The sequence below is a fragment of the Staphylococcus sp. HMSC056G08 genome, from assembly GCF_001812305.1.
Taxonomy (GTDB): Bacteria; Bacillota; Bacilli; order Staphylococcales; family Staphylococcaceae; genus Staphylococcus; species Staphylococcus simulans.
This window is the reverse complement of the sequence record NZ_KV808534.1, coordinates 85,143-136,211: the sequence shown is the minus strand read 5'-3', so window position 1 is coordinate 136,211 and position 51,069 is coordinate 85,143. Positions and strand designations below refer to the sequence as shown.

Here is a 51,069-nt window from a genome sequence, read left to right as displayed (position 1 = left end):
CTAAACAAAAAATTGAAACAGCTCAAAAAGCTCATGCTCAAAGAATTGCTAATGCTCAAGCTGAAGTTAATAGATTGAAAAACGTTTCTAAAAATACTAAAGCTGAATACAACGAAAAAATTTCACGAGCAGCTACTGATGAGATTCCAGCATTAGTTAAAGAAGTTAAAGCTCTAGATGCTGCTAAACAACCTGCTATTGCTAAAAAAGAAATTGCCGCTGCTCAAAAAGCACATGCTGAACAAATTAAAGAATCTCAAGCTTTAGTTAACAAATTAGAAAACCTTTCTAAAGAAGCTAAAGATGAATACAACAGCAGAATTGTTAAAGCAGCTACTAATGAAGTAGAAGCAATCGTTAATGAAGCTCAAGCTGAAGATACTCATACTGCTACTGCTAAAAGAGAAATTACAGCAGCTAAAAATGCTCACGAAGCAGAAATCGCTCAAGCACAAGCTGTTGCTAAACAAAAAATTGAAACAGCTCAAAAAGCTCACGCTCAACTACTTGCTGATGCTCAAGCTTTAGTTAACAATTTAGAAAACCTTTCTAAAGAAGCTAAAGATGAATACAACAGCAGAATTGTTAAAGCAGCTACTAATGAAGTAGAAGCAATCGTTAATGAAGCTCAAGCTGAAGATGCTCATGCTGCTGCTGCTAAAAAAGAAATTACTACAGCTCAAAAAGCTCATGCTAAACAAATTGCTGATGCTCAAGCTTTAGTTAATAAACTTGATAAACTTTCAAAAGATGCAAAAGCTAGCTACAATCAACAAATTGCACAAGCAGCTACTGATGAAGTTGCAGCAATAGTTCAAAAAGCTCAAGCTGAAAATGCTAAACAAGCACCAGTTAATAAAGAGGTTAAACCTGCTCAAAAAGCTACAACTACTCCAGGTCAAGCTAACAAAGCTGGTCAAACTACAACTGGTCAAAACAATGGTAAAGTTGTAACTGGTCAAAAAGCTGCTCAAAAAGCTGGTCAAACTACAGCTACTACTAACAAAGCAGCTGCTCAACAAAAAGCTAAAGACGCTAAAAAACAATTACCTGCAACTGGTGAACAAGATCAAGTATTATTCGGATTATTATCTGGTTCATTATTCGCAAGTGCTGGTACATTATTCTTATTAAATGCACGTCGTCGTAAAGAAAACGAATAATTTAAACGTTATTCTTTCTAAAAATTAACACCTATACTGAAACCCGGTAGGGAAATGGTCAATAGCCGTTATCCTTACCGGGTTTCTTTTGGTTATTAGATTTTGTGATTTGTATAATTGATTACAACGCTGTATAGCCGCCATCAATTGTAAAGACACTGCCTTGTGCGAATGATGAAGCATCTGAAGCTAAGTATACAACGATACCACCTAATTCTTCTGGCAATCCAGGACGGCCCATAGGTGTGAAGCCCATCCAATCATCAATCATTGCGCCACCCTTTTCAAAGAATGGTTTAGTTAATTCAGTCTTCATGTAACCTGGGGCAATCGTGTTAACTTTAATGTTATATTTTGACCATTCCATTGCTAAACTTTTCGTTAACATAATAACACCTGCTTTAGAGGCATTATATGAACATTGTTCTTGCGGTTTGTTTGCGATAAGACCTGACATACTAGATGTATTGATGATATTACCGTGACCTTGTTTGATCATTTGACGTCCAACTGCTTGCGCAACTAGGAAGACGCCGTTTAGATTCAAGTTGATTACTTTATTCCATTGTTCATATGTCATTTCTTCTGCTTTTGCATTGATTGTCATACCAGCATTATTAATTAAGATATCGATTTTACCGAACTCATCTACAACATCATCTACCATTTTTTGTACATCGTCAGGATTAGTCACATCTACTTTTAAAGATGTTGCTTGAACCCCTTCTGTTTCACGAATAGTAGTCGCTGTTGCTTGCGCCACATCTTCCTGAATGTCTGCGATAACAATATCTGCGCCTGCTTGCGCTAAAGCAGTAGCCATTGCTTGTCCTAAGCCCATGGCACCTCCTGTTACGATAGCTACTTTACCATCTAATCTGAACTGTTCTAAAATATTCATCCTAATCACCTTTTCTTTACTTTTGTAGTGAAGGCTGTTTAACTTTCATAAAGAATGTTAAAACAAAGCCGATACAGTAAATTGCTGCATAAACCCAAATCGTTACTAACGCATCTCCAAACATTAATACAATTGTCGCAATCGCAGGCCCTAAGAAGTTACTTAAACCTGCTGACAAGTTATGAATAGACACTGCTGCACCTTTATGACGAGGTTCAAGGGTCGGGAAGATGGCTGACATCGGTACGAAAGCAGCTACTGCAAACCCAAAGGCTGTTGCTACAACTGCTGTAATCCAGAAATTAGGTCCGAACCAAAGTGGCACATAATAGAATCCTAATGTTGAAAGCGCCATGCCGATACAACCAAACCAACGAATCTGTTTGACCCATCCTATCTTATCACCAACAATTCCCCAGAAGAGATTGGTAAAGATAGTCACGATATACATGAAGCCCCAGATTTGAAGCCATTGTGACGTGCTGAAACCAAAGTCATCTGTAAAGACAGCCGGCATAAATGCGACTAAACCAAATAAAGAAAGTTGGTTGATAATACGAACCACACATGCAATCGCAATTTGTGGATTACGTAAAATCGTTACACCTCGTAAGATTTCTCCGAACATTTCTTTAGTTGTCAGTTTATCGCTTTCCTTCTTCATACCTTCTCTATCTTTGACTAAAAAGAATGCCATTAAACCACCGATAGCGATAAAGATAATAGAGCTCCATAACGTGCCCATAAAGCCGATAAATGGGATAGTAAAACTTGGTAAGTATGAACCTAGTACACCAATACCGATTGAATACATGGCCCAGAACCAACCCATAGCAGACGCTAATCTTTGTGGCGGTGCTGAGTATGTAATCCATACTACGAAACTGTAAATAAACATCGGGTATGCGATACCACGAATACTATACATAATAATCATCATCGCATAGTTATGTGTTTCTAAACCGAAGACTAAGAATCCGACATGGAAGATAATCCAAGTAATAAACGCAAATGTCATCAGACGTCTTGGACTAAAGACTTCCGCTAGTACTCCAGATAGCCAAGAAGCGATCGCAACCACTAAACCGTAAGTTGTTAATACAGTTGAAGCTTGACTCGCACTAAAACCAATATGTTGAATATATTTTGATAGGTAGGCTTGTTCAATACCATCACCTGTCATAAATACCGCTACTGCGATATAACCCCATATTAAGGTCATGGGTAAACCTAAAAATTGTTTTGACTTATTTCTCTCTAATGTCTGCACAATATTCTCCTTTGTTTATCTTTATGAATTAAAGTGTGTATCTGCTTGACGTTCTAAAGGTAATCCCGCTTCAAACCGCTCAATATACTGTTTGAAACTCTCTACATCCTCTGCTTTTGGTTCAAGCACTAATGCTTCGACATCACCAAATGCATGATGATCTAAGTAATCTGATAGTTTTTGACCTTGGTGGTCCACATGATAACGGGCAAGCACCGCAATACCCCATGCGCCGCCTTCACTGGCTGTCTGCATCACACTGACTGGACTTTCAAGTGCTGCAGCTAAGAAGCTTTGTGCTACGCCTTCTGTTTTAAAAATACCGCCGTGACCAATCATACTGTCGATTTCCAACGCTTCATTACGTTTCAATAAATCGATACCGATTTTCAACGTACTAAAAGCACTGAAAATATGTGTTTTCATCACATTCGCCAAATTAAACTGGCTTTCTACACTGCGAATGAACATTGGATAACCTTTTGGCACATCTGTAATAAATTCACCCGAAACATAGCCATAAGATAATAAATGACCGAGTTCTTTATCCCCTTCAAGCGCCTTTTCGAACATCCGTGTAAATAAGTCTTCCTTCGTATATGCAACTCCCATCGTATCCAGCACTTCTGCGAATAAATCCATCCAATCATTGATATCAGACGTGCAGTTATTCGCATGAATCATCGCGACTTCATCACCTGCAGGTGTCGTCACTAAATCAACTTCTGGATACAATTTCTCTAATGGATGATCTAAGACAATCATAGAGAAGATACTTGTCCCTGCAGAAATATTTCCTGTTCTTGGTGCGACACTTTTCGTTGCGACCATACCTGTTGCCGCATCACCTTCAGGTGCACACATCGGGCATCCAGCTTGTAACTCTTGATTTGGATCAATCAACTTCGCACCTGTTTCTGTTAAGTAGCCTGCATCTTCTCCAGCTACCAACACTTTCGGTAAAACATCATGCACATCTTGCGTATAACCTTCTTTGTGATAAAGGTCATTAAATTGATTTAATAAATCTTCTCTGAAGCGATGCGTCTTCGGGTCTATTGGAAACATACCTGAAGCATCTCCAACGCCTAAAACGCGTTCACCTGTTAAATACCAATGTACATAACCAGATAATGTCGTCATATATCGGACGTGTTGCGTATGCGGTGCATCATGAATCGCCGCATCATATAACTGCGCAATACTCCACCTTTCAGGAATATTCACTCCAAAATGTTCTATTAGCTTACGTGCTGCATCATGTGCGTTATTATTACGCCAAGTACGAAATGGTACTAATAAATCGTCTTTATCATCAAACGCTAAATAGCCGTGCATCATACCACTGATACCTAAAGACTTTAACTGTTTAATAGCTACACCATACTTGTCTTTTACTTCATCTGTCATCGATTGATAACTGATTTGAAGTCCGTTCCAGACATCATTAAGTGAATACGTCCAAAATCCATCTTTAAATGTGTTCTCCCATTCAAATGACCCTGTTGCGATTGTTTCACATTGTGCATTAACTGCGACTGTTTTGATTCGTGTAGACCCAAGTTCTATACCTACACTGATATCTCCAGCTTCAATCTGTTCCTTAATCCTTTCCACAGTTTCCACCTTCTCCTAATATTCATTCACTTTCTCTATTTATGTAACAGTTGTATATACAACTGTGTAACCGTTATCATAAATCGTAATCCACAATGAAAGCGTTGTCGATAAATATCTTAAACGTTTAAGGTTTATTCTTACACTTTAACAAGTGATTTACTAAATATTGGTAGTGTTTGGTGGTTCATGTAATTTCCAGCGCAGTAAATAGCATCATGTTTATGAATATTGAGATAAGTATACAAAAACTAAAAAAGAGACCTGTCCTTTTTGAACAGATCTCAATGTATGAATCACTCACACTTTTCTATAACGTTTTAAGCCTACAATATTCAGTATCGTAAATATTACAATAAAGAGAACTAAAATACCGATATCAAACCAGAATGTATTAATACTTTGTGCTTTAATCATAACTTTAGTCAACGCATCCCCTGCATACCGTAATGGGAACAAATAACCGATACTTGCGATAAAGCGATTCACATTATCCAACGGAATAATACCAGAGAATAATACTTGCGGTACGACTACAATCGGAATAAACTGCAGCATTTGAAACTCTGAATTCGCAAACGTGGAAACGAATAATCCCATAGTAAGTGCCGCAAAGGCAATCAGTATATTGATTAATAGTACCCACAAGATATTGCCTGCGACATCAACTTTCAATAAGTAAATTGAAAACAGTACAATAATCAACGTTTGTATCACCGCAAAGATACCGTATCCGACTAAGTAACCGAACACAATTTCACTACGTTTGATTGAAGTTGCAAGTATACGTTCTAAAGTACCTGTCGTTCTTTCTCTTAGTAACGCAATACCTGAAATTAAGAATACAAATAAAAAGACAAAAAAGCCCATTAAAATCGGAAACATTTTATCAAAATAACTGCTGTTAGCATCTCCATATAAATAATGCGCATCAAGTGAGGTTAATTCTGATGTTTGATTTGTTTTCATAGCTGCTTTACCTGCTTGAGGCATCTCAGCCAGTTTTGTTTTCATAGTTTTCATTTCACCCGCAAGTGCTTGCATTTTATCTTTTTGAAGGGTACCAGCTAGAATTTGTTTTACCGCTGTCGTTTTACTTGGATTCTCATTCGTATAAGTGACCACTAATTGTTTATCATCTTTTTGAACATAAGCATCTAAATCATGCTGTTCAATTAAAGTTTTGACAGATTCAGAATTAGAATAAGTTTCTGTCTGCACTTTATCTTTTGGCAGTGCTTTAACAAAAGATTTAGGGACATCTTCAGAGAAGCCGATATTTAAGTGTTCTTCATTATCGCTATTAAACAAGAAGAACATAATTGTCAAAATGATTAAAGGGACGATAAACATTAAAGCGAGCGTACGTTTATCACGAACTAAATCAATCATGACACGTTTTAAGACTGCCTTAAATCTCATGACCCTTCGCCTCCTCTGCTTTTAAGAATACCTCTTCAATACTTGAAGCATTAAACTGTTGTTTTAATTCATTTGGTGAGCCTAACGCAAAGATATGACCGTCTACTAATAAGCCAACTTGATCACAACGTTCTGCTTCATCCATGACATGTGTTGTCATCAAAATGGTTTGGCCTTGTTCAGCTAGTTGACGCAGTTCATGCCAGATTTTTTGACGTAGACTCGGATCAATACCCACAGTCGGTTCATCTAAAATAAACAAGTCTGGTCTCCCTAATAAAGTAATTGCTAGGGATAAACGCCGTTTCATACCGCCTGAAAATGTATGTACAATTTGCGATTGTTTATCTTCTAAATCGACCAGTTTCATATAGCGTTTAATATCCTCGTTTAATTGCTTGCCGGATAATCCTTTTAAATTTCCAAAGAATACTAAGTTCTCTTTCGCACTTAAATTCTCATACAAAGCGAGTGTTTGTCCCATATAACCGACATGGCTCAATACTTTACGATTTGGCATTGAATGATTATAAATAGAAGCTTCTCCTCCATCTAACTGTTCCATACCTAGCCAACATTTAATAGCTGTTGTTTTGCCTGAACCACTCGGTCCGATTAATCCCATAATTTGACCTTGTTGAAGCGTCAACGAAATATCTTCCAGCACCGTTTGCTTATTAAACGCTTTAGATGCATGTGTTAACTGTGCGACAGCTTGCATAACTTCTCCCCCATTTCCTATCTCTGCATTGCATATCCATATTACTTTCATTATAAGCCATTCTGGTCTACGAACAACGTATCACCTTTTTAAAACACCTTAATTACACATTTTAAATATGACAATTTTATCAACTTTGAACAATAGCCTGATATGTAAGTCTAGCAATTAACCTTATGGGTAAATATGATAATGAGACTATTTATATATAAATACAACTTATATTAGAGGAGGCTATTTCTTTATGAAATATGTAATTGTCGGAACTTCTCACGCAGGTTATGCGGCAATCGAAACGCTATTAATTTCAGATCCAGAAGCAGAAATTGAAGTGTTTGAAAGTGCAGATAAACCTTCATTCTTATCCTGCGGTATTCAAAGTTATCTAGAAGATGTTGCGCCTAGCTTAGATTCACTACACTATGCAAGCGTGGAATCACTAGAAAATCGTGGTGTTAAAGTTCATGTGAATACTACAGTAACTGACTTAGATACTGAAAATAAAACTGTAACAGTTCAAGATAAAGACAATAATGAATCTAAAGTTGATTAATGATAAATTATTCTTAAGTCCAGGCGGCGTACCAAATGCACCGCCAATTGATGGCATCAATGAATATAATAATGTGTTATTCATGCGTGGTGCTGACTGGGCAGGCAAAATCAAAGAACGTATGAAATCTGCGAAAAAAGCAATCGTTGTCGGCGGCGGTTATATCGGTATTGAAGCTGCAGAAGCTTTCGTTAAAGCTGGTATTGATACAACAGTGATGGATGACGGAGATCGTTTAATTAAGACGTACCTAGACAAAGAATTTACTGATATTCTCGAAGAGAATGCGAAAGAACACGGTTTAAAATTCAGAGGTAACGAAAATGTGAAAGCATTAAAAGCAGATGATAACAATAACGTAACTGGCGTTGTGACAGACAACGGAGAATTTGAAGCCGATACAGTTATCTTTACCGTAGGTGTTAAACCTGCGACAGAATGGTTAGATGGTAAAGTGAAATTAGGTACTAAAGGTATTATTGAAATTAACGACCACCTTGAAACATCTGAAAAAGATGTCTACGCAAGTGGTGACGCAACAATGATTCCTTATGCACCTATTGAAGAAGAATGCTATATTGCCCTTGCGACAAACTCTCGTCGTCAAGGTTATGTCGCAGCACGCAACATGGCTGGTCATGATATGAAAATGCCTAGAGTTTCTGGTACATCTGGCTTATCATTATTCGATTATAAATTTGGTCAAACAGGTGTACACGAATCAGAAAAAGATAATTATGACGGTAATTTAGGTGCAACGTATATCGAAGTGCCTGTACGTCCTAAATTCAGACAAGATGATACAACTGTGCATCTGAAAATTATCTATGATGAAGATTCTCACCGTATCTTAGGTGGTCAAATTATGAGTAAAGAAGACTTAGTAGAATCTATCAATACAATTTCAGTCGCAATCAATGCGGGTTGGAAATTGGAAGATTTAGCGTTAGTTGACTTCTTCTTCCAACCTAACTTTGATCGTCCATGGAACTATCTAAACGTCTTGGCACAACGTGCATTAGGCGATGATGTCTTCCCTAAAGACAATCAATTATTCTAACAACTCATTAAATTAATAATCATGTAGAGTGCGGGGCAGTGTCAAAACGGCACTGTCCCGCTTCTCATGTATTTGCTTAACATACCAACTGCCTTTAGAATGAAAGTAAGCTCAAAAACATAGATAAGTGAGGAGGTTCGTCTAATATGTCTCCAGTTTTAATGTGGGTATTATCATTAATTTTCTTCGTGACGGTTATTTTAATTCAAGGTTCTTTAATGAAACGTATTAAAAGCGACTGGAATTTAATCGTGCCTGTAATTTCTGTACTCGTGATGACAGGTTTATTCATCGCAAACTATATCGTCGTTCCAGTCTACATTCTTTATGTACTTGTGACTGCGTTTCACGTTTATAGATACACACACGGTACTGTCAAAAACTTTAAAGGTTTCAAAGACTGACTTACACACATACCTAATTGATTTTAGGTATGTTTTTTATTGTCTTAACAAGCTCAACCAATATGATAAACTATAACCATAATCAATAATATATTATAAAGAAGGTGCAACGTTGGCTACTTTTCTAAGTACTATCAGTATCGTCATTCTTTATGTTGCCGCATTATTTACGCAGCACTACATACTGCGTCATACCAATAAGAAATATAAGTTTGTAGTACCGATTGTATATTCAGTCATTTTGTTGGTGTTGTTCTTAACACATATCATTAACTTACCAACTTTTATTATTTTCTTTATATTAGGCGCAGTTCAACTCTTCGGCCTTGAACAACAACTTAAACGACATGAGGAAAATAAACAGAAACATTCTGAAGCAGACAAAAAGAAAGAGGTGTCATAAAACATGTCTCCATTTTTAATGCATTGGATTGTACCGCTTGTTACGCTGATTATTGCGATTCTTCTTCAAAAAGTAATTGCGTCAAAAGCAAGTGGCAAAGCTAAGTTTATCATTCCTGTTTTATTCTTCATTATAATTATCGGGTATAATTTGCAAGGTATTATCTTATTAGCTCATACAGTTATTTTTATTGTAGTCGGTGAATTCTTCATCGTACTTCAAGGTTTCAAATCTGATAAAGCACATGATGAAACTGACTAATATTATAAAAGTGGCACGTTTAACGAAAGATTTTGCTTTCTTAAACGTGCCGCTTTATTTTATACATTCATTTGTTTGATACGTTGTGCTTGTTTTTCTTTTTCTTTTAATTCACTTTCTTCTCGTTCTTGTAAATTCGTTTTGTATGATACAGGTTCTTGAGGTTTTGGCATCGCATGATGTAAGGGTTCTATATTAGGATATTTCTCTCGTTGATCAGATGTTGATTCGAATTCCTCTGTTTTCTTCTTTTCTGCTGACTGTTCTTTTAAATTTGAATCTTGTTGAAGATATTTCGGACGATTCTTCACTTCATAATAAATACGTCCAATATATTCACCAATAACTCCTAATGAAATCAACTGAATACTACCTAAGAATAAAATCGCAAAAATTGTAGTGAAATAACCTGGTGCGTCAATACCGTTAAAGATAATCATTAAGAAATTGATTAACAAGTATAATAAACTAATACCAAAGATTCCCATACCAAAGTACATAATTGTACGTAACGGCTTGTTGTTAAACGAAATAACACCGTCTACACCGTAATCTAATAATTTAAAGAATGACCACTTAGAGTCTCCGGCTATGCGTTCTTGATTTTCGTATTCAATCGTTTCTGTCTTATAACCTACCCAAGAAAATAATCCTTTAGAGAATCTTTGTGTCTCTCCTAAATCAGCAAGTGTACGTACGACACGTTGACTTAATAAACGGAAATCACCTACACCATCTTCAATTGGTACATCAACAAAGCGATTGACCAACTTATAATAACAATGCGTCATAAATTTACGTGTAGCTTTTTCTCCTTCACGATTACGTTTAGCAATAACTTGGTCTGTACCATTTTCTAAATACTTCTCAATCATTTGTGGAATTAATTCAGGTGGATGTTGTAAATCACCATCTAAAATAATCACTGCATCTACATCTCTACTTTGATCCAGTCCAGCATACATTGCAGCTTCTTTACCAAAGTTTCTACTGAATTCAATGTATTTTACGTGTGAATCATATTGACTGTAATCTTTAACCTTTTCAATTGTGCTATCCTTACTCCCGTCGTCAATAAAAAGTAAATCAAAATCATAGTTTTGTTTTTTCGAATCTTCTTCTAGAACTTTCTTTAGTTCTTTGTATGTGTAGTTGATAACATCTTCTTCATTAAAGCATGGGATTAACATTCTTACTTTAACCATTCTATTTCTCCGTTCTATTGTAAAATGTTTCCACTTCTTCTATTTATATTAAGGGTTATTTATCTATATACCCAAATTTGTATTTTAAATTTAGAAACAGTATGTTTTTAATATACTACTTAGAATTTGTTTCACATTATAATAGATGACTTTGACTTTTTCTAATAAAACCTAGCATCTTTACAAAATCTATATATTCTTAATGAAGGTTATACAATGACTTCAAAGTATACGAAGACTCTATCTTTCTAACAAAATAAAAAGCACCAACCATCTTCAATAAATAAGATGGTCGGTGCTTAAATTCAAATTAATACATTTTTTGACCAAATGAAACTTAGTATAAGCCTTTAGTTTGGTTGCTTGTATCAATATAGATGTTTTTTACTTGTTGATAGTTTTGGATAGCTGCTTTGTAAGTTTCACGGCCAATACCAGATTTTTTGTAGCCGCCGAATGGAGCGCCTTCTGGTACTTGGTTATAAGTGTTAACCCAGATACGGCCTGTTCTAACTTCACGTGCAACTTTCAATGCACGGTTGATGTTTTCAGAGAAAACGCCGCCTGCTAAACCGTATTCAGAATCATTTGCGATTTGAATTGCTTCGTCTTCATCTTTAACTTTAATAACTGTTAAGACAGGACCAAAGATTTCTTCTTGTGCAAGTTTGTTTTTATTATTTTCTACGGCAATAATTGTTGGTTCGAAGAAATAACCTTTAGATAATTCTCCATCTGTTAAGCGGTTACCGCCAACTAAGATTTCTGCACCTGATTCTTTAGCATAATTTACATAATTTTGGATTTTTTCTAATTGTGCTTCACCTGTTTGTGAACCCATTTGAATATTTTCATCTAGAGGGTCACCTACTTTAATACGGCTGAATGCATCTTTTAAGCGATCCATTAATTTATCATAGATATCTTCTTGTACAAGTAAGCGTGAACCAGCACTGCAGACTTCACCTTGGTTGAATAAGATACCAAGTTGAATACCTTCTACCGCAACATCTAAGTTTGCATCATCTAAGATGATGTTAGCTGATTTACCACCAAGTTCTAGTGTTGCAGGAACTAAGCGTTTCGCTGCAGCATCAGCAACTTGATAACCTACTTCTGTTGAACCAGTGAATGATAATTTATCTACACCTTCGTGATTGAAGATTGCATTACCTGATTCAGAACCTTTACCTGTTAAGATGTTTACTACACCATTAGGTAATACTTCTTGGAAGATTTTAGCTAATTCAATTAAGCTGACTGGTGTAGATGATGATGGTTGGATGACTACTGTGTTACCAGCCGCAAGTGCTGGTGCTAATTTCCAAGCTGATAATAACATTGGGAAGTTCCATGCTACTACGGCACCTACAACACCAATTGGTTCATGACGTACAATACTCATAACATCTTCACTCATGTCATTAACTGTACCTTCATCTGTGTCAATTACACTTGCGAAGTATTCGTAATGACGTGCTGATAATGGAATATCGATTGTGGATGTTTCACGAATCGGTTTACCATTATTTAATGTTTCGATAACTGCGAAACGATCTTTTTGTTCTAATAATTTGTCACCAATTTCGCGTAATAATTTCACGCGCTCTGCTTTAGGTGTTTTACTCCAGCTGTCGAATGCTGCTTGTGCTGCTTGAACAGCTTTATCAACATCTTTTTCGCTTGCTTTAGCTACTTTAGTGATAACCTCACCTGTTGCTGGGTTTGAAACGTCAATTGTTTCTCCTGATTCGCTCGGTACAAACTCACCATTAATAAATAAATCATAACTGTCTTGGATATAGTCTCTTACATTTACACTCATGATTAAAAGCCTCCTTTAAAGCTAATTTATTTATTGCTCAAGGTTTATGAAAAGCTTAGAAACCTTGTTAAAACCTATTGTGAAGCGTTTTCAGTTGTATATTAATTATCACATAATTAAATAAGTTAGTCATACAATGTGCTTATGAATGCATTCAAATGAAAAAAGCCCTGCATCATGCAGAGCTTTTAAAGATCTTAATTATGCTTTTACATGTGTCATTTCTAATTGGTGTACTAAATGTTTCAACATTGTATTGTTTGGTGTTGGAATACCAAATTCTTGACCATATTCTTCAACTTGACCGTTTAGATAGTCTACCTCTGTTAAACGACCGCTATATAAGTCTTGGTGCATTGAAGGATGATGTAAACCTTGTGTTTCAACAGGATAAGATCCTTCGATTTTATGCACGATTGTGTCAAAATCTACTTCAACGCCTTTAGCAGCTGCTACTTCTACGATTTCACGTATGATTGGTGTAATCATTTCGCGTGAATTTTCGTATGCTGCAAAATCAACGATACGTTTATCTAAAATTGTACAAAGTGGATTAACTACACTATTAAGTGCTGCTTTTAACCAAACTGTTTGCATAATTTGATTACTGATTGTTGGATTTAAACCTGCATCTTCAAAGACTTGATTAATTTCTCTTGTTCTTTCACTTTCTTTACCATCAACACGTTGGAAGTCTACAGTACCTACACCTTCAAGTAATAGTTTGCCCGGTCCTCTTAAACCAGCTGTCCACATTGTAACAGCAAGATATATTTGTTCCTCAGGTACGACTTGTTTAAAACGTTCGTCATGACCCAAACCGTTCATCATTGTCAATACTGCTGTGCCTTTAGTAATAGCCCCTTTATCTTTCAGCTTTTGCAACATTTCTACAGATTGCATTGCTTTTGTAAGAATGATGACTAAATCATATTGATCATTCACTTCTTCAGGTGTAATCATTGTCGCATCTACTTGATAAGTCTCAGTTTCTGTTTGAATTTCAAAACCATGTTTTTGTACAGCCTCAACGTGAGGTAACCAACTATCAATAAATGTAACGTCGTAACCTGCTTTTTGAATTTGTGTGCCTACACGGCCGCCCATAGCGCCGGCACCAGCAACTGCAATTTTCATATTCATCGTACTCCTTATGTTTGTATTGCGGTAAGTTATTACCGTATCTAAAGTTGTATCTGTTTATATTATAACGCTTAATTCTGTTATTTTTGAATATTGAGATAACTTATATTGAAAAATTAGCCGGCAAAATTGCCGGCTAATCGTAATGATTGAGATTATTTAGCTTCTTTTCTCTTTGTATAATAATAGATTGGAATACCTAATAAAGTAATGATAATACCAATTGATGCGAGTAATGTTTGAGTGAACAATGTATTAATTAATACGAACACACCTGACACAATCGCAATTAATGGTACGATTGGATAAAGCGGTACTTTATAAGGACGTTCCATTTCTGGTTCTCTACGTCTAAGAATCATTACTGCTACGAAAGCCATTGTGTAGAATGTCCAGATAACAAAGATCAACATATTTGTAATTGTATCGAATGCACCTAAAGACATCATAACGAAAGCAATAACGATTTGAACTAAACCACTTGCCCATGGTGCTTGTCCTGGTGTCAATTTCAAGAAGAAGTTCTTGAATGGTAAACCGCCACGTTCAGCCATCGCATATGGTACACGCATACCTGTCATCATATAACCATTTAAAGCACCATATACAGATACCATGATACCAATTGTGACAATTTTACCTCCGCCATTACCGAAGATTTTAACAGAAGCTTCACTTGCTGCGTTCAAGTTACCACTGATTTCTGAAATTGGTAATGTCATTAAGAATACTGCGTTGATTAAAAGGTAAACAACCATTACAGCACCTAAACCGATAGTGATTGCACCTGGTAAGTCACGTTTTGGATTCTTCAACTCACCAGCAATTGTACCAACGTGCATCCAACCATCATAAGCGAACATAGTCGCAAGTAAACCTGCACCTAAGGCTGTAAAGAAGCCTTGCTGCTCACCTGATTGAATTGGGAATAGTGAGAATTCTACATTACTAGGTGCAAAGAAGCCGACGGCTACAATTAAGATAATTGGAATCAGTTTAATTACTAATGTAATAGACTGAAGCATACCTCCTGCTTTAGATCCTAAGCAGTTGATAAAGTATACAGTTAGCGCAGTTATTAATGCAATCAACAAAATCCAATGTGCTTTAATATGGAATAAGTTAGTAAATTGCGTCGCAAAGACAATTGCTAAAGCAGCAACGTTTGCTGGGAAATAAATAAATGCTTGCGCCCATCCTGATAAGTAACCCCAGAAGTTACCGTAAGTATATTCAATATATTTAACAAGTCCGCCTGTCTCTGGAATTGCGGCGGCAAGTTCGGCTGCAGTCAATCCTGCACAGATTGTTACTAAACCACCTAACAGCCATACCAACATTGCCATACTTGTAGAGCTCGTTACTTCTGCGACACTGGAAACTTTAAAGAATACGCCAGCGCCGATTACCGTTCCCATAACTATGGAAATGGCTGAGAAGAAACCTAAATTACGTTTAAGCTCATTTTGATTACTCATATCTATCTATCCTCCATTTACTCATACGTGATAAGCAAGTAGAGAGACGCTATACATTATTAAAACAGTATCATTCAATATTATTACAAAAATAAAAGACCATACCGCACAACACATACATGGATTTTAAAAATCTTTGTATTTGTCGTACTGTTCAGCCGCTTCTTTAACCCTTCCTTATTGAATGCGCTTACATACTGAAAAAAATAACTTTTTATTTGTCTCTGTTACTTTTATCCCTTTTGATAATGTTAATCATAGCTTCCTGTTACAGTTTAACGCACGCTCGCATAATGGGCAATAACATTTTCTTTTAATATATACACAATTTATGAACAAACTTTGAAAAAGTGTTTTGAATGTATTAAAGAAAACTGTTATTTATTTGAGGTAGTTAAACCAAACTTAAAATATCTGAATAACCCCAATCAATCATACTTATTTCTATTACCTGCTTCTCCCTCTTTTAAATCATTTTTTTACTTTTATTTCTCAAAAAAAGCATTTGCAACTTAGTGCAAATGCTTAAAATGATATTATTTAGTTTCCACAACAGACTTAGGTTCTTCTGGTTTAATACTATAATTGTTCAACACCATCGGATAAAGTGTGTTTCTGCCAACGACTATTCTTACGTATGGGAAGAAAGATAGTATGATAGCTAAGCCTACACAAAAACCTAGTGTGAATATAGTAGTTAATGTAAAGAATGCGAAAGGATACTTCACAAATGAAGCTAGTCCTCTAGAAATATGTTGGATAATAATTTGATGTGATAAATAAATAAAGAACGAGATTTCACTAATCATATATAAAGCTGTTAAGTGATATCGGCTTAATTGTTTTGCGACATAAATAGCTAAAACAAAGAATGCTGCTGTGAAGATGAATAGGTCAAAACGATTTGATTCTCTCCATGTAACGTTCAACACAAAGAAATCGAATGCTATAACTAGTCCACTTGGTAAAAGTACCCCAAGTACATATAGTACTTTTTGTTGCACATACTGCATCACTGCATCAAAGTTCTTACCAATATAGAAACCGATAACAAAGTAAAACAACCAATTCAAAATAATTGTACGGTTAAATAATGGATAATATGTATTCCAAAACTCTAAATAAGTTGTACTATAGTACATTAAAAAAGCATGTCCAAAACTAATAACTAATGACACAACAATAGGTATAAGTGGTTTCATGCGATCTAGCACTTTATAAAACAACATATGTAATACAAAGAATTGGAAAATAACCAGTACAAACCATCCAAAGAATTTACCTTCTAACAAAATATTAATCAATAAGTGACTCATTGAGAAATTTTTACTTGGATCAAAATATATCTCGACAATCACAAATAATGCAAAGCAAATGTATGGTATTAAAATAAACTTCACGCGTTTAGTTAAAAAGTTATTAGGTATATGTTTAGAATACCTCATACCTAACAACATTTCAGATAACATAATAAAGCACGGTGTCGCACTAAATAATAAGACTTGAATGTAACTTGCGCTTCGTTTTTGGAACTCTGTGATATGCGGATCATTCACAAAACCTGTCATTGCATGAACAACAACGATAATGACACAAAAAATAGCACGCGCATATGTCAGTTCTACTTTCTTTTTCATTTTGCGTACTCCCTTAATATTTATCCCTAGTGTTAAAACGCTTTCAATGAATACATAAAAAATTCTTTTAAATATCAGCAAGCGATATTTAAAAGAGATATGTTTTCACAAATACGTTCATCATCATTAATTATATGTAACTTACATCATTTACGCAATAGAGTTAAGAACACTATTTAGTTCTATCAAAAGTTATTTTCAAAAATAAATAGACTTACGCATGGCGCGCAAGCCTATCTTTAACCGTTTTATTAATCTAATAATGAATAAAACTCATTTAGTGCAGTTTCATTATGGTTTTGTCCTTTAAATGTTTCAAAGACAGGAATCTGACCATTCATGAAACTCTTAATGTTTTCACCGACTTTTTCTGGTTCATTTTCTGTAAGAATTCCGAAGTCACCATAACGTAAAACATATCTGTTAGCCGGGATGTTTGAGGCAAGTACATTAACACCAACTGTTAACGCTTCAAGCAACACCATAGACTGCCCTTCATAATGAGAAGTTAACGCAAAGACATCACATTGCTTCATAATGTTAAATGGGTTTCGTTTTTGACCCACCAAGAAAACATTGTCCTCTAATTGCAGTTTGCGAATCAATTGTTCTAAGTTAGAGCGTAACGGTCCCTCACCTAAAATGTACAATTTCGCAGTTGGATTTTCTTTAACTGCATCTTTGAAGCCTTCAATTAAAATATCAAAGCCTTTTTCTGGAGAAAGCCTACCCATCGCCATAACTTTGAAATCTTGATCATTAAACGGAACACTCACGATTTCTCCATTATTTAAGTATGCTAATACTTTTTGTCCGCGATGCATAAAGAAATCTGTATCTTCGTCTTTTAATTTATTAATACGTGTTAAATTAATTGTATTCATAGCTGATGTAAATTTATCTTTTGTTTTAGACGTTGCTAAGTTTTCTTTATTAATTCTACATGTTTCTTCTGAAACACTGACTAAATAATCAAAACGGTTATATAAACTGATGACACCTTTTAAGTTTTGGTAATGCGGACGTATACCATTTACGTTACGATTCATATCACTCTTAATGTCACTATGAAGGTACATTAGTTTACGTTTGGATTCTGTTCCTAATAGAATTTTTGACCAGAACATAGAATAACCACTGAAGTCTACTACAACGTCAAATTTTGAAATTCCGAAAATCTTTCTAAATTCGCGTTCAAATACTTCTGCTGGATAAACTGATTCTTCCAATACAGATTTAACACCTCTATTTTTAACAAAGATATCTCTGTATTTCTCTAAAGTAGTACCTAATAAAGGTCCTTTTCTTAAGATAATACGTACATTTTTATTAACTTCTTTCAAATTATCTAAGATTTCACGATTCTTTGTATCTCCCAAGAAAATCGTTACATCATATTTATCGTAATCAATATTTTCTAATAAATTAATTGCTGATGTAGTAATACCATTATTTTTCATTCCGCCTGGATACATCAATATTTTCTTCTTAGTGTTTTCTTGATTACTAACAACCGGTTGGAACATTTTGTTAACAAGACGTTCAGTTACATGTCCATCTTCATAAGGAACATATAAATCTTTAAAACGCTCATATTTAGTTTGATATACATCTTGGTTTGTTTCCGCTTCATTAACAGCTGATACAAGCTCATCTATGTCATAGACCGACGGTCCAGGAAGTAGATCTGTATTAATATAAAGTCCGCGGTCACTATTGTAATCCTCATAATCAGGCGCATAAAAAACAATAGGTTGATCTGTTACAAGATAATCAAAGAAAATACTAGAGTAATCAGTTACTAACAAATCTACAGCTGCTAACAATTCATTCGTATCAAATGAATCAGGAACAAGATATGGCTTTAGTTCTTTATAATTTAATGCTGTTTTATAAACAAAAGGATGTACTTTAACAATAACCTGATAGCCTGTTTTCTTTTCAAGTTCTAAGACCATTTCATGAATGTCAGCCACACTATCTTCGGGGTCATTAACATCAGTCCCACGCCATGTTGGCGCAAATAAAAGTGTTTTACGTTTCTTTAATTTAAGACCATTTTGTTTTAAATGTTTACGTACATCTTTTTTATCACTATTCAATGTTAAATCAATTCTTGGATAACCAATTTCAGCTAAATCACCATTATAAATACCATCTAAACTAAATGCTCTTTTGAACACTTCTGTTGTATGAGGGTTCGGACTGACTAATATATCTGCACTTAAAAAGTTTTTAATAATATTTTGAGAGCCGACTAAGTTATCTTCTACATCTAGGCCCATAGCTTTAATAGGTGTGCCATGCCAAGTATTTACATACACTTGTTCTGGTTTCTTTGTAAAATAAGCGGGGAAAGTTGAGTTATTGATAATATACTTAGCAGTTGTAAGTACACTTAAATAATCGTCACTTTCTTTTACAATGAATCGCACATTTTTAAATGATTTATATTGTTTAGTATATGCTTTACGTTTTTTCTCAGAATCTACAACCCAGATATGTTCTAATTTTTTATATTTCTTATCTCTTAATAGATATTTAAAAACTGCATAAGGGCTGTCTGTCATACTCTTACCATCTCGTGCTTGATAAACTATTTGTCTATCGTTAACTTTGTTCTTTTTATAAAAGTTCGCATATTTAGTTGTTTTTAAGACATACTTGCTCTTAAACTTCGATTTGACAGGTTGCTCAATAAACTTATATTTTCTTTTCGCTTGATTCAGTATAAATCCGCTTACTTTATTCAATGTAGACACTCCTATTTATCTTTTTTATCAACATTAAAACAAAAGCTTTATTCTTTACCGTATAACTCTTTCTTGATTTGTGTCGTAGAAATACCTTCCGTACGTTTTAAATAAATGACTTCACACTGTTCTTTCAAGAAATCAAATTCGCCTTCCCAATCGTGCCCCATCACGAATGTATCTACTTCATATCGATCAACGTCTTTTTGTTTTTGGCCCCAATCATTTTCAGGGATTACTAAATCTACATAACGAATTGATTCTAACATCATCTTTCTTTGTTCATAGCTATAGTAAGATTTTTTATTCTTAATTTTATTAAACTCATCACTAGACAATGCCACAATAAGATAATCTCCCATTTCTCTTGCACGTCTTAATAATTCAATATGTCCATAATGTAATAAATCATAAGTTCCATAAGTAATTACTCTCTTCATACTGTCCACTCTTTCATTCGTTTTTCTTTATTTATGATGAAACACATACTCTACTATGTATTTTGCAAACAATCATGCATTTATTCCGAAAATACGTTTATACATACATTTACTCATTAGTATAAACTTAATATATTTAATAGAGTTTAATGAATCTTTACAAAAGTATAACACTTGCATTGAATTTTTACATTTACCACGATAAAAAAGTGCCTTTTGAGTACTAAAAAACTTCTCAAAAGGCACTAAAACAACTATTTAATTTCTTCATAAATTCTTTTTCTATTATTTTTGTCAGTATAAGCAAAAAAACGCTTTATCCGTTCATAGTATTTGCTATCCAATTTAAATTGATTTTGACGAATTGACTCAACAACTTTTATCAAGTCCTGTTCATTGCGTGCTACTGGACCAAAACCATCCGACTCATATTTAAAGTAGCCCGGACTATAAATCGCATATTTATATATATCATCTAAATCAAACTGATAATATACAACAGGTTTATTTAAATAGGCAACATCAAATGCAACAGAAGAGACATCAGTAATGAGTAAAGCACTGCTACTGATCACTTCTTTATAATTCGTATAATCAGTAATTTTAATATGCTTTAATCCTTTATAATATTGAATAAATCTTTCACTCATTCTAGGGTGCAAGTGAAACTGAATCTCTACATTGCTTTTTTGAACCCACTCTTTAATTTTATTGTCACTTAAAAAGCTATACGTTCTTTTATAAAATTCACTTTCCAAAAATTGTTCATCTGTTCCAAGCAGTAGCTGTGGTCTCCATGTTGGCATAAATGTGATAATGCATTTTTTAATATCTTTATTTTTTAACAAATCAAATCTTGCCAACCCAGTAATTTTCACTTCTTTATTTAAGAACCCATATTTATCTATGATATCAACCGCTTCTCTTTGAGCACTAGTTATAAAATAATCGATTGGTTTATTATATTTATGAAGCAACTTACTAACATTATTCTGCGTAACTCCATGCTGTAAAAACACAAAATCAAAATCAATTAGCTCCCGAACATATCTACCATTTACTACTCCAAATGGATTAAATAAATAAGGTTCAGTGTGAGAAGTAATCATTTTTTCCGCTTGAAAAGTCAACAAGTGATGCTTTTTACTATTAAATGGAACGACTGACCTTCCATAGCTTTTTTTCAAACGTTTATAATCTGCATTGTTTTTTTCAATTAAATAATAAGGTGTTATTTCTTTTTTTTGTTTGTAAATGAAATCAAAAAAAGCTTCTGCATTATCTTCTGCTTGATTCAGGCGATCAGTAAATAGCCAAATCCGTTTTTTATTTTTTGATTTAGCTTTCAGACCTATTATTTTATAAATACCAGATTTTCGAGTTTTGTTTTTCAGTAGTAAACCAATTATATTCTTTATAGTCAGCACTTTTTTTATCTTAGTTATTACAAATTTTTTATTTTCAAATAATCTAATAGTATGGTTTCCAAAATGCTTAAATGGTACTTTTGTGTTACTAAAATTAGTTTTTAAAGTTTTTCCTACGTTTTCAATTTCAACAATCTCTTTATCATTAACTAGATAAGCTAAAGTAAATTCAGGACTAAACTTTTTAACCGGCAATTCAAATCTGTAAAAAGAGGTATGGCTAACTTTCTCTCCTAAAAAATAATGCTCAGAGAGGACAGTAGCCTTGTCTGCTTTAATAATTTTATGAGATCCAATTTGAATAATTGGTTCAACTTTGATTTCATCAGTAACCATTGGTAGCGAAAATGAAAGTTTTAAAATGCCTTTCTTTAAATACATTGACTCATTTTTCAAATACATATTCTCAATAGATTTCAGAAATATATTATTGAAGTAAATATTGTGTCTATTATCCTCAACTCGAATTTCTAATTTACCGTTCTTATATCTGTTATGTAAAATAGCATTCTGATAAATGACATTCATTACTTTGAGACTTGGAGTAAATAATACATCATCTTCTATCACTTTTAATAAGTTTAAAATTTTATCAGTATATTGCTTCAGTTGTTCTTCAGTTAACTTATTTAGAGTTACATCTGAGTATTTGAACCTATACTGTAAGTCATATAATAAAACAGCTTGAATATATTTAGGAACGTACCCTAAACTATTTCGACTATCATCTATTAAATATTGATGATAGTTCTCTAACGTAGGTACATAAAATGTATCTTTATAATGAGCAGTATCAATAGCTGATGATTCATCTGCTCTTTTTCTATAAAAATAACATCCGTTAATATAGCTTAATTTCCCTAATTTATATTTTTTCTTCAAAACATCGTATACAAACTTAGCATCTTCAGCGTACTTTAAATTAGAATCAAATTTGATTTTACCAATCGCTGATTTTCTAAAAAAAGATGAAGAAGCATGCATTTGAATGTTATCGTAATCTTTAAGCAAATCGACTAGAACATCCTTTTCTTTTTCAAATTTATAATTTAAAGGATGTTCACCAACGACACTATCAAAGAATCTTAATCTGGAACTAACAATATCAGTTTCTGTATGTTCTTCTAAAAAGTTATATGCTGACTCAAAAGTTTCTAGTCCCCATTTATCATCAGAGTCTATAAAGTTAATATACTTACCTTCGGCGCTTTCAAGCCCTGTATTTCTCGCTATTGAAACACCTTCATTTTTTTTATTAATATATTTTATGTTTTCAGGATACAAATCTACATTTCTTTGTAAGATATCATGCGTGCCGTCTGTAGATCCATCATTCACTAAAATAATTTGAATATCTTTAAAATCCATACTTTGGTTATAAATACTATCCAATGTTTCTTGAATATATTCTTCTGTATTATATACAGGAATAACAACGCTTACTTTAAATGGGTAATGCTTGTTTTCCTTGTTGTAAACCTTACGTTTCATCTTCTTTTTAAAATTTAAAAATTTCAAGATAAACTCCTCCATTTTGTTGATTCATGATTGTTTTAAACTTGGTTTTTTTAAATTCTTTTTATTTTGGTGATGATCCTAAATATTAAAGATACACTTTTAGCATTGTAGATGTTATTGTTGGATTTAATTTTCAACAGAAAACCTGACAAAATAAAAAATATCGGTAACTTTATTGAATACTTATTGAACGTAATGTCATTTTTCATTTTTCTTCCCAATAAATACTTTTCTTTAGTACATACAATATCTGCTGTCACTTTCTTTATAAAAATCTTACTTTCTCCAGGTATCCCAACAGCTTCATTAGAAAAAGTGAATTGTAATATTCCGTTTTTAAAATTGTAACCCTGAATCAGTACTTTAATTTGTTTGTGAAGTAAAGATAAATCCATTTTCATATCTTTCAATTGGTACATGTAAATTTTACAGTAAAGCGGGCATTCTAATTGGTCTATTGTTTTAGTACTTATATTTATAAACAGTTGTTTTGAAAGATGCATAAATGTCTCTGTAATAAATGACTTATGCTCGATTATGTACTTCTGATTATACTCTGCAAGATATCCTAAATAGTGTCTTGCGATTAAGTATTGAATATAAGGAAGAACCTCACCGTATAATTTCTTTGATAGGTCAATTAATGGAAAATATGCATTTTTCAAATGTGCTGTATATCTGCTTTCTTCGCCCCATGCAGCATGGCTTAATGAATTTGTATTATTGCGATCATAATAATAATAAGCACCATTAACCAGTCCATACTTCAGATTTTCTAGTAATATCGTATTGATTAATAAAGCGTCCTCCCAAAAGGTCAGGCTTTCTTGGAACCTATGGTGTAATGAGTTAAACACTTCACTTCGAAACACAGTTCCTCCCATATGGTACTGAATAGATGTTGAATGTTGTCTGATATCTACATAGCCTGATGTATTTTGAAATTTGAAATTCAAAGATTGTGGGGATAATTGATTATTTTTATTTAGTATAATCGGAGCTACTGATAACTTTAATTCTGGATATTGCTCAAAAATTTCCAGGTGTGCTTCAATATAATTTTCGCTAATAGTATCAGAGTCATCTATAAATGCAGTAAATAAAGAAGCTTTATCCAATGCATTTAAGCCGGCATTACGTGCCGCACTGACACCTTTATTTTCTTGGTTTATAACTTTTATTCTTTGATCATCATATCCTTCTAAAATTCTTTTAGTGTTGTCTGTACTTCCATCATTTATCACAATGATTTCTATCTCTTGAGATGTCCTATTGTTTAAGATACTCTCAATCGTCTTACTGATTGTTTTTTCTGCATTATAAGCAGGCAGTATAAAGCTAAACATTTGTTCACCAACGCTTTCGATTCTATGTTGTATTTCTTTGTGGTTTGCATTTGCCTTATAATCAATATACTACATAACGTTTTTAAACAAAAGTAAATGTTGCTCAACTTTTATTTTAAATTTTAATACTTCACAACACATATTATGAGTGTATTTATTGCTAATCTATATTTGTGCAATAAACAAATAACGACGCACTTGCTTACACAAATGCGCCGTTATTTTTATCTATATTCACTTTCAACTGATTCTACAACTTGTTCATAACTCATACCAGTAGAGATGTTGACACTTGCTAGAAAGCTGCCTTCTACAATAGGTGCTTCTACTTTCTCTACTCTATATTGTCCATCGTACATTTCAATAGCCATATCTAAGTTCATTTCTGCTGAACCTAAATCATAGAAACAAATCGCATCGTCTTTTAAACCTTCAATTGCTTGTTGGATAGGTTCAAAGGATGTTCCAATAGTACCGTCACTGCCGCCGACTGGAATCACTTGCACGCCTTCAGCCATTTGGCTAATAAGTTTTTTGATGCCGTTTGCGATTTCTTCACTATGACTGACTACAATAATCGCTGTCATTGATTTACTCATCTCCTATCAATGCGTTTAAGATATAAACACTACTTTGTGCACCTGGATCTGTGTGACCTCTTGACTCTTCTTTGAAGTAAGCTGCACGTCCTTTTGTCGCAACTAAATCTTCTGTATTATCTGCGAGTGTTTGAAGGTATGCGATATCAACAGTCTCTCCATTTTCTACCGCTTCTCTCGCTCTTTCAATCACGTCGTACATTGTTTTTTCATCTAGTTCAACTTTACCGCGTTGATGTACCGCTTGTGAAAATGCCTCTAACAACTTAGGTAAGTTGTCTTCTGTAATCTCATCTTCCGCAACTTGTGCCATTTTGACAAAACTGAAACCGTATAATGGACCTGAAGCACCACCAACTTTAGACATTAAAGTCATTCCCGTTGTTTTCAAAACATCTTGGACTGTGTCCGCATTTTCTAATGCTTGTGGTAAGGCATTAAAGCCTCTGACCATGTTGACACCATGGTCACCATCACCAATGGCACGATCAAGTTCTGTTAATGTATCTTCACGTTCTTGAAAAATTTCTTGTAAATGAATTAAACGTTGTTTTAATGTTTCTGCATTCATAGTTCATTTCCTCCTTGTGCGTTATCCGAAATAACGGCTTGTTGTCGGTGCGTTTAATGCGTTCAAACGGTCCTCAGTACTTTCTAATAACGTTAATGAAAAACCTTGCATATCTAACGATGTCATATAATCACCGACAAACCAGTCTTTGACTGAAACATTTTCTGCTTCAAGTGCTGCTTGGATATACTTCACTGCGATATTTAATTCTGAAAGCGGTGTGCCGCCCATGCCGTTTACCATCACTATGACTTCTTTCGCTTGGACTTCTTCGTTCAAAGCTTGAACTAATTCAGTCGCAATATCTTGGATAGGTTTAACCGCTTCTCTCTTCAATCCACGTTCCCCATGAATACCGATACCGATTTCCATATCTCCAGATTCTAAATCAAAGCCATACTTACCAGTGGATGGTACAAATGGCGGTGTGAGTGCCATGCCTATTGTACGCATATCAGCTAATAATGCTTCAGTTTGTTCTACAATCGTTTCTAGCGATTCACCTTGTTCAGCAAGGTAACCTGCAAACTTATGCACAAAAACTGTGCCTGCTACACCACGGCGCATCTCTTTATCTTCTACCGCAATATCATCTCTGACAATCACTTTACCGACTTTGATACCTTCCATTTCAGCCATTTCTTGCGCCATTTCAAAGTTCATAACATCTCCGGCATAATTTTTGATAATCAATAAGACACCGTCACCATTATCAACAGCTTTAATCGCTTCTAAAATTTTATCCGGTGTCGGTGATGTAAAGATTTCACCGCATACTGCCGCATCTAACATTCCCTGTGCAACATAGCCTGCATGTGCAGGTTCATGTCCGCTTCCTCCGCCAGAAACTAACGCAACACCTTGTTGCTTTTTCTCTTTTCTAACAACAACCGTCTCAGAAATGACAGTTTGCTCGGGATTTGAAAGTGCTAAACCTTCTAACATATCTGAAAGTATTGTAGTTTTATCTTGAATTAATTTTTTCATATGTGCACAACCCCTTTTTGTGTTCAATCATCAATTCATATTTTAGATACACCTCTATTATATAGTCTGACTAATGATTATTCATGTGATAAGAGGTTAGATCCTACAATCATTCAATTAAAAAATATGTTATATTACAATTAAGAAAAGCAATATAAATCACATACAAAGAAGGTGTGTCTACTATGAATCTTTCTTTTGCTAAGCGTGTTGCCGATATTATCACGATTGTCAGCTTTATTGCTTTATTAGTTTTATTGTCCATTAACTTCTATTTTAATATGCAAACAAATGGTTTTTCAGCAGGGTTCAAAATCGAAAGCACTACTAACATTATTTTTGTATCACTGTTATTTGCTACTTGTTTAATCAGCGATATCATCAGTACCGTTTTAAAACGAAAACTTAAATACAAACATTAACAAAAAGCCCTCCTACTCGGTTTGAATAGGAGGGCTTTCCAACGCTGATATCTGTTTACATCGATACAAGACTATTTGATTTTCTTAACATAAATCGATTTTAAACCGATTTGACCGACACCTGGAATTTTACAATCGATGTCATGACCGTCTTCAGGATCTACTAGACGGATACCTTTAACTTTCGTACCTTGCTTAATCACAGATGAAGCACCTTTGATTTTCAAGTCCTTAATCACTGTCACAGTGTCACCATCTTGTAATTCTTGACCATTGGCATCTCGTACTTTTAACGCTTCCTCAGCTTCTTCTACTGAATCTTGCGTCCATTCATGTCCGCACATCGGACAGACAAATAACGCACCATCTAAATACGTATATTCCGAACCACAGCTCGGGCAATTAGGTAATGTTTGTTCCATGTTCTCCTCCATGCTCTGTAATGACCCTCTAAATCTACCATATTTCCATAGAAAAAGATATATCAGCGATTAGAATTTAATTTTTTCGAATTGTTTTCTATATTCATGTCTAAGAAATATCTTTATATTTAAAACCAACAATGCCCAAAATAAATAGCATCGTTGCTATCACAAGCATAATTATAGTCGCAGACCAATCCATATCTGCAATCGGCAGACGTGGTACATGCCCAAACGGCGTCACTTTTTTCAACCATTGCTTTATATTTAATAATTGTCCTAGATATACGACTAAGAAAGAGTAAGCTAAATAGAGATAGACAATTAAACTCCCTTTCTTAAACCAACCGATAATACAAACAGCCAATCCCGCAAAGACTAATATTGCTGGAATAAAAACTAACCCTGCAGTGAAGATTTTATTAAAAGCAATAGGTTTATCCATACTTGAGACAGCACCCATATACATTCCTAACGTAGCTGAACTGATCATCAAGACACTGTTGATCAATCCAATCCAAATAAAGCTCATTAAATAACGCATACGATGTATGGGCAAAGCCAGTATACTTTCTGTATGGCTTAATCTGATTTCCTTTTGGGTTTTAAAGATTGCCATTAAAACAGGTATGGTTGAAATCATGCCCATAATTGCCATCAATATCGGCACAAATTGTTCAGCATAGTTATTTCCTTTGCCAGTCAACATTCTTTGTAACAGCGGATTTTCTTTAAAGAAATTTTCTAAATCTCCAAATACCGAACCATACGACAAACCTAGCATCAACATACCTATAGCCCAAACGATTATTCAAGTACGCTGTAAATGAAGTTGTAGTCCTAAAGGTGATTTTAATAAAGATGATGCACGCGAACGCCCTTTAAACGTTGGCAATAACCCAGACTCCATATCACGGTGTCTATTCAATATCACCGCAATAATTAATAATATGAGAGACATTCCAAATAACGCAGCAACCGGCCACCAATGGTTATGACTATAAATATCGGCGCGTGTGATCCAACCAAGGGGAACAATGTAAGAGAGCCAAGAAACTGACACATCGCCTATGGCACGCATTAAATACATTATCAATAACAAACTAATACTGATGCCTGTTGTCTGACTTTGTGTCGTGGTTAATTGCGCGACAAGTAATGTCAACATACTTATCATAAAACCTGATACCGCAATAAGCATGCCGTATAACCATGCACCTTCAACACTAAAATGATCAATACCTGTAAACATCAAGCCTATACTGATTGATATACCTAAAATGACATTAATGATTCCCTGTTGAATTATCGTACTCAAAATCAATGTCGTACGTCCTATCGGTAAAGCAGATAACATCGCTAAACGTCCCGCTTCTTCATCCCCTCTTGAATCTTTCGAAACAAATAAGATATTCATAATACTGACGAGAATCACAGTAAACATCAACATCTCATAGCTGAACATCGTCGCTATAGTCATTTGGTCTAAAGAGAATTTACCAAGCATCGCTTGCATCGCAGGATTCTTAAACATTTCAAACAGTGGTACTAATGCTTGTTTATCAGGATACAAATTCGCAAATGATTGTGGAATCATTAAGGTTAATGCGATTAATCCTACTAACCAAAAGATGATAGACCATTTATTCCGCTTCAAATAAAACAACATTATCTTAGAAAGTGTCAGTCGCTTTTGTGTCATCTTACTCACCTTCTTTTAGCTGCTCGCCATAGTGTCGTAAGAATAAATCTTCTAAAGTCATCGGTTGGCTTTCTAACTTTTTAATGTTGAAGCGACTTAAATATTGAATCACTGTACTGGTTTGATCAGTATCCACTTGAAATTGATACGTTTCATCTTGTTTGGTTACATCATGTACACCTGGTTGCGCTTCTAAATGTGTTAGTATCTCTTGTGTCATGACGGTAAAGCGCATACGTGTTAAATGACGCATTTCATCTAATGTGCCTGTTTCTATTAATTCACCTTTACGTATAATTCCTACACGGTCACATAGTTGTTCTACTTCAGAAAGAATATGGCTTGATAATAGTACTGTTTTTCCACGCTCACGGCACGCTTTTACGTGATGCTGAAAGACACGTTCCATTAAAGGGTCTAAACCAGACGTTGGTTCATCAAAAATATACAAATCTACTTCCATACTTAGTGCGGCAATCAAAGCAACTTTTTGTCGATTCCCTTTAGAATACGTACTGCATTTCTTGTGAATATCCAACTCAAAATCTCGAATTAACATTTGTTTACGTTCATGGTTCACTGACTTTTGTAAACTTAATAAGAACTCAATAACTTCTTCTCCAGTTAAATTCGGCCACAAATTCACATCACCTGGGACATACGCAATGCGTTCATGTATGGCTACTGCTTCTTTAAACGCATCCTTACCAAATAACGTAACACTCCCGGAACTTGGTTTTAATTGGCCTAACATCGTCTTAATTGTCGTTGATTTACCTGAACCGTTCGGACCAATAAAGCCGAAAATTTCTCCTTCTTCAACCCTCATATTTAATTTAGAGAGTGCTTCGAATTTACCAAAGCGTTTTGTGAGATTATTAATTTCTAGAACTGATGTCATATAGATCACCTTCTTATTTCTATTATTCATCTATACTTTAAGAACTTGACTCCATTATACACTTGTTTCACTCAAGAAAAGGCTCACAAATAAATAAGGACATTCCAAAAAGAATGCCCTCATGATTATTTGAATGCTCGTGTATCTATATTTTCTTCTTCCAAGATTTTTTCAATTTTCTTTTGTTCACGTTTGTTAGGTTTATCGTTTCCTTTTTCAATCGCACCGACTTCTTTTACAGAAACACGTCCATTTTTTGAAGAAGCAATTGCGGTATCTATTTTTTCATCGATATCTCTGAGGTATTGGTTAGAGTTTGTAATGTAGCGATTAATTTTATGCGCATGTCCGTCATAACCTTTCGGTAAACGATTTTCATTAATATACTGCGCAAAGTTATTATCATTCGTACTTGCTAGCTCACTGGCTTTTTCAATATGTTTTGCATCGCGTTTAGAAAGCCCTTCTTTTGAATGCAGCTTTTGTTGATAGTGTTCATAAATACGTGTGATATCATGATCAGCATTCAAATACGTTTGGATATCTTGTTTTAATTCTGCTTTAGTCAATTTTTGATTCTTTTTCTTCTTGTCAAAGATAGACGGATTTAAATCCACTTGTTGTCCTTCTGATTTCGCAGATCCAGTATCTTTCTTGTGTTCTTGTTGTGGCGGTGCTTTTTGCGTCGGTTCTTGTTTGGCCTCTTGTTTGACTTCTTTCACTTCTGAAGAAGCACATCCTGATAATATCAATGTCATAGACGCAAAAAGCAATCCCGTTATTAATTTTTTCACTGTTACCTTCTCCTTTGATTCTGCGCCTTATTTTATCTTTTTAATAATTCACTCGCTCAGTCATTTTTTACCCTAAATCTCATAATGTATGATGTTATCTTCTAAAATCATATATAAAAAGCTTTCATTGAAATTTGATTTAGAAAAATTAAAAATTAGTCACGCAACTCATTAAAGTTAGTGTATAATACTTCCATACACATATTCTATTCCGTACAACATAAAAAGAAAATAGATGATATGCAGTTCGCAGTTTCACTCTGCACGCCATCCATTCTCTATATAAAAACTACAAAGAGGTGTAACATCATGGAAAACAATGATTTAAAACGCAGTATGACCAATCGTCACATTCAGCTGATCGCCATCGGGGGCGCTATCGGTACGGGGCTTTTCTTGGGGGCAGGGAAAAGTATTGCGTTAGCTGGGCCATCCATTCTTTTGGCCTACATCATTATCGGGTTCTTCTTGTTCATTATGATGCGTGCATTAGGTGAACTTCTTTTATCAAACAGTCAATACAATTCATTTATTGATATTGCGGAAGATTATTTAGGCCATATGGCTGGTTTCTTTACAGGTTGGACGTACTGGTTTTGTTGGGTAGCTACAGGTATTGCGGACATCACAGCTGTAACCAAATATATTAATTTCTGGTGGCCGTCTTTCCCACCTTACTTAACAGCGATTATCACAGTTATCTTACTACTCGCACTAAACTTAATGACCGTTAAAGCTTATGGGGAAATCGAATTCTGGTTTGCGATTATTAAAGTTATTGCGATTTCATTCTTAATTGTCATTGGCCTTTATTTAATCTTTACTGGATTCTCATCACCTAACCATATTCAAAGTGGTTTCAGCAACCTTTACTCTCACGGCGGATTCTTCCCTAATGGGGTTATGGGATTTTTACTCGCTTTCCAAATGGCAGTATTTAGTTTCGTAGGGATTGAATTAGTCGGTGTTACTGCACGTGAAACAAAAGATCCAGAAAAGAACTTACCGAAAGCCATCAACAGCGTCGGTATTCGTATCATCATCTTTTATGTTTTAAGCTTAATGGTTATTATGAGTATCACACCATGGGATAAATTAGATCCTAAAGAAAGTCCATTCGTTAACTTATTCGTTTTAGCCGGTATTCCAGCTGCTGCGGGTATCGTTAACTTTGTGGTATTAACTTCAGCATCTAGTGCCGCAAACAGCGGATTATTCAGTAACAGTCGTATGGTTTAGCTGTTTCAGACAGCGCACCTAAAGCTTTAGGTAAAGCCAATCGTCACGGGGTCCCATACAATGCATTGATTTTCTCAGGGGTTGTCTTATTCTTAGCAGCATTATTGAACTATGTTATTCCAGATACTGTATTCACAGTCGTAACTACAGTCGCAACAATTTTCTTTATCTTTATTTGGACAATCATTTTAGTTTGTTATATCAAATATCGTAAAGCACATCCTGAATTACATGCTGCTTCAAAATTTAAAAACTTCTTTGGTATAGTTGGTTCATATAGTACCCTTGTCTTCTTCGTTATTGTCATCGCGATTTTATTCTTAGCTGAAGATACAAGAGTAGCCTTATACTTCTCACCATTCTGGTTAATCTTATTATTTATCGCATATAAAGTCGGCGGCTTTAAAAACCGTGGCTTAAATCGCATTAAACATTAATACACAACACATCAAACAGGTGGAGATTTGAAGTCTTCACCTGTTTTTGTGTATATGATACAAATTAAAAAGCCGGATCAGTTGAGCTGATCCGACTTCCTTTATATAAAATAACTTCGACTCACAATAATTAGTTCAAGCGTGTTGGTGTATCGCCTGTTTTGATGACATTAAGTGCAGCGTTTAATCCGCCTTCAACTAAGTTACGTACCGCTTCATCAGAGAAGAATGCGATATGTGGTGTTAATTGAATTCTGTCATTTTCGATTAATTTTTTGAATGTTTCATCTTCAAGTTCTTTACCAGTAAAGTCAAATGTGAAGTAAGGCATTTCGAACTCGTAAGTGTCGACAGCTGCGCCTGTTAATTTGCCTTCATTGACCGCATCGATTAATGCTTCTGTATCTACAACTGCACCACGTGCTGCGTTAACTAAGATTGCGCCATCTTTGAATTTCGCAAACATTTCTTTATTGAAAATGTGGTGGTTGTCTGCAGAACCTGGCATGTGTAAAGAAACGATGTCCGCATCTTTAACTGCTTCTTCAATCGTATCTTTATATTCTAAGAAATCTAATGAATCATTTGGATATAAATCATAACCTACAATTTTAGCACCGAAGCCTGCGAAAAGATTACCAGTTAATGCGCCGATACGTCCTGTACCGATAATTGCGACTGTCATGTCTTTTACTGGTCTTGCCATAATTGTCGCATCCCAAGTAAAGTCATAGTCTTGAACACGTTTTTCAATACGTGGGAATCTACGTACAAGATTTAATGCAGCAGCTACTGAGTATTCCGCAATTGTTTCAGGAGAATAGCTAGGTACGTTTGAGATAATAATACCGTGTTTTTTCGCTAATTCTAAATCATACATGTCAAAACCTGCAGTACGTTGTGCGACTTGTTTGATGCCCATTGCTTCTAATTTAGGGTAAGCTTCTTTTTCAAGTTTGCCGAATTGCATTGTTGTAACGCCGTCAAACCCTTCAAGCTGATCCAAAGTATCATAGCTTAAGAAGTCATTTGAGAATGAAACTTCAACATCATTCTCTTTAGCCCAGTTCAAAGCTACATCTTTTTCATAATCACGTGTACCAAAAAATTTAATTTTTGTCATAATTACTCCCTCAATTCTAAAAGTTGTATAGTAGAGTAATTCATATCCTATCTAATATATTATGTGAATACATTCACAAAGTCAATAGGTTATAAATTAATCTGAATAATCTGTCAAACTGATTATACTCCATTTGCGTACGTTTGCATATATGATTGTTCAATACTTTTAAAATTTTAAATAACATTGTACAAAGCGGTGTCTATATACCATGATTCTGGAACAATTATTGGATTATAAACATCTAGACACTTTCTATTTTGGAACTCTACGACAAAACATTATTGAGGTTGGCTGAACTAAAAATACGCACGCCATAGTTTAGAAATTCACTATAGCGTGCGTATTAGATTAGTCATCTTTCTTTTTATAACGAATTGTCGGCTGATGCTCACCTTTTGTGAACGCTTCTGTTGCTTTTCGTCTGCGTTCAGCCCGTAACTTTCTGTTTTTCTTAGCTTCTCTTTTATTATAAGCAATATTCAAAGAAGCCCCTTTTTGGGTGTTGTCTTTCATATACATATACGAACCAACGTTATAAGCCGTACGTACAATCATTTGCCCAGCGACTGGTGACGTCATGTATAAGAATAAGATCGTTAATAGCGTTCTGACACTGAAATAATCACGTGTAAACCAGAAATATATAAATACGCCAATTAATGAAAACAACACAGATAAGGTCGAACTTTTCGTTGCGGCGTGTGCACGCAAGAAGATATCATCAAACTTTAAAATACCGATGGCACTAATGAGAGCGACAATAGATCCCAACAAGATAAGGACAGCTGCGAATAAACTAACGATTTCGTTTATTATCAAAGATTCGTCCTCCTTCTACGAAGCGTGAGATACCAATGGTACTCAAGAATGCGAGGATAGCGATAATTAAGCTCGCATCTAAGAAAGTTAAGGTGTTTAAGACGATACTGAGTAAGCCTACAATAGAGATAATCATCGCACCAATACTATCAAATGCGACCACCCTGTTAGGTGTTGTCGGTCCTTTAATCACACGTATCAAAGCGATAATCACCGCAATACCGTAAATGACTAAAGCACTCCGTATCATCCAATCTATGACCATTTCAATCATTTGAGCACCTCCCATATCAAACGTTCATATTTCTTAATCTGCTTGGTTAAAACTGCTTTGTCTTTTTCAGAAACATCGATCGCATGAATAAAGAAACGACTGCCATCAGGTGATACCCTGAGTACGAGCGAGCCTGGTGTCAACATAATTAACAAGGTCAGTAAAGTAATCGCCCAGTCTCTTTTCAATGACGTTTCATAAATTAATAAACCTGGGTTCATGTCATGTGATTTAAATAAGATATAGTTGATGGTTGATAAACTCGATATCAACAGCTGCATATTATAAATCAAAATGAATTTAGAAATAATCCAGACTTTCTTTAAATAGAAGACACGTTTAAAGAAGAATCGATGGATTAAATATACAATCGCAATACCAATCAGATATCCCGCAATAAATGTAGACAAGTGGAATTTATCTTCGTCTTGAAAGAGCGTCCATAATACAGCAATTAAAATATTCAGGGTTAGTTGGGCTAACATTATTCCACCTCCACATTTGGGATAACTGATTTGATATAGTCACTAGGGTTTATATTAAATTCCGCCGCATGATGTGCGACATCTAAAATCCATTCGGCACAAAGCCCCATCAGGATAGTCGCAACTGTTAATAAAATCATCGCGATCAACTTATGCGGCAAGATTGGTTGTCGTTGGACTACAGGCATCTCTTCTCTACCGAAATACATATAGAAAAAGACTTTCAATAAACTATACATCGCAATCAAGCTGGTGATAATCATCAGTGCGACACCGACCACATACCCTTCAGCGAGTGCACCTTGTATAATCAGTAATTTCCCAGGAAATCCACTGAATGGCGGTACGCCGCCAATAGATAATGTGACAATAAATAAAATAATACCTAATGACGGATGCGTATGAATCAAACCGCCCATTTGTTTATAACTTCGGTAACCTGTTAAGACAACAAAGACACCCATGACTAAGAATAATAAGGTCTTAATAATCATGTCATGACCGGCATAGAAAATCGCACCTGTCACACCTGCTTGATTCAAGGTACTGATACCCATGACTGAGAAGCCGATAGACAAGATAACTTGATAAGCGGCTATTTTCTTCACATCTTCATAACCCAGTACACCGATAGCACCAATAATCATCGTAATGATTGCCATATAATACATGAGTTGATGTGTAATATCAGGCTGTTGATCAAATAACAACACCATGACACGGATTAACGCATACACACCGACCTTTGTCATCAATCCCGCAAATAACGCAGCTAATTCAGTATTCAATGCGGCATAGGCTTTAGGCAGCCACATAAACATGACTAAAGCTGCTTTACCGCCGAACACGAAGATCATAATAATCGCAATCATCGTCATCATCGGCGGTTGGTCACTTTCACTAATCCGCATCGCTAAATGACCGAAGTTCAATGTGCCGAGTGTGCCATATAAATAAGCGACACCGATAAGGAAGAACCAAGAACTGACAACGTTCATCACGACATAAATGACACTCGCACGTAATTGTTCTAGTGTTTGACCAAGTGTTAATAAGACGAACGACGCAATCAACATAATTTCAAACATCACGTACAAGTTGAAAATATCAGCAGTTAAGAAACTGCCGTTGACACCTGTCAGCATAAATAAAATAAAAGATGGTAAGAAATAACGGTTCGCAAGATGTTCACGCTTACCAAAACCGAAATAAATAACACAAGTAACCACTAAGTTGGCAATTGTGACAAAGAAAATACTTAAAGTATCGCCGACAAATTGAATGCCGAATGGCGGCTGCCAATCACCAAAATTGATTACTAGCGGTTGATGTTGATAAACATACGCTAATAAATAAGCTGAAACTGCTGTGTTGATGATTTGAATCGTAATCGCGATACGTCTCGTAACCATTAAACGTTCTTTAAAGAAGAATAAAATTAATCCTGTGACTAAAGGCAACAACAGTGGGATTAACATCATATTATTCATCGACATCATCATCCTCACCGCGTAACGCTTCAATTCGGTTTACCCGTGTCACTTTATAAGTACGATAGACTAAGACAAGTAAGAATGCGGAAACCGCAAATCCGATGACAATTGCGGTTAAAATCAACGCTTGTGGTAAGGGATCTACATAATTACTGCCTTCATCGTTAATAATCGGTACTTTTGTACCATCAAAGCCGCTCATCGCTAAAATGACTAAGTTTGCGACGTGTGTATAAATGGCAGTACCTAAAACAATCCGAATTAAGTTTTTCGATAAAATCATATACGTGCCTGCAAAAGTTAAAATACCAATAATTATAATAAGTATGACGTTCAACTTTTATCACCACTTATCGCAAGCATAATTGTCGTCACTGAACCGACGACTGTTAATAAAATACCGAATTCAAACAATGTCACACTTGAAAGATGCACTTTCTCTAAGTAAGGCAATGTGACGTAAACATCCTCATGTGACAATAAAGGGTGTCCAAAAAACATTGGTACGATTGCGGTAGCAATGGATAATAAAGAACCTGTAATCGTAACTGCTCTGAAATCAAGCGGCAGTGAACGAATGACCTTTTCAACATCAAAGGCTAGAAACATCAGGATAAACGCTGAACTGAACACTAAACCGCCGATAAAGCCGCCACCCGGATTATCATGACCCGCTAAGAAAATATAAGAACCGAAGGTCAAAATAATGAAAACTGCTACTTTAGAAATCGTTTCTAATACAATGTCATTTTCGTGCATCTGAATCACCCTTTCTGATTTTGAATTTAATTAAGGAATAGATACCGAGACCCACTATCATAATGACAATGCCTTCTAACATGGTATCTAGTGCTCTGAAGTCTCCGAGAATTGCGTTGACAATATTTTTAGAACCTGCCAATTTATCACTATGTTCATAGAAACTTGAAATCTTATTAAACGCTTGTTCTTGTTGTGCAATAATCACAAACGTCACGACAAAGAGCGACATTAATAAAGCAATAGATAGCTTGACCGCTTCTTTCCCGACATGTACTTTATCTCGTCGTACGTTCGGTAAATGATAAAAGACTAATAAGAATAAGATAGTCGTAATCGTTTCAATCACTAACTGTGTCATCGCCAAGTCTGGCGCTCTCATTAAGACAAAGACAATCGCAATCGTATAACCGATAACACCGTTAATAATAATCATCGCCATACGTTCACGTAAGAACACTAATGCAACAGATAAGAAAGCAATATTGGCAGTGACTAAAATTTCAAACCACGTAATCGGCTTCACTTTGAAACCTTCAACAGGTATCCAACCGACGCGAATAAAACCATAAGCCAACATACCGAAGAATAAGAAATAAATCACATGTAAGTATTGATTTAATCGGTTATTCATCATCAACTGCATTCCGCTTCTACTAAAACGCTCACTTCCGCTTAACATACCCCGATAGATACTGTTGATGGATAGAAACTCTGGTAACTTGTTGTAAACATTCATCCAACGTGAACGCCATAAGAGTAAAATACCCACTACATAAATCGTTAAGGTAATCCATAACTCAGGGCTTAAACCGTGCCATGCGGCAATGTGCGGAATAAATGGTGCCACTTTATCTGAATGTCCGATATCACGTAAGGCAGGACCGATTAAATATCGTCCTAAGACGTTCGGGATAATAAAGAATAATGGCATACCGAGTGTAATCACTGCCGGCGCAATATACAGTCCTACTGGCTCATGTTCAGGTACTTGCGGTAAGCCCTCTTTGTGTAACGGGCCAAAGAAAGTATCTTTGACTAAACGTAAGCTGTAAATGAACGTAAAGAGACTGGCAACCACACCAACAATCAACATCACAGAAACAAAGACTTGGTCATACATCGTAAGTTTTTTCGCGCTGACCAATGTCGCAAAGAACATTTCCTTTGATAAGAAACCATTAAATAACGGGAGACCTGCCATCGCCATTGCGCTGATGGTCATCATCACAGTTGTGACTGGCAATAGTTTACGTAAACCGCCTAAACGCGATAAATCACGTGTGCCTGTTTCATGATCTACAATACCAACACCCATAAAGAGCACACTCTTAAAGAGCGCATGGTTGATTAAATGAAACAGTCCCGCAAATAAACTCGCAACATAAAAGGCTTGGAACCCTTGTGCTTGGTGACTATATGCTAAAAATCCAAAGCCGACCATCGACATAATCATGCCGAGTTGACTGATTGTGGAATAAGCAAGCAATCCTTTTAAATCACGTTGTCCAACTGCCACAAAGGAACCGACCATTAAAGTGATAATACCAATTGTGATAACAATATAAGCTACCCATGGCTCATAACCTAATATCGGTGTAAAACGAAATAGTAAGTATAATCCGGCTTTAACCATTGTCGCAGAGTGCAGATAAGCACTGACAGGTGTCGGTGCTTCCATCGCATCTGGCAACCAGATATGAAATGGAAATTGTGCCGATTTCGTAAAGGCACCTAATAAAATAAAGACAACCGCAAGTGGGAACCAAGGAGATTCATACATCGTTTGGCGAACGGGAATTTGCACTAATTCAGAAATAGTATTTGTACCGGTAATGTTAAATAAAATCACAAACCCAACCATCATAAACATGCCGCCAAAGACAGTGATTAAGAATGATTTCATTGCGCCTGCCTGACTTGTTGGTCGGTTATACCAATAAGCAATTAATAAGAAAGACGCAATACTCGTTAACTCCCAAAATACGTACAGCAGTATGGTATTATTTGCTAGCACAACGCCTAACATCGCAAACATGAACATTAATAAATACACGTGGAACCTTGGCAAATCATCATGTGCTTTTGATAGGTATGCATTCGCATATAATACAACACCTGTACCAATTAAAGTGATTAACAAGGCAAAGATTAAAGACAAGCCATCTAATCTGAACGCAAAATTTACATCGATTGACGGCATCCACGGCAATGAAACCATAACCAGTTGATTGGCGGCGATGCGTGGAATCATGGTTATAAAATAAATTGCGCTGATAACGGGCGCACTTAACGCTATCCATCCAGCTTGTCTGCTTAAAGTTGTTCTGTATCGACCCGTGTTATGCGTAATTTCTTGTTGTGCTTGTTCTGATGCTGACGCTGGTCGTGCAGAACGATTCGGCAGGTTTGTCATGAGTACGAACAACATCACAACAATAATAAAGACAAACAGCCAAATAAGGCTCATAAGAAGTGAGACTCCTTTCTATAGTTGAGTTAAAGTCATATCTAAAAAATAAAAATTAAAGATCTAATTGAATCGTAATCGTGCGGTTTTGTTGCGGAACATCTATAAATTTGAGGGTCTCAGATAAAGTCTGATGACCGAGGTATTTTTGTATCACTGTAAGCGGTGTACCCGATTGGTACGCATGATAAGCAAAAGTTTTACGTAAAGATTGAAGACCGACTTGAGAGAGTCCATTTTGAACAGCAGCATCATGAATAATACGATACGCTTGTTGACGAGAGAGCGGACGCTTTGTTTTCATAGAACGAAATAGATAATCGTCATGACCAATTCCTTTATCTTTCATAAATTCATCCAATTCCTCACATAACGATTGAGGCAACGGCACATTAATTTCAGATATCCCAGGTTGTCGCCAAACATTAATCACAGCCTGACAATGCTCATCTTGTGTTAAAACATCTAGTCCTTTTAAATGAATTAACGTACTAATTCTTAAACCTGTATGTATTGCTAAACGAAACAACAAATAATCACGCTGGTTATGTTCACGTAACGTTTCATACATCGCTTCAATGTCCGATTTATCCTTAATCGGCAACACACATTCCATGAAAAGCCCACTCCTTTCTAATTAACAAAATATTGCCACATTAAATTAATGATACTTAATCATTATAATTCATATTTAAGTAACATTAAAGTAACGAAGTCTCATTTTTTCAAAAAATTTAAAATCGTTTATTTGTTAAAAATCATAAAAAAGAAGCGAGCCAAAGCTCACTTCCTTTAACTTGTATTAATTTTTAATATCACAAATCGCGCTAAAATTCTTTATCCTTCTTAGAATGCTTCATTACTTTTGGAGGTTTCCCTACTAAGAAATATGAAAATAAAATGACTAATATGCCTAATAAGGCTGAATAAATGAGGATATATAACTTTTCATTTGGCATTGGAATTATGTATTGCATTGTACAATAGACTAAAAATGCGATTAACCCTATTCTTATCGCATAACTAAAACAGCTCATACTTAGACCTCCAAATCTGATAGACGTTTTAAAATCCTTTACCATTAATTGTCACAGTTCTTATCTCTCTTAACTTCACCGTATCATTCTTTTAAACTTTTATTAATTATTTCCATTAAAAAGAAGCGAGCCAAAGCTCACTTCTTCTTATTAGTCTAATCGAATAATAGGTTGTTGTTCATTATTACCTATCATGATTTTACTTTCTACCGCTTGTATTTGTGACTTAGGAATATTTAATTTTTTCAAATCTGCAACCTTATATTCTTTCATGAACCCATTTTCAATCTCTTGATTATAATCTGCATAATATGTTTGCGTTCCCCATACTATAACTTTTTCATGCGAAATACCAACTAAAACAGAATATGGTCCAGAACGCGGGTCAAATATATAATAAACCATATCTGTTGGCGCATGAATTAATTTCATTTCACTTTCTGGCTGAATCAAATGGACTTCATTTACTTTGAAATGATGTATTTTACCATCATCTGTTCTACCTGAATATTTACCTTCTAACACTTCTTGCCCTGTGATATATTTTTGATCAAAATTCGGATTCAATATCATCAATGCTACATTGTGTTTAATCTCTTGTTCTGTTAAAGGTCCTTTTTGTGTTTGCGGTTCTTCTTTTTGATTCTCTGTACTTTCTTTTGAAGTATTGGTTTGATTATTATTTTTTGTTTCTGATGTTACTTTGTCTTGTTTAGCGTTTGTTTCTTTTGTCTCTGTTTTCTGTTCTGATGACTTAGAAGTTTGTTTATCTTCTTGTGATTGTGTTCCACATGCGGCTAATAAAAGTAGACTCAAGATCATTGTGAGTATCATTCTAAGTTGTTTCATCTTTTACGCCTCAATTCTCAGGGACAAACTGTAATGTGTGCGGTGTTGCTTGATAGATATGTCGTGTTAGCGTAACGATTTCATTTGAATCGAGTTTCAACTGTTCAAGTTCTTTCACTTTAAAGACTTGTGTCTCTTCTTCTTGAATGAATTGATTATAATCTAATTTTACTTTTTGAGATACTGCATCTTCAGAACTGATTGTTGATTTACCAATAACGATTTCATTATCAGATACACCGATTACTGTTTTCTTGTCAGGATCTTTTGTATGTGTTACAAAATAATACTGCATGCCTTCAGGACTATTTTCTACTTGAGGTACTTCTAAAGATTGGAAAAGTATATAGTTCGGAATGCGAACTTGTTGTCCGTCATCTGTTGTATAAGTTTTCTGTTTTAAATCTTTAGCGTTAACGTATGTTTTGTTTAACTTAGGATCTAGTAGCATCATCGCGATATGTTTTCTATCCATATCTGCTTCAGGACCAGGTGCAAGAGCCTCAGGCCCTTTAACTTTACCGCTATCTCTTTCTAAATTTGGTTCTTCATTTTTCTTTGATGAATCTGAGGATTGAGCATCTTTTTCAGTTGTTGCTTTATCAGCTTCTTGTTGCGTTTGTTTAGCTTGTACATTCTTATTTGTATCAGTGTCAGCATGCGCTTTATCTTTTTTCTCCGCTTCATGTACTTCTATTTTTATATCTTGTTTAGTGTGGTACGTCGTATGTGTTTGTTTTTTCTCTTTAGGTGATTGGTCTTGTGATTGAGTGTCGGTTGTTTCTTCTTGTTTTTGGTCTGCTTGTTTTTCATTGTTGTCTTTATGGCCACAACTTGCTAAAAGTAGAGTTGAACAAAGCAGTCCAAGCAATAAATGTTGTCGTTTCATGATGTATACCTCCCGATACTTTATTCTTTATAAATATTATACATTAGAAGCTACATTTCCACTATGTAATCCTTATCAAATTCGTCTTTTTAATAAGTTTTGTTTCTTGTCATTGCGGGAAGTTATTAATTATGTAATTATAAATGAATTCAAAATTAATTTTGTTCATAACTTTGTAGAGAGAAAGGAGGCAATTTATGAGTGAGATTAAAGTAGGAATCATTGCTGCTCCAGGGTTTCCTATGGATTTATCAGAGACACTAGCTGAACAAATGCCTACTTCACTAAATAGTAAATTAAAAGAAGATATCAAATGGACTTTCGAATGTGTTTCTGACCCATTAATTGGTTCTGCGGAAGACGTCAACAAAAGTTTAGACGCAGCTCAATCTCTTAAAACCCATCATAAATGGGACTATGCGATTGTTGTGACAGACTTACCCATTGTCGAACAACGTAAAGTAATAGTAGGTAATTTAGATGAACCTATGGCTACTGGATTAATCTCAATTCCGGCTTTAGGTTTATTTGGTGTGAAAAGTAAATTGAAACAATGTCTGCTTTATTTTGCGGAAATTATATATTTACATCAAACGAACGAGGATTATCAAACAAAAAAATTAAATCTTTCATTATTTACACGTGTAAAACCCATTAGAAATATATTCGATGATAAACAAGAAAATGATATGGAAACGCAAGATGATCAAGAAGCCGGAGATGATAACTCCCACTCCAAAACAACAACCAAGTTTATTTTAAACCCACTTATTATAAGTTGGATTTTATTATTAGCTGGAATGACCAGAGCCAATCAACCACTTAAAGAAATTCCAAACTTCAAAAAGATTATTTCCATTTCCTTTGCGACAGCTACATACTTAACCATTTTCTCTACCCCATGGCAATTAAGTATTGAATATACTAACTTAAGATTTATCTTTATGACGACACTAGCCATTGGCGGAATGACCCTTTGGATTATGTATGCACACTCGTTATGGGAACATGAAACTTCGTTAACAACTAAAACTTATCGAACAGTTTACAATGTAACAACTGTCTTAACTCTATTGATTATTATTGTATTCAGCTATCTCATCTTATTCTTACTGCTTACAATCAGTGTCGCTTTATTTGTGCCGAATGATTTATATAACATGCAGACGATTAATGAAGGCCAGCGTACACTCGGACAGTTCTTGTACCTTGTATGGTTTGTGACATCACTTGGTTTCTTAGCAGGTGCTTTAGGCGCATCTGTCGAAAACGAAAAGAAAATTCGTGCTATGACTTACTCTTATCGTCAACGTGCACGCTATGAAGAAGCAAAAGAATGGGAAGCTTCTAATTACTATTCATCAGAATCACACCAAAAAGATAATAATGATAACGATCAAAACAATTAAAGAAAGGAGGCTGTAAATTTATGGAACAACTTGTCGTAGGCATTATCGCTTCACCTGGTATTGCGAATAAACTTTCGCATAAATTAGTAGACACATTACCCGGTTTATTAAATGATTACATTTCATCTCAATACGAATGGAAAATTGAAGTCATTGTTGATGCGTTAACAGGATCTGCAGAAGATGCAGACCAAGCCTATCAAAAAACTGAAGATTACTTAGATCGTTATAACTGGAACTATATTATCAGCTTAACTGACTTACCATTACTTCATGATAATGAGTCAGTCATCGCTGTTGATATCAACGAAGAAAACGGAGCAAGTATTATTTCAATTCCCGCTTATGGTTGGCGTCCTGTTACCAAACGTCTAGAAAGAACAGTGCTGACGATTATTCATGAAATCAATCTATTTTTCAGTGACAACCCAAATCAAAACAATGAAGATGAAAATCATCAAGCAACCTATCGAGAAATATTTCCTTTCTCAAAACTAAGAAAAATCCGTACTTACACTGATGATACACATACTATGCATATCCGTTATATTGTCGCATCTAAAACATCTGGTTACTTCCGTTTACTCAGTGGAATGACCTTTGCGAATAACCCATTAAGATTAATGCAAAGTATGAATAGTGTAATCGCAATCGCATTTACAACCGGCGCATCCGGTTTAATCTTCTCCACCATGTGGTCTTTAAGTAATACCTTTACCACATGGAGATTAACAGTCATGTCCCTCTTTGCGATTTTCGGTATGATTTTATGGATTATCTTAGCGCATAACTTATGGGAAAGTGAACGCTTCAGTATTAATAAACGTATTACGCGGTTGTATAATTTAACAACTCTGACCACACTGACAACGTCAGTCATTATTTATTATGTAACACTCTTTACAATATATTTGATTGCGGCTTCTGTATTATTACCAGCACATTTCTTAGGAAAGACTTTAGAACTCGGACATCCTGCCACATTTACTCTTTATCTGTCTATCGCATGGTTCGCAGCTTCTCTTTCAACAATTGCTGGTGCCATTGGTGCAGGTATGCGTAACGAAGAACTGGTACGAGAAAGTACGTATGGTTCTAGACAACAAATGAGAAAAGCCTTAATCAAAGAACGTTCTGATAATAACTAACTATTGAAATCAAGATGCAATGACATCTTGGTTTCTTTTTTTATTTACTACTCTTTTTATAGCGTGGTAGCCTCACGGTTGTCTGAGTTCAGACATCCCAACCTCTTAAAACCGCTTAATATCAGCACTTCTATACATAATACTTTAACCTCCAATTGAGTATCAAAGAAATAAGCAGTTTGTCTTGTAAGCGAATTATTTTTTGTAATTTTCTCACGCATGACAAAAAATTCACAAATTATTACCAAAAGACAAATTATAATGATTTGATATTTATGATACGCTATATTTAAGAATTCCTAAAAATTTTGTTAAAACTTGTTAAATAGTATCACTCGAAAACTTTACAATTTTAGCGAGGGAGCCGAGTTAAATGGAAATCAAACAGTATGTATTGCGTATCAAAAGCAAAATCCTATTACAGCCGACTGACTTGGTATTTCACAAAGGTGAAATCAATCATATTATTGGCAGAAATGAAGTTGGCAAGTCTCAATTAGCTAAAGATTTCGTACTTAATCACAGCGGTCATATGCGCCCAGAGATTACAGAAAACACAACTTTGATTAGTAATGCATCATGTATTCCAAGAGATATCACTAAAGATTTTCTCATTCAATTACTCAAGAGTTATTTTATTTGTACCGTCAAAATCGATTACTTGGGTGACTTGTTAGGGATTGAAACTATTCCTGATCACATCCCTATTCGAAAGTTAAACAAAGGACAACAAGAAAAGCTGAAGCTATTAAGTTTTCTATCAGAAGACAAACCTATCATCATTTTAGATGAGATCACAAAAGACTTAGATGAAACAACAGTTCACGACTTCTATACTTTCTTTAATAACTATATTTCAGATAATCCTGAAAAAGTAATTATCAATATTACACATAGCGCAAAAGATTTAACATACCTACCTGGTAAGTACTTTTTATTTAAAGACCTGACGATTGAAGAATATGATTCTAAAGAAGCAGTTGTCGATGAATACATTTGTTTCTAAAAACTTGAGGTGTGCAAAATGAGGTTAGAGTTAAGAAAAACAGCGTTTAACAAAATAACACTGATTCTTGGTTCGCTTTTTTTATTACTATTCGTTTTAGGTTATGGCTTTACCACCTTTATGAATGATGGTCAAAGCTTGTCATATGGTGAATATTTCTTCAACACATATACGATTGCGGTAGAAACTGGATTCATACTCTTTTCATTCATCATCGCTTATTACTTCAATAAAGAGTATGCAGATCAAAACATCTTATTTTATAAGTTATTAGGAAATACAGACTTCACCTTCTTTTACAAAAAGATGTTTGTCATTTTCTTAGAGTGCTTTGTATTTGTATGTATTGGCATCACTGCCATTTCTTTGATGTTTGGTAATTTCTCGCATTATTTCTTTTTAATCATCATGTTTTCTTTATTAATCTTGCAGTATATCTTAATCATTGGAACAATCAGTATTTTAATTTCCAAAATTTTAATCAGTGTTATTGTCAGTCTAATCTATTGGGTTATTTCTATTGTCTTAGTAATGCTTAATCCAACCATCTTCGGCATCCTTGCGCCTTTTGAAGCAAGCAATGTCATGTATCCTAACGTTGATGCTACATTGAATGGAGATACCTTAGCACTGACTTCTTACGATATTACATTACTGATTGTTTATTTCCATTTACTCTTTGCGATCAACTTCGTCGTACTTTTCTTTGCGCGAAAACGTTGGTTGCAATTAGGGCTATAACTTGAAAACATAAAAAAGAGGCAGAGTTAAATCCTCCTCTTTTTTCTACATACTTCTTAATAGAAAGGTGTATACATTAAATATGAATGACTCAATGTTCTGGAAACCCTTCATGATACCTGTGTATTTAATGGTTGCCTTTTTAGGTTTTCTATTATTTAAATTTTATATCCAAGCAAACATGGCTTCTATTATTTTAATTGTCGGTCCATTAATTTATGTGGCAATTGCTTCTATCATTTATAACACTAATCGTAAAAGACAAAATAAATAGCGTTGTATATTTTTAAATAACTGTTGTGCTATCATTCTGCAAAATTGATTCACAACAGTTATTTATATATTTAACTATTTTCGTTTTCTACTTCTGTCAGCATAAAGCGCAGTAATTTATCAACCTGAGGATCTTTGATGAAATAATACGCCATTTTCCCTTCTTTTCGGAAATCTATAACTTCTTTTTTATAGAGTATGCGTAAATGATGAGAAGTAGAGGCAATACTCATTTGAAGCAATTTCGCAATGTCGCAAACACACAGTTTCTCTTCTTCAAGCAACGCAAATAAAATCGTTAATTTCTTTTTATCACCTATTGCGTTTAAAGTATTCATTGCCTTAATAGTGTGTGTTTCATTTAAGAAGTTAGAAGCATTTTTTACTTTATCTTCATGCACATACATGATGTCACATTGTTCATTAGACACCTATCCCCCATCCTTTCTATGAAACAAAGCTTAACAATGTTTGTATAGTTTTGTTTTCAATCAAAATGTATAAACCTAAGCCAATATAGATAATTGCCATAATCCATCGATTATATTTCTCCACAGTTTCACCAATACCCGGAACTTTTGCTAATTTTTGTGCAGAGAATACCAATAAGAAAATCATGATTACAAATACAATTAATGTCACAATAACTTGCGCTAAAGTCAAACTGACAAAGTACGGTACAAATAAACCGATATTATCTGCTCCACAGCTTGCTAGGGTAACAAGCGCAACAATGCCAACTAATTTGGACAGTCCTTTTTTATCCAACTCTCTCTTGGCACGTGCTTCCCCTTCACAATCATCAAATAATGCCACTTTGAATCCTAAATATAGAGGGATGATACCTAATAAACCTAACATCCATTTCTCAGGTACATAGTGTAAGACAAACGCAAAAAACAAACTGATGACAATTAAGGCACCTGATCCTAAAAACTGTCCAATATAAATATCACGATACTCACGTTTGGTTTGTGCACGTGCGAAATAAATCAACAAAATCACTAATAAATCTAAAGCAGTCGCTGTATAAAGTATGACTGCAGTCAAAGCGGTCTGTATCACTTTGTCACCTCATTCAAAAATAAATTTGAATGTATTATAACACTCTAAGAGTTAAAATTACAGGTCATAATAAAAAGACCTTCATAAAACGAAGGTCTTGAACTCTATCATTATGAACGCAGTATCTTCTTAACAGCTTTCGCAAATTGTTTAGGTTGTTGTGCATAACCGTAATGTCCACCTGTAACTTGAAACAGATTTGCATTTAAGCTATGCGCAAAATATTTAGCCGCTTCATACCCTAGCGATTCTTTCGATTGTTCACCTTGCAAGAACTTGATTGAAACATCTTTGGCCTCCAAAGTTTCTATATCAATTTGATAATTCAAATATTGCCGGAGTTCATATTGAAGCCAAATGTTTGTTGATTCACTACTGCGTATTTGTGAAGTGCTCGGTGAACAAACCGCACAAGGAGCAATCGTATTCTCTACTAACACCTGCATATCTGAGTGCGAAGGATTAATCAAACGTTCATACTGACGCATTGCAGCCGGCACTCCTTCAATCATTGTAGTACGTGCGATTTGTTCAGTTTGCGGCACATAATCTTCTCTGTTTGGAAGTACTGAAGTATTTAAAGGCTCATGAACAAGTAATGTCTTAACTAATTCTGGATACATACACGCAAATTCTAATGCAGGCACAGCACCTGTGTCTGTCGCAAAAAGATAAACAGGATGATTACTAAGCGTTTGTATTAATGTTTTAATATCTTCAACATCCATGGTTAAACAATACGTATCTTTGGTGTTTGCGATAGAACTTGGTAAAGCCGTTAACAATTCACTTGCTCTATAACCTCGTCTATCAGGTAAGACAACAGTAAAATGATCTTCTAGCTTATGTGCTAAATCCAAATAACTATCATTGATCCCGCTAGCGCCAGGAATACATAACAAAATCGGTCCATGTCCCATCATGTCATAACGAATGATTGCATTATTTGTTTCTAAAGCATACATTTCTCTCATTCCTTTAACTCCATCATTACTATCATCATACCTCAATCTCCATCAACATATAAATCAACTGCATCTCTTGTCTGACTTAAATGTGCGATATGATTTGTATAGTCTTTCGCAAGATATGTGTAGAATAAAGTGTCTACAGTGATGAGCTGTGCGATTAACGAACTTGTTGCGGCTAATCGTAAACTACGATCTGAGCTTGCGTCATGGAACAAACACTCATCCGCTTCATTGGCGAGTTCTGAATCTTTTCGACTGGTCATACCGATAACCGGAACATGATAATGGCGCGCGACTTGCGCTAACTTTAATGTTTCTCGGTTTTGGCCTGAATTTGAGATACCTATCATTAAAGTACCTTCATTGTTACTTCCAGCTAGCGTTGTAGCGATAATGTGTGCATCCGAACTATGAACAACATTCATGCCAGCTCTTGTAAATTTTTGAAAGATATCTTCTGCCACAATATGACTTGCGCCTACTCCAAACACAACTAACTTCTTACATTGTCTTAATTTTTCAGCAATTGTTTCTAACGTTTGATCATCTAATAAAGTTTCTGTTGTTTTCAGAGTATACGCTGCTCGATTGAACAGTTTACTTTTAATTTCATTAGCAGGTTCATCTTGCTCCATTTCTTGATACACACTAGCCTGATGATTAGGTAAATAACTCGAAATGGCTAACTTCAAATCCACTAGCCCTTTGAATCCTAATTTATGCACACAACGGATAACAGTAGCTGAACTTGTTTGCGTTTCTTTACCTAACGCTTGTGCACTCATTTCTAATACCGCTTCCGGTGCTTCAATCAAATATCGTGCCACTTGTTGTTCGTTTTTAGTCAGTTGTTCCATCTGTTCTTCAATATAAATTAATAGTTGTTCATTTCCCATATGTTTTACACCTCTTCTTCAACATCTTGAGGTGCAGTCATTTCTTTTGTTGTTCCGAAGAAGTATGTTGCGATAAATCCTCCCGCATATGCAGCTAATATTCCTGCAATGTAGCCTAAATACATATTGTCATAAATTAAAGGAATCAATGATAAACCACTCGGTCCAATCGCAACAGCACCAATGTGTCCGATACCGCCGATGACTGCACCGCCGATACCTCCACCAATACATGCTGTAATGAATGGACGGCCTAATGGTAAAGTCACACCATAAATTAAAGGTTCTCCAATACCTAATATTCCTGCAGGTAATGCACCTTTTAATAAACGAATAATCTTTTTGTTCTTACGGCATTTTACCCAAAGCGCTAATGCCGCACCGACTTGGCCTGCACCTGCCATCGCAAGAATCGGTAATAAGAAAGTTGCATGATCTTGGTTGATCATTTCTATATGAATCGGTGTTAAAACTTGATGTAAACCAAACATAACTAATGGCAAGAATGTCGCACCAAGGATAAAGCCGCTAAATGCGCCGCCGATATCTAGCACCCAGTTAATAATACCTAATAGACCTTCTGAGATTACACCCGCTATCGGCATAATTAAGAATATCGTCGCAAGTCCCATAATTAATAAGGTAATCGTAGGTGTCACAATAATATCCACCGCATTCGGAATAATTTTATGCAGACGTTTTTCAACAATTGATAGTAACCAAACCGCAAAGATGACA

At 35.1% G+C, this 51,069-nt stretch carries 48 protein-coding genes and 2 pseudogenes (1 of these 50 cut by a window edge); 12 read left to right on the top strand and 38 right to left on the bottom strand.

Going from position 1 to position 51,069, the window contains the following annotated elements; genetic code table 11:
- A partial coding sequence (locus HMPREF2846_RS13225; protein ID WP_141751896.1) for an LPXTG cell wall anchor domain-containing protein occupies positions 1-1,163 on the top strand: 1,163 nt, incomplete at its 5' end.
- A gap of 121 nt (positions 1,164-1,284) precedes the next feature.
- Here the strand turns inward: HMPREF2846_RS13225 and HMPREF2846_RS13220 are convergent.
- The 5 genes from HMPREF2846_RS13220 to HMPREF2846_RS13200 form a co-directional block, all read right to left on the bottom strand.
- Positions 1,285-2,064, bottom strand: a complete 780-nt coding sequence (locus HMPREF2846_RS13220; protein WP_023015548.1) for a glucose 1-dehydrogenase — start codon at positions 2,062-2,064, stop codon at positions 1,285-1,287.
- A 16-nt stretch (positions 2,065-2,080) separates the two neighbouring features.
- Positions 2,081-3,334 carry an MFS transporter gene (locus HMPREF2846_RS13215; protein ID WP_371099763.1) on the bottom strand — a complete coding sequence of 418 codons (1,254 nt, stop codon included), beginning with the start codon at positions 3,332-3,334 and terminating at the stop codon, positions 2,081-2,083.
- Between the two features lie 21 nt (positions 3,335-3,355).
- Positions 3,356-4,951 (bottom strand): xylulokinase, encoded by a 1,596-nt coding sequence (locus tag HMPREF2846_RS13210; protein WP_070626824.1) that lies wholly within the window; start codon positions 4,949-4,951, stop codon positions 3,356-3,358.
- 300 nt (positions 4,952-5,251) lie between these two features.
- Positions 5,252-6,373, bottom strand: a complete 1,122-nt coding sequence (locus tag HMPREF2846_RS13205; RefSeq protein WP_070626823.1) for an ABC transporter permease — start codon at positions 6,371-6,373, stop codon at positions 5,252-5,254.
- Complete coding sequence (locus HMPREF2846_RS13200; RefSeq protein ID WP_070626822.1) at positions 6,363-7,094, bottom strand: ABC transporter ATP-binding protein; 732 nt, start codon at positions 7,092-7,094, stop codon at positions 6,363-6,365. Before HMPREF2846_RS13200 ends, HMPREF2846_RS13205 begins: the two co-directional genes overlap by 11 nt.
- A gap of 244 nt (positions 7,095-7,338) precedes the next feature.
- On the opposite strand from HMPREF2846_RS13200, the pseudogene HMPREF2846_RS13195 reads away from it, so the two are divergent.
- The 4 genes and pseudogenes from HMPREF2846_RS13195 to HMPREF2846_RS13180 all read left to right on the top strand — a co-directional run bounded on the left by HMPREF2846_RS13195 (position 7,339) and on the right by HMPREF2846_RS13180 (position 9,775).
- Positions 7,339-8,707, top strand: a pseudogene (locus HMPREF2846_RS13195) (FAD-dependent oxidoreductase).
- Positions 8,708-8,853: 146 nt separating this feature from the next.
- Entirely contained in the window at positions 8,854-9,111 is a 258-nt protein-coding gene (locus HMPREF2846_RS13190; RefSeq protein ID WP_002479937.1) for a hypothetical protein, read from the top strand.
- A gap of 112 nt (positions 9,112-9,223) precedes the next feature.
- On the top strand, positions 9,224-9,514 hold the full coding sequence (locus HMPREF2846_RS13185) for a hypothetical protein (protein ID WP_023015554.1): 291 nt from the start codon (positions 9,224-9,226) through the stop codon (positions 9,512-9,514).
- 3 nt (positions 9,515-9,517) lie between these two features.
- Positions 9,518-9,775, top strand: a complete 258-nt coding sequence (locus tag HMPREF2846_RS13180; protein ID WP_002479939.1) for a hypothetical protein — start codon at positions 9,518-9,520, stop codon at positions 9,773-9,775.
- Positions 9,776-9,834: 59 nt separating this feature from the next.
- On the opposite strand, the gene HMPREF2846_RS13175 is transcribed toward HMPREF2846_RS13180, so the two are convergent.
- From HMPREF2846_RS13175 to dhaK, 12 genes are all read right to left on the bottom strand, one after another.
- On the bottom strand, positions 9,835-10,980 hold the full coding sequence (locus HMPREF2846_RS13175) for a glycosyltransferase family 2 protein (RefSeq protein ID WP_070626821.1): 1,146 nt from the start codon (positions 10,978-10,980) through the stop codon (positions 9,835-9,837).
- 337 nt (positions 10,981-11,317) lie between these two features.
- Entirely contained in the window at positions 11,318-12,805 is a 1,488-nt protein-coding gene (locus HMPREF2846_RS13170; protein WP_070626820.1) for an aldehyde dehydrogenase family protein, read from the bottom strand.
- 201 nt (positions 12,806-13,006) lie between these two features.
- A complete protein-coding gene (locus HMPREF2846_RS13165) occupies positions 13,007-13,942 on the bottom strand; it encodes a ketopantoate reductase family protein (RefSeq protein WP_083310011.1) in 936 nt (311 codons plus the stop codon).
- Between the two features lie 161 nt (positions 13,943-14,103).
- Complete coding sequence (locus tag HMPREF2846_RS13160) at positions 14,104-15,426, bottom strand: APC family permease (RefSeq protein ID WP_070626818.1); 1,323 nt, start codon at positions 15,424-15,426, stop codon at positions 14,104-14,106.
- Between the two features lie 536 nt (positions 15,427-15,962).
- Positions 15,963-17,063 (bottom strand): acyltransferase family protein, encoded by a 1,101-nt coding sequence (locus HMPREF2846_RS13155; RefSeq protein WP_070626817.1) that lies wholly within the window; start codon positions 17,061-17,063, stop codon positions 15,963-15,965.
- 251 nt (positions 17,064-17,314) lie between these two features.
- On the bottom strand, positions 17,315-19,816 hold the full coding sequence (locus tag HMPREF2846_RS13150; protein WP_083310010.1) for a glycosyltransferase: 2,502 nt from the start codon (positions 19,814-19,816) through the stop codon (positions 17,315-17,317).
- Between the two features lie 47 nt (positions 19,817-19,863).
- Positions 19,864-20,256 carry a glycerol-3-phosphate cytidylyltransferase gene (gene tagD / locus HMPREF2846_RS13145; RefSeq protein WP_002479946.1) on the bottom strand — a complete coding sequence of 131 codons (393 nt, stop codon included), beginning with the start codon at positions 20,254-20,256 and terminating at the stop codon, positions 19,864-19,866.
- Between the two features lie 254 nt (positions 20,257-20,510).
- Entirely contained in the window at positions 20,511-23,201 is a 2,691-nt protein-coding gene (locus HMPREF2846_RS13140; RefSeq protein ID WP_070626816.1) for a bifunctional glycosyltransferase/CDP-glycerol:glycerophosphate glycerophosphotransferase, read from the bottom strand.
- Positions 23,202-23,251: 50 nt separating this feature from the next.
- Complete coding sequence (locus HMPREF2846_RS13135; RefSeq protein WP_070626815.1) at positions 23,252-24,547, bottom strand: glycosyltransferase family 2 protein; 1,296 nt, start codon at positions 24,545-24,547, stop codon at positions 23,252-23,254.
- A 224-nt stretch (positions 24,548-24,771) separates the two neighbouring features.
- On the bottom strand, positions 24,772-25,134 hold the full coding sequence (dhaM, locus tag HMPREF2846_RS13130) for a dihydroxyacetone kinase phosphoryl donor subunit DhaM (protein ID WP_002479950.1): 363 nt from the start codon (positions 25,132-25,134) through the stop codon (positions 24,772-24,774).
- Positions 25,135-25,138: 4 nt separating this feature from the next.
- Positions 25,139-25,717 (bottom strand): dihydroxyacetone kinase subunit DhaL, encoded by a 579-nt coding sequence (gene dhaL / locus HMPREF2846_RS13125; protein ID WP_060804421.1) that lies wholly within the window; start codon positions 25,715-25,717, stop codon positions 25,139-25,141.
- Positions 25,718-25,738: 21 nt separating this feature from the next.
- On the bottom strand, positions 25,739-26,704 hold the full coding sequence (dhaK, locus tag HMPREF2846_RS13120) for a dihydroxyacetone kinase subunit DhaK (RefSeq protein ID WP_070626814.1): 966 nt from the start codon (positions 26,702-26,704) through the stop codon (positions 25,739-25,741).
- 185 nt (positions 26,705-26,889) lie between these two features.
- Here dhaK and HMPREF2846_RS13115 point away from each other — a divergent pair, with 185 nt between their 5' ends.
- A complete protein-coding gene (locus tag HMPREF2846_RS13115; RefSeq protein WP_002479953.1) occupies positions 26,890-27,126 on the top strand; it encodes a hypothetical protein in 237 nt (78 codons plus the stop codon).
- 71 nt (positions 27,127-27,197) lie between these two features.
- Here the strand turns inward: HMPREF2846_RS13115 and HMPREF2846_RS13110 are convergent, their stop codons facing one another.
- The 5 genes from HMPREF2846_RS13110 to HMPREF2846_RS13095 all read right to left on the bottom strand — a co-directional run bounded on the left by HMPREF2846_RS13110 (position 27,198) and on the right by HMPREF2846_RS13095 (position 30,945).
- Complete coding sequence (locus HMPREF2846_RS13110; protein ID WP_002479954.1) at positions 27,198-27,548, bottom strand: zinc ribbon domain-containing protein YjdM; 351 nt, start codon at positions 27,546-27,548, stop codon at positions 27,198-27,200.
- 109 nt (positions 27,549-27,657) lie between these two features.
- A complete protein-coding gene (locus HMPREF2846_RS14835; RefSeq protein WP_256274929.1) occupies positions 27,658-28,338 on the bottom strand; it encodes a hypothetical protein in 681 nt (226 codons plus the stop codon).
- A 21-nt stretch (positions 28,339-28,359) separates the two neighbouring features.
- Positions 28,360-29,250 carry a hypothetical protein gene (locus tag HMPREF2846_RS14830; RefSeq protein WP_256274928.1) on the bottom strand — a complete coding sequence of 297 codons (891 nt, stop codon included), beginning with the start codon at positions 29,248-29,250 and terminating at the stop codon, positions 28,360-28,362.
- 1 nt (position 29,251) lies between these two features.
- Complete coding sequence (locus HMPREF2846_RS13100) at positions 29,252-30,151, bottom strand: ABC transporter ATP-binding protein (protein ID WP_023015569.1); 900 nt, start codon at positions 30,149-30,151, stop codon at positions 29,252-29,254.
- Positions 30,152-30,276: 125 nt separating this feature from the next.
- Complete coding sequence (locus tag HMPREF2846_RS13095) at positions 30,277-30,945, bottom strand: NDxxF motif lipoprotein (protein WP_002479957.1); 669 nt, start codon at positions 30,943-30,945, stop codon at positions 30,277-30,279.
- Between the two features lie 309 nt (positions 30,946-31,254).
- On the opposite strand from HMPREF2846_RS13095, the pseudogene HMPREF2846_RS13090 reads away from it, so the two are divergent.
- Positions 31,255-32,621 (top strand): annotated as a pseudogene (locus HMPREF2846_RS13090) (amino acid permease).
- Positions 32,622-32,751: 130 nt separating this feature from the next.
- On the opposite strand, the gene HMPREF2846_RS13085 reads toward HMPREF2846_RS13090, so the two are convergent.
- The 11 genes from HMPREF2846_RS13085 to HMPREF2846_RS13030 all read right to left on the bottom strand — a co-directional run bounded on the left by HMPREF2846_RS13085 (position 32,752) and on the right by HMPREF2846_RS13030 (position 42,822).
- Positions 32,752-33,744, bottom strand: a complete 993-nt coding sequence (locus HMPREF2846_RS13085; protein ID WP_002479959.1) for a D-lactate dehydrogenase — start codon at positions 33,742-33,744, stop codon at positions 32,752-32,754.
- Positions 33,745-34,095: 351 nt separating this feature from the next.
- The gene (locus HMPREF2846_RS13080) at positions 34,096-34,566 is read right to left on the bottom strand and encodes a Na+/H+ antiporter subunit G (RefSeq protein ID WP_002479960.1); all 471 of its coding nucleotides are present in this window, start codon (positions 34,564-34,566) and stop codon (positions 34,096-34,098) included.
- A complete protein-coding gene (locus HMPREF2846_RS13075; RefSeq protein WP_023015570.1) occupies positions 34,544-34,840 on the bottom strand; it encodes a Na(+)/H(+) antiporter subunit F1 in 297 nt (98 codons plus the stop codon). Before HMPREF2846_RS13075 ends, HMPREF2846_RS13080 begins: the two co-directional genes overlap by 23 nt.
- Positions 34,837-35,325 carry a Na+/H+ antiporter subunit E gene (locus HMPREF2846_RS13070; RefSeq protein WP_002479962.1) on the bottom strand — a complete coding sequence of 163 codons (489 nt, stop codon included), beginning with the start codon at positions 35,323-35,325 and terminating at the stop codon, positions 34,837-34,839. Before HMPREF2846_RS13070 ends, HMPREF2846_RS13075 begins: the two co-directional genes overlap by 4 nt.
- The gene (locus tag HMPREF2846_RS13065) at positions 35,325-36,821 is read right to left on the bottom strand and encodes a Na+/H+ antiporter subunit D (RefSeq protein ID WP_002479963.1); all 1,497 of its coding nucleotides are present in this window, start codon (positions 36,819-36,821) and stop codon (positions 35,325-35,327) included. The genes HMPREF2846_RS13070 and HMPREF2846_RS13065 overlap by 1 nt, the downstream gene beginning before the upstream one ends.
- Positions 36,808-37,155: a Na(+)/H(+) antiporter subunit C gene (locus HMPREF2846_RS13060; protein ID WP_023015572.1), complete on the bottom strand. Its 348-nt coding sequence runs from the start codon at positions 37,153-37,155 to the stop codon at positions 36,808-36,810. The genes HMPREF2846_RS13065 and HMPREF2846_RS13060 overlap by 14 nt, the downstream gene beginning before the upstream one ends.
- Positions 37,152-37,577: a monovalent cation/H+ antiporter subunit B gene (locus tag HMPREF2846_RS13055; protein ID WP_002479965.1), complete on the bottom strand. Its 426-nt coding sequence runs from the start codon at positions 37,575-37,577 to the stop codon at positions 37,152-37,154. Before HMPREF2846_RS13055 ends, HMPREF2846_RS13060 begins: the two co-directional genes overlap by 4 nt.
- A complete protein-coding gene (locus HMPREF2846_RS13050) occupies positions 37,564-40,047 on the bottom strand; it encodes a DUF4040 family protein (RefSeq protein WP_070626813.1) in 2,484 nt (827 codons plus the stop codon). Before HMPREF2846_RS13050 ends, HMPREF2846_RS13055 begins: the two co-directional genes overlap by 14 nt.
- A gap of 55 nt (positions 40,048-40,102) precedes the next feature.
- Entirely contained in the window at positions 40,103-40,663 is a 561-nt protein-coding gene (locus HMPREF2846_RS13045; RefSeq protein WP_002479967.1) for a tyrosine-type recombinase/integrase, read from the bottom strand.
- Between the two features lie 571 nt (positions 40,664-41,234).
- Entirely contained in the window at positions 41,235-41,933 is a 699-nt protein-coding gene (locus HMPREF2846_RS13035; RefSeq protein WP_070626811.1) for a hypothetical protein, read from the bottom strand.
- A 10-nt stretch (positions 41,934-41,943) separates the two neighbouring features.
- A complete protein-coding gene (locus HMPREF2846_RS13030) occupies positions 41,944-42,822 on the bottom strand; it encodes a hypothetical protein (RefSeq protein WP_070626810.1) in 879 nt (292 codons plus the stop codon).
- A gap of 197 nt (positions 42,823-43,019) precedes the next feature.
- Between HMPREF2846_RS13030 and HMPREF2846_RS13025 the strand changes: the two genes are divergently transcribed.
- The 5 genes from HMPREF2846_RS13025 to HMPREF2846_RS13005 all read left to right on the top strand — a co-directional run bounded on the left by HMPREF2846_RS13025 (position 43,020) and on the right by HMPREF2846_RS13005 (position 47,400).
- Complete coding sequence (locus tag HMPREF2846_RS13025) at positions 43,020-44,231, top strand: hypothetical protein (protein WP_070626809.1); 1,212 nt, start codon at positions 43,020-43,022, stop codon at positions 44,229-44,231.
- Positions 44,232-44,251: 20 nt separating this feature from the next.
- Positions 44,252-45,379: a 5,10-methylene-tetrahydrofolate dehydrogenase gene (locus tag HMPREF2846_RS13020; RefSeq protein ID WP_070626808.1), complete on the top strand. Its 1,128-nt coding sequence runs from the start codon at positions 44,252-44,254 to the stop codon at positions 45,377-45,379.
- Between the two features lie 373 nt (positions 45,380-45,752).
- Positions 45,753-46,385, top strand: coding sequence for an ATP-binding cassette domain-containing protein (locus HMPREF2846_RS13015; protein WP_060804433.1), 633 nt, complete (start codon positions 45,753-45,755; stop codon positions 46,383-46,385).
- 18 nt (positions 46,386-46,403) lie between these two features.
- Complete coding sequence (locus HMPREF2846_RS13010; RefSeq protein ID WP_070626807.1) at positions 46,404-47,126, top strand: peptide ABC transporter permease; 723 nt, start codon at positions 46,404-46,406, stop codon at positions 47,124-47,126.
- Between the two features lie 82 nt (positions 47,127-47,208).
- Positions 47,209-47,400: a hypothetical protein gene (locus tag HMPREF2846_RS13005; RefSeq protein WP_057510076.1), complete on the top strand. Its 192-nt coding sequence runs from the start codon at positions 47,209-47,211 to the stop codon at positions 47,398-47,400.
- Positions 47,401-47,470: 70 nt separating this feature from the next.
- Here the strand turns inward: HMPREF2846_RS13005 and HMPREF2846_RS13000 are convergent, their stop codons facing one another.
- From HMPREF2846_RS13000 to HMPREF2846_RS12980, 5 genes are all read right to left on the bottom strand, one after another.
- Positions 47,471-47,806 carry an ArsR/SmtB family transcription factor gene (locus tag HMPREF2846_RS13000; protein ID WP_107529459.1) on the bottom strand — a complete coding sequence of 112 codons (336 nt, stop codon included), beginning with the start codon at positions 47,804-47,806 and terminating at the stop codon, positions 47,471-47,473.
- Positions 47,807-47,846: 40 nt separating this feature from the next.
- Positions 47,847-48,464 (bottom strand): CadD family cadmium resistance transporter, encoded by a 618-nt coding sequence (locus tag HMPREF2846_RS12995; RefSeq protein ID WP_070626806.1) that lies wholly within the window; start codon positions 48,462-48,464, stop codon positions 47,847-47,849.
- A gap of 110 nt (positions 48,465-48,574) precedes the next feature.
- Complete coding sequence (locus HMPREF2846_RS12990; RefSeq protein WP_070626805.1) at positions 48,575-49,438, bottom strand: alpha/beta fold hydrolase; 864 nt, start codon at positions 49,436-49,438, stop codon at positions 48,575-48,577.
- A gap of 32 nt (positions 49,439-49,470) precedes the next feature.
- A complete protein-coding gene (locus tag HMPREF2846_RS12985) occupies positions 49,471-50,331 on the bottom strand; it encodes a MurR/RpiR family transcriptional regulator (RefSeq protein ID WP_023015584.1) in 861 nt (286 codons plus the stop codon).
- Positions 50,332-50,336: 5 nt separating this feature from the next.
- Positions 50,337-51,069, bottom strand: the 3' portion of a protein-coding gene (locus HMPREF2846_RS12980) for a PTS transporter subunit EIIC (RefSeq protein WP_070626804.1). It continues 722 nt past the right edge of the window; 733 of the gene's 1,455 nt are visible here — the last part of the coding sequence; its start codon lies off the right edge, out of view; the stop codon is at positions 50,337-50,339.

Coding starts and splice junctions, on each gene's coding strand:
- HMPREF2846_RS13220 (WP_023015548.1), bottom strand. CDS start 2,064: ATGAATATTTTAGAACAGTTCAGATTAGATGGTAAAGTAGCTATCGTA.
- HMPREF2846_RS13205 (WP_070626823.1), bottom strand. CDS start 6,373: ATGAGATTTAAGGCAGTCTTAAAACGTGTCATGATTGATTTAGTTCGT.
- HMPREF2846_RS13200 (WP_070626822.1), bottom strand. CDS start 7,094: ATGCAAGCTGTCGCACAGTTAACACATGCATCTAAAGCGTTTAATAAG.
- HMPREF2846_RS13190 (WP_002479937.1), top strand. CDS start 8,854: ATGTCTCCAGTTTTAATGTGGGTATTATCATTAATTTTCTTCGTGACG.
- HMPREF2846_RS13180 (WP_002479939.1), top strand. CDS start 9,518: ATGTCTCCATTTTTAATGCATTGGATTGTACCGCTTGTTACGCTGATT.
- HMPREF2846_RS13175 (WP_070626821.1), bottom strand. CDS start 10,980: ATGGTTAAAGTAAGAATGTTAATCCCATGCTTTAATGAAGAAGATGTT.
- HMPREF2846_RS13170 (WP_070626820.1), bottom strand. CDS start 12,805: ATGAGTGTAAATGTAAGAGACTATATCCAAGACAGTTATGATTTATTT.
- HMPREF2846_RS13165 (WP_083310011.1), bottom strand. CDS start 13,942: ATGAAAATTGCAGTTGCTGGTGCCGGCGCTATGGGCGGCCGTGTAGGC.
- HMPREF2846_RS13160 (WP_070626818.1), bottom strand. CDS start 15,426: ATGAGTAATCAAAATGAGCTTAAACGTAATTTAGGTTTCTTCTCAGCC.
- HMPREF2846_RS13155 (WP_070626817.1), bottom strand. CDS start 17,063: ATGAAAAAGAAAGTAGAACTGACATATGCGCGTGCTATTTTTTGTGTC.
- tagD (WP_002479946.1), bottom strand. CDS start 20,256: ATGAAGAGAGTAATTACTTATGGAACTTATGATTTATTACATTATGGA.
- HMPREF2846_RS13135 (WP_070626815.1), bottom strand. CDS start 24,547: ATGTTTAGCTTTATACTGCCTGCTTATAATGCAGAAAAAACAATCAGT.
- dhaM (WP_002479950.1), bottom strand. CDS start 25,134: ATGACAGCGATTATTGTAGTCAGTCATAGTGAAGAAATCGCAAACGGC.
- dhaL (WP_060804421.1), bottom strand. CDS start 25,717: ATGAATGCAGAAACATTAAAACAACGTTTAATTCATTTACAAGAAATT.
- dhaK (WP_070626814.1), bottom strand. CDS start 26,704: ATGAAAAAATTAATTCAAGATAAAACTACAATACTTTCAGATATGTTA.
- HMPREF2846_RS13115 (WP_002479953.1), top strand. CDS start 26,890: ATGAATCTTTCTTTTGCTAAGCGTGTTGCCGATATTATCACGATTGTC.
- HMPREF2846_RS13110 (WP_002479954.1), bottom strand. CDS start 27,548: ATGGAACAAACATTACCTAATTGCCCGAGCTGTGGTTCGGAATATACG.
- HMPREF2846_RS14835 (WP_256274929.1), bottom strand. CDS start 28,338: ATGTTGATGCTAGGTTTGTCGTATGGTTCGGTATTTGGAGATTTAGAA.
- HMPREF2846_RS14830 (WP_256274928.1), bottom strand. CDS start 29,250: ATGACACAAAAGCGACTGACACTTTCTAAGATAATGTTGTTTTATTTG.
- HMPREF2846_RS13100 (WP_023015569.1), bottom strand. CDS start 30,151: ATGACATCAGTTCTAGAAATTAATAATCTCACAAAACGCTTTGGTAAA.
- HMPREF2846_RS13085 (WP_002479959.1), bottom strand. CDS start 33,744: ATGACAAAAATTAAATTTTTTGGTACACGTGATTATGAAAAAGATGTA.
- HMPREF2846_RS13075 (WP_023015570.1), bottom strand. CDS start 34,840: ATGATTGAAATGGTCATAGATTGGATGATACGGAGTGCTTTAGTCATT.
- HMPREF2846_RS13070 (WP_002479962.1), bottom strand. CDS start 35,325: ATGTTAGCCCAACTAACCCTGAATATTTTAATTGCTGTATTATGGACG.
- HMPREF2846_RS13065 (WP_002479963.1), bottom strand. CDS start 36,821: ATGTCGATGAATAATATGATGTTAATCCCACTGTTGTTGCCTTTAGTC.
- HMPREF2846_RS13055 (WP_002479965.1), bottom strand. CDS start 37,577: ATGCACGAAAATGACATTGTATTAGAAACGATTTCTAAAGTAGCAGTT.
- HMPREF2846_RS13050 (WP_070626813.1), bottom strand. CDS start 40,047: ATGAGCCTTATTTGGCTGTTTGTCTTTATTATTGTTGTGATGTTGTTC.
- HMPREF2846_RS13045 (WP_002479967.1), bottom strand. CDS start 40,663: ATGGAATGTGTGTTGCCGATTAAGGATAAATCGGACATTGAAGCGATG.
- HMPREF2846_RS13035 (WP_070626811.1), bottom strand. CDS start 41,933: ATGAAACAACTTAGAATGATACTCACAATGATCTTGAGTCTACTTTTA.
- HMPREF2846_RS13030 (WP_070626810.1), bottom strand. CDS start 42,822: ATGAAACGACAACATTTATTGCTTGGACTGCTTTGTTCAACTCTACTT.
- HMPREF2846_RS13025 (WP_070626809.1), top strand. CDS start 43,020: ATGAGTGAGATTAAAGTAGGAATCATTGCTGCTCCAGGGTTTCCTATG.
- HMPREF2846_RS13020 (WP_070626808.1), top strand. CDS start 44,252: ATGGAACAACTTGTCGTAGGCATTATCGCTTCACCTGGTATTGCGAAT.
- HMPREF2846_RS13015 (WP_060804433.1), top strand. CDS start 45,753: ATGGAAATCAAACAGTATGTATTGCGTATCAAAAGCAAAATCCTATTA.
- HMPREF2846_RS13010 (WP_070626807.1), top strand. CDS start 46,404: ATGAGGTTAGAGTTAAGAAAAACAGCGTTTAACAAAATAACACTGATT.
- HMPREF2846_RS13005 (WP_057510076.1), top strand. CDS start 47,209: ATGAATGACTCAATGTTCTGGAAACCCTTCATGATACCTGTGTATTTA.
- HMPREF2846_RS13000 (WP_107529459.1), bottom strand. CDS start 47,806: ATGTATGTGCATGAAGATAAAGTAAAAAATGCTTCTAACTTCTTAAAT.
- HMPREF2846_RS12990 (WP_070626805.1), bottom strand. CDS start 49,438: ATGAGAGAAATGTATGCTTTAGAAACAAATAATGCAATCATTCGTTAT.
- HMPREF2846_RS12985 (WP_023015584.1), bottom strand. CDS start 50,331: ATGGGAAATGAACAACTATTAATTTATATTGAAGAACAGATGGAACAA.